At 54.2% G+C, this 57,119-nt stretch carries 57 protein-coding genes, 2 tRNA genes and 1 pseudogene (1 of these 60 running past the window's edge); 37 read left to right on the plus strand and 23 right to left on the minus strand.

The genetic code is table 11. From position 1 onward, the window contains the following. A protein-coding gene (locus tag HRQ87_RS04585) for a substrate-binding domain-containing protein (RefSeq protein WP_174135723.1) crosses the window boundary here: on the minus strand, positions 1-542 show its start. It extends 913 nt beyond the left edge of the window; 542 of the gene's 1,455 nt are visible here — the first part of the coding sequence; its start codon is at positions 540-542; its stop codon lies beyond the left edge, outside the window. A gap of 407 nt (positions 543-949) precedes the next feature. On the opposite strand from HRQ87_RS04585, the gene HRQ87_RS04590 reads away from it, so the two are divergent. From HRQ87_RS04590 to HRQ87_RS04600, 3 genes are all read left to right on the plus strand, one after another. Then, entirely contained in the window at positions 950-1,744 is a 795-nt protein-coding gene (locus HRQ87_RS04590; RefSeq protein WP_174135725.1) for an SDR family NAD(P)-dependent oxidoreductase, read from the plus strand. Positions 1,745-1,758: 14 nt separating this feature from the next. Next, positions 1,759-2,517, plus strand: coding sequence for an enoyl-CoA hydratase-related protein (locus tag HRQ87_RS04595; RefSeq protein ID WP_174135727.1), 759 nt, complete (start codon positions 1,759-1,761; stop codon positions 2,515-2,517). 76 nt (positions 2,518-2,593) lie between these two features. Beyond that, complete coding sequence (locus HRQ87_RS04600) at positions 2,594-3,394, plus strand: crotonase/enoyl-CoA hydratase family protein (RefSeq protein ID WP_174135728.1); 801 nt, start codon at positions 2,594-2,596, stop codon at positions 3,392-3,394. On the opposite strand, the gene HRQ87_RS04605 is transcribed toward HRQ87_RS04600, so the two are convergent. The 8 genes from HRQ87_RS04605 to HRQ87_RS04640 all read right to left on the minus strand — a co-directional run bounded on the left by HRQ87_RS04605 (position 3,391) and on the right by HRQ87_RS04640 (position 13,078). Next, positions 3,391-4,317, minus strand: a complete 927-nt coding sequence (locus tag HRQ87_RS04605) for a 2-hydroxyacid dehydrogenase (protein ID WP_174135731.1) — start codon at positions 4,315-4,317, stop codon at positions 3,391-3,393. The two genes, HRQ87_RS04600 and HRQ87_RS04605, sit on opposite strands and share 4 nt — an antisense overlap. 8 nt (positions 4,318-4,325) lie before the next feature. Then, a complete protein-coding gene (gene rodA, locus HRQ87_RS04610) occupies positions 4,326-5,471 on the minus strand; it encodes a rod shape-determining protein RodA (RefSeq protein ID WP_174135732.1) in 1,146 nt (381 codons plus the stop codon). Next, positions 5,468-7,414, minus strand: a complete 1,947-nt coding sequence (gene mrdA, locus HRQ87_RS04615; RefSeq protein ID WP_174135734.1) for a penicillin-binding protein 2 — start codon at positions 7,412-7,414, stop codon at positions 5,468-5,470. Before mrdA ends, rodA begins: the two co-directional genes overlap by 4 nt. Next, entirely contained in the window at positions 7,411-8,052 is a 642-nt protein-coding gene (locus HRQ87_RS04620) for a hypothetical protein (RefSeq protein WP_174135736.1), read from the minus strand. Before HRQ87_RS04620 ends, mrdA begins: the two co-directional genes overlap by 4 nt. Beyond that, positions 8,052-8,960 (minus strand): rod shape-determining protein MreC, encoded by a 909-nt coding sequence (mreC, locus tag HRQ87_RS04625; RefSeq protein WP_174135738.1) that lies wholly within the window; start codon positions 8,958-8,960, stop codon positions 8,052-8,054. Before mreC ends, HRQ87_RS04620 begins: the two co-directional genes overlap by 1 nt. 70 nt (positions 8,961-9,030) lie before the next feature. Continuing rightward, a complete protein-coding gene (locus HRQ87_RS04630; RefSeq protein ID WP_174135740.1) occupies positions 9,031-10,068 on the minus strand; it encodes a rod shape-determining protein in 1,038 nt (345 codons plus the stop codon). A gap of 378 nt (positions 10,069-10,446) precedes the next feature. Then, positions 10,447-11,256, minus strand: coding sequence for a hypothetical protein (locus tag HRQ87_RS04635; protein WP_174135742.1), 810 nt, complete (start codon positions 11,254-11,256; stop codon positions 10,447-10,449). Positions 11,257-11,503: 247 nt separating this feature from the next. Beyond that, positions 11,504-13,078, minus strand: coding sequence for a 2-isopropylmalate synthase (locus HRQ87_RS04640; protein WP_174135744.1), 1,575 nt, complete (start codon positions 13,076-13,078; stop codon positions 11,504-11,506). Positions 13,079-13,303: 225 nt separating this feature from the next. Between HRQ87_RS04640 and HRQ87_RS04645 the strand changes: the two genes are divergently transcribed. The 4 genes and pseudogenes from HRQ87_RS04645 to HRQ87_RS04660 form a co-directional block, all read left to right on the plus strand. Further along, positions 13,304-13,969, plus strand: coding sequence for an SDR family NAD(P)-dependent oxidoreductase (locus tag HRQ87_RS04645; protein ID WP_174136297.1), 666 nt, complete (start codon positions 13,304-13,306; stop codon positions 13,967-13,969). Beyond that, positions 13,963-15,492 carry a cryptochrome/photolyase family protein gene (locus HRQ87_RS04650; RefSeq protein WP_174135746.1) on the plus strand — a complete coding sequence of 510 codons (1,530 nt, stop codon included), beginning with the start codon at positions 13,963-13,965 and terminating at the stop codon, positions 15,490-15,492. The genes HRQ87_RS04645 and HRQ87_RS04650 overlap by 7 nt, the downstream gene beginning before the upstream one ends. 307 nt (positions 15,493-15,799) lie before the next feature. Next, complete coding sequence (locus HRQ87_RS04655) at positions 15,800-16,594, plus strand: hypothetical protein (protein WP_174135748.1); 795 nt, start codon at positions 15,800-15,802, stop codon at positions 16,592-16,594. Between the two features lie 158 nt (positions 16,595-16,752). Beyond that, positions 16,753-16,986 (plus strand): annotated as a pseudogene (locus HRQ87_RS04660) (cryptochrome/photolyase family protein); the annotation flags it as partial. 93 nt (positions 16,987-17,079) lie between these two features. Here the strand turns inward: HRQ87_RS04660 and HRQ87_RS04665 are convergent. After that, positions 17,080-18,048 (minus strand): ATP-binding protein, encoded by a 969-nt coding sequence (locus HRQ87_RS04665; protein ID WP_174135750.1) that lies wholly within the window; start codon positions 18,046-18,048, stop codon positions 17,080-17,082. Between the two features lie 407 nt (positions 18,049-18,455). Here HRQ87_RS04665 and HRQ87_RS04670 point away from each other — a divergent pair, with 407 nt between their 5' ends. Next, complete coding sequence (locus tag HRQ87_RS04670) at positions 18,456-18,983, plus strand: peptidoglycan recognition protein family protein (RefSeq protein WP_174135752.1); 528 nt, start codon at positions 18,456-18,458, stop codon at positions 18,981-18,983. A 46-nt stretch (positions 18,984-19,029) separates the two neighbouring features. Here HRQ87_RS04670 and HRQ87_RS04675 read toward each other — a convergent pair whose 3' ends face one another. Beyond that, positions 19,030-19,962: an MBL fold metallo-hydrolase gene (locus HRQ87_RS04675; protein WP_174135754.1), complete on the minus strand. Its 933-nt coding sequence runs from the start codon at positions 19,960-19,962 to the stop codon at positions 19,030-19,032. Positions 19,963-20,074: 112 nt separating this feature from the next. On the opposite strand from HRQ87_RS04675, the gene gltX reads away from it, so the two are divergent. After that, positions 20,075-21,397, plus strand: a complete 1,323-nt coding sequence (gene gltX, locus HRQ87_RS04680; RefSeq protein ID WP_174135756.1) for a glutamate--tRNA ligase — start codon at positions 20,075-20,077, stop codon at positions 21,395-21,397. Between the two features lie 47 nt (positions 21,398-21,444). On the opposite strand, the gene HRQ87_RS04685 is transcribed toward gltX, so the two are convergent. Next, the gene (locus tag HRQ87_RS04685) at positions 21,445-23,976 is read right to left on the minus strand and encodes an ABC transporter permease (protein ID WP_174135758.1); all 2,532 of its coding nucleotides are present in this window, start codon (positions 23,974-23,976) and stop codon (positions 21,445-21,447) included. Continuing rightward, complete coding sequence (locus HRQ87_RS04690) at positions 23,973-24,668, minus strand: ABC transporter ATP-binding protein (protein ID WP_174135760.1); 696 nt, start codon at positions 24,666-24,668, stop codon at positions 23,973-23,975. The genes HRQ87_RS04685 and HRQ87_RS04690 overlap by 4 nt, the downstream gene beginning before the upstream one ends. 64 nt (positions 24,669-24,732) lie before the next feature. Here HRQ87_RS04690 and HRQ87_RS04695 point away from each other — a divergent pair, with 64 nt between their 5' ends. From HRQ87_RS04695 to HRQ87_RS04705, 3 genes are all read left to right on the plus strand, one after another. Next, complete coding sequence (locus HRQ87_RS04695) at positions 24,733-25,383, plus strand: arylesterase (protein WP_174136299.1); 651 nt, start codon at positions 24,733-24,735, stop codon at positions 25,381-25,383. A gap of 57 nt (positions 25,384-25,440) precedes the next feature. Continuing rightward, positions 25,441-25,644, plus strand: a complete 204-nt coding sequence (locus HRQ87_RS04700; RefSeq protein WP_174135762.1) for a dodecin family protein — start codon at positions 25,441-25,443, stop codon at positions 25,642-25,644. A gap of 75 nt (positions 25,645-25,719) precedes the next feature. Next, positions 25,720-25,983, plus strand: a complete 264-nt coding sequence (locus HRQ87_RS04705; RefSeq protein ID WP_174135764.1) for a hypothetical protein — start codon at positions 25,720-25,722, stop codon at positions 25,981-25,983. Here HRQ87_RS04705 and HRQ87_RS20555 read toward each other — a convergent pair. The 5 genes from HRQ87_RS20555 to HRQ87_RS04730 form a co-directional block, all read right to left on the minus strand. Beyond that, positions 25,968-27,032, minus strand: a complete 1,065-nt coding sequence (locus tag HRQ87_RS20555; protein ID WP_174135766.1) for an alpha/beta hydrolase fold domain-containing protein — start codon at positions 27,030-27,032, stop codon at positions 25,968-25,970. The two genes, HRQ87_RS04705 and HRQ87_RS20555, sit on opposite strands and share 16 nt — an antisense overlap. A gap of 38 nt (positions 27,033-27,070) precedes the next feature. Further along, positions 27,071-28,099, minus strand: a complete 1,029-nt coding sequence (locus tag HRQ87_RS04715; RefSeq protein ID WP_174135768.1) for an alcohol dehydrogenase catalytic domain-containing protein — start codon at positions 28,097-28,099, stop codon at positions 27,071-27,073. 107 nt (positions 28,100-28,206) lie between these two features. Then, positions 28,207-28,992, minus strand: a complete 786-nt coding sequence (locus HRQ87_RS04720) for an SseB family protein (RefSeq protein WP_174135770.1) — start codon at positions 28,990-28,992, stop codon at positions 28,207-28,209. After that, the gene (locus tag HRQ87_RS04725) at positions 28,970-29,572 is read right to left on the minus strand and encodes a uracil-DNA glycosylase family protein (protein ID WP_174135772.1); all 603 of its coding nucleotides are present in this window, start codon (positions 29,570-29,572) and stop codon (positions 28,970-28,972) included. Before HRQ87_RS04725 ends, HRQ87_RS04720 begins: the two co-directional genes overlap by 23 nt. Positions 29,573-29,653: 81 nt before the next feature. Further along, positions 29,654-31,240: a phosphate ABC transporter substrate-binding/OmpA family protein gene (locus tag HRQ87_RS04730; RefSeq protein ID WP_174135774.1), complete on the minus strand. Its 1,587-nt coding sequence runs from the start codon at positions 31,238-31,240 to the stop codon at positions 29,654-29,656. Positions 31,241-31,492: 252 nt separating this feature from the next. Here HRQ87_RS04730 and HRQ87_RS04735 point away from each other — a divergent pair, with 252 nt between their 5' ends. The 3 genes from HRQ87_RS04735 (at position 31,493) to HRQ87_RS04745 (ending at position 36,055) form a co-directional block, all read left to right on the plus strand. Continuing rightward, complete coding sequence (locus HRQ87_RS04735) at positions 31,493-34,267, plus strand: molybdopterin oxidoreductase family protein (protein WP_174135777.1); 2,775 nt, start codon at positions 31,493-31,495, stop codon at positions 34,265-34,267. Positions 34,268-34,423: 156 nt separating this feature from the next. After that, positions 34,424-35,170: a 4Fe-4S dicluster domain-containing protein gene (locus tag HRQ87_RS04740; protein ID WP_174135779.1), complete on the plus strand. Its 747-nt coding sequence runs from the start codon at positions 34,424-34,426 to the stop codon at positions 35,168-35,170. A 3-nt stretch (positions 35,171-35,173) separates the two neighbouring features. Continuing rightward, positions 35,174-36,055: a dimethyl sulfoxide reductase anchor subunit family protein gene (locus HRQ87_RS04745; RefSeq protein WP_174135780.1), complete on the plus strand. Its 882-nt coding sequence runs from the start codon at positions 35,174-35,176 to the stop codon at positions 36,053-36,055. 13 nt (positions 36,056-36,068) lie between these two features. On the opposite strand, the gene HRQ87_RS04750 is transcribed toward HRQ87_RS04745, so the two are convergent. Together HRQ87_RS04750 and HRQ87_RS04755 are read right to left on the minus strand one after the other, a co-directional pair. Further along, complete coding sequence (locus tag HRQ87_RS04750) at positions 36,069-37,124, minus strand: ABC transporter ATP-binding protein (RefSeq protein WP_174135782.1); 1,056 nt, start codon at positions 37,122-37,124, stop codon at positions 36,069-36,071. 3 nt (positions 37,125-37,127) lie between these two features. Then, complete coding sequence (locus HRQ87_RS04755; protein WP_174135784.1) at positions 37,128-37,931, minus strand: IclR family transcriptional regulator; 804 nt, start codon at positions 37,929-37,931, stop codon at positions 37,128-37,130. A 145-nt stretch (positions 37,932-38,076) separates the two neighbouring features. Here HRQ87_RS04755 and HRQ87_RS04760 point away from each other — a divergent pair, with 145 nt between their 5' ends. The 10 genes from HRQ87_RS04760 to HRQ87_RS04805 all read left to right on the plus strand — a co-directional run bounded on the left by HRQ87_RS04760 (position 38,077) and on the right by HRQ87_RS04805 (position 47,731). Then, positions 38,077-39,333 carry an ABC transporter substrate-binding protein gene (locus HRQ87_RS04760; RefSeq protein WP_174135786.1) on the plus strand — a complete coding sequence of 419 codons (1,257 nt, stop codon included), beginning with the start codon at positions 38,077-38,079 and terminating at the stop codon, positions 39,331-39,333. A 70-nt stretch (positions 39,334-39,403) separates the two neighbouring features. Beyond that, a complete protein-coding gene (locus HRQ87_RS04765) occupies positions 39,404-40,330 on the plus strand; it encodes a carbohydrate ABC transporter permease (RefSeq protein WP_174135788.1) in 927 nt (308 codons plus the stop codon). Then, entirely contained in the window at positions 40,327-40,686 is a 360-nt protein-coding gene (locus HRQ87_RS04770; RefSeq protein WP_174135790.1) for an MmcQ/YjbR family DNA-binding protein, read from the plus strand. Before HRQ87_RS04765 ends, HRQ87_RS04770 begins: the two co-directional genes overlap by 4 nt. Next, the gene (locus tag HRQ87_RS04775; protein WP_174135792.1) at positions 40,686-41,534 is read left to right on the plus strand and encodes a carbohydrate ABC transporter permease; all 849 of its coding nucleotides are present in this window, start codon (positions 40,686-40,688) and stop codon (positions 41,532-41,534) included. The genes HRQ87_RS04770 and HRQ87_RS04775 overlap by 1 nt, the downstream gene beginning before the upstream one ends. Continuing rightward, entirely contained in the window at positions 41,531-42,871 is a 1,341-nt protein-coding gene (melA, locus tag HRQ87_RS04780) for an alpha-glucosidase/alpha-galactosidase (protein ID WP_174135794.1), read from the plus strand. Before HRQ87_RS04775 ends, melA begins: the two co-directional genes overlap by 4 nt. Positions 42,872-42,917: 46 nt before the next feature. After that, complete coding sequence (locus tag HRQ87_RS04785; RefSeq protein WP_174135796.1) at positions 42,918-44,624, plus strand: IlvD/Edd family dehydratase; 1,707 nt, start codon at positions 42,918-42,920, stop codon at positions 44,622-44,624. Further along, on the plus strand, positions 44,624-45,388 hold the full coding sequence (locus tag HRQ87_RS04790; RefSeq protein WP_174135798.1) for an SDR family NAD(P)-dependent oxidoreductase: 765 nt from the start codon (positions 44,624-44,626) through the stop codon (positions 45,386-45,388). The genes HRQ87_RS04785 and HRQ87_RS04790 overlap by 1 nt, the downstream gene beginning before the upstream one ends. Next, a complete protein-coding gene (locus HRQ87_RS04795; protein ID WP_174135800.1) occupies positions 45,388-46,305 on the plus strand; it encodes a 2-dehydro-3-deoxygalactonokinase in 918 nt (305 codons plus the stop codon). The genes HRQ87_RS04790 and HRQ87_RS04795 overlap by 1 nt, the downstream gene beginning before the upstream one ends. Continuing rightward, positions 46,302-46,907 (plus strand): 2-dehydro-3-deoxy-6-phosphogalactonate aldolase, encoded by a 606-nt coding sequence (locus HRQ87_RS04800; protein WP_174135802.1) that lies wholly within the window; start codon positions 46,302-46,304, stop codon positions 46,905-46,907. Before HRQ87_RS04795 ends, HRQ87_RS04800 begins: the two co-directional genes overlap by 4 nt. Further along, positions 46,904-47,731 carry an SMP-30/gluconolactonase/LRE family protein gene (locus HRQ87_RS04805; RefSeq protein ID WP_174135804.1) on the plus strand — a complete coding sequence of 276 codons (828 nt, stop codon included), beginning with the start codon at positions 46,904-46,906 and terminating at the stop codon, positions 47,729-47,731. The genes HRQ87_RS04800 and HRQ87_RS04805 overlap by 4 nt, the downstream gene beginning before the upstream one ends. Positions 47,732-47,796: 65 nt before the next feature. Here HRQ87_RS04805 and HRQ87_RS04810 read toward each other — a convergent pair whose 3' ends face one another. Both HRQ87_RS04810 and HRQ87_RS04815 read right to left on the minus strand, forming a co-directional pair. Further along, on the minus strand, positions 47,797-48,456 hold the full coding sequence (locus HRQ87_RS04810) for a GntR family transcriptional regulator (RefSeq protein ID WP_174135806.1): 660 nt from the start codon (positions 48,454-48,456) through the stop codon (positions 47,797-47,799). 31 nt (positions 48,457-48,487) lie between these two features. Continuing rightward, entirely contained in the window at positions 48,488-49,180 is a 693-nt protein-coding gene (locus HRQ87_RS04815; RefSeq protein WP_174135808.1) for a M48 family metallopeptidase, read from the minus strand. Positions 49,181-49,293: 113 nt separating this feature from the next. On the opposite strand from HRQ87_RS04815, the gene HRQ87_RS04820 reads away from it, so the two are divergent. From HRQ87_RS04820 to HRQ87_RS04845, 6 genes are all read left to right on the plus strand, one after another. Then, a complete protein-coding gene (locus HRQ87_RS04820; protein WP_174135810.1) occupies positions 49,294-49,617 on the plus strand; it encodes a TIGR02300 family protein in 324 nt (107 codons plus the stop codon). A 65-nt stretch (positions 49,618-49,682) separates the two neighbouring features. Next, a tRNA-Ala gene (locus HRQ87_RS04825) sits at positions 49,683-49,758 on the plus strand. A gap of 344 nt (positions 49,759-50,102) precedes the next feature. Further along, a complete protein-coding gene (locus HRQ87_RS20425) occupies positions 50,103-50,282 on the plus strand; it encodes an antirestriction protein ArdA (protein ID WP_281356588.1) in 180 nt (59 codons plus the stop codon). Between the two features lies 1 nt (position 50,283). Continuing rightward, positions 50,284-50,856, plus strand: coding sequence for an SOS response-associated peptidase family protein (locus HRQ87_RS04835; protein ID WP_174135400.1), 573 nt, complete (start codon positions 50,284-50,286; stop codon positions 50,854-50,856). Between the two features lie 356 nt (positions 50,857-51,212). Continuing rightward, positions 51,213-51,848 carry a hypothetical protein gene (locus HRQ87_RS04840; RefSeq protein WP_174135812.1) on the plus strand — a complete coding sequence of 212 codons (636 nt, stop codon included), beginning with the start codon at positions 51,213-51,215 and terminating at the stop codon, positions 51,846-51,848. 259 nt (positions 51,849-52,107) lie between these two features. Next, entirely contained in the window at positions 52,108-52,365 is a 258-nt protein-coding gene (locus HRQ87_RS04845) for a helix-turn-helix domain-containing protein (RefSeq protein WP_174135814.1), read from the plus strand. A gap of 270 nt (positions 52,366-52,635) precedes the next feature. On the opposite strand, the gene HRQ87_RS04850 is transcribed toward HRQ87_RS04845, so the two are convergent. After that, positions 52,636-52,711: transfer RNA gene (locus HRQ87_RS04850), tRNA-Lys, on the minus strand. Between the two features lie 185 nt (positions 52,712-52,896). Between HRQ87_RS04850 and dapF the strand changes: the two genes are divergently transcribed. The 6 genes from dapF (at position 52,897) to HRQ87_RS20630 (ending at position 56,958) form a co-directional block, all read left to right on the plus strand. Continuing rightward, the gene (dapF, locus tag HRQ87_RS04855) at positions 52,897-53,736 is read left to right on the plus strand and encodes a diaminopimelate epimerase (protein WP_174135816.1); all 840 of its coding nucleotides are present in this window, start codon (positions 52,897-52,899) and stop codon (positions 53,734-53,736) included. After that, a complete protein-coding gene (gene mtaB, locus HRQ87_RS04860; RefSeq protein WP_174135818.1) occupies positions 53,733-54,989 on the plus strand; it encodes a tRNA (N(6)-L-threonylcarbamoyladenosine(37)-C(2))-methylthiotransferase MtaB in 1,257 nt (418 codons plus the stop codon). The genes dapF and mtaB overlap by 4 nt, the downstream gene beginning before the upstream one ends. Before the next feature lie 55 nt (positions 54,990-55,044). Then, entirely contained in the window at positions 55,045-55,701 is a 657-nt protein-coding gene (locus HRQ87_RS04865) for a glutathione S-transferase (RefSeq protein WP_174135831.1), read from the plus strand. Between the two features lie 26 nt (positions 55,702-55,727). After that, the gene (locus HRQ87_RS04870; RefSeq protein WP_174135833.1) at positions 55,728-56,015 is read left to right on the plus strand and encodes a hypothetical protein; all 288 of its coding nucleotides are present in this window, start codon (positions 55,728-55,730) and stop codon (positions 56,013-56,015) included. Beyond that, a complete protein-coding gene (locus HRQ87_RS04875) occupies positions 56,012-56,614 on the plus strand; it encodes a glutathione S-transferase (RefSeq protein WP_174135835.1) in 603 nt (200 codons plus the stop codon). The genes HRQ87_RS04870 and HRQ87_RS04875 overlap by 4 nt, the downstream gene beginning before the upstream one ends. A 155-nt stretch (positions 56,615-56,769) precedes the next feature. Next, entirely contained in the window at positions 56,770-56,958 is a 189-nt protein-coding gene (locus HRQ87_RS20630) for a PAS domain-containing protein (protein WP_425501515.1), read from the plus strand. Positions 56,959-57,119: the final 161 nt, after the last annotated feature.

Genomic DNA, 57,119 nt, shown 5'->3' on the forward strand with positions numbered 1-57,119 from the left:
AAATCAGCCAACTGCGTCATGCTCAATTCATTTATCGGATTTTGTGGCGATACGATTGTCAGAATGCTATCTACAGCGACGACGTATTCCTGATTAATATTTAAAAGATCGCCTCGACCTTGTGACACAATTGCCTGAGCTTCGATAGATCTGACAGGACGCGATGACATTGCAATGTCAGCCTGCCCGTCAATCAAGGCCCTGAATCCTGTCGATGATCCAGCCGCCTGAACTTCTGCGATCCAGATCTCTTCGCCGTCACCAAAATTATCCCGAATGCTAAGTGAAACGGTATCTGCGCCCACCTCTCGGCGGTTGGCAGTCGCTGCCTGCAAAGAATTGGCATAACCTTCAATTAAAAGCGGCATCAGTTCATCCCCGACAGTATCTGACCCACGAATGACAATGTCAGCCTGAGGCTTGTCAATTTTGGGACACGAATCTCCGATACACATCACTGCTGAACGAGGGATCTGCACATCACCGATTGTTGTCGCTAAAATAAAGACATCTTCACGAACAGCCTTTAGATCGCCTCTCATTTCCAGAGATCCGTCTGGCGATTTTAAAAGCACTTCTTCTGCAAAACTCCCGAACATGGGAACTGTTAATAACAAACTAGACACAACGACTCGTAAACATAAATCTTTCACAGTTGGCACCTCTTCCACTTAATAATTACCCAACGTAACATTAGTCCTGAAATATGATTTTGGCGTCATAAATTGTTCACAATCAGCAAAAACTATCATTTATATTAATAGAATTCGCCAATAGGGATTATTTACCTTGTGCAGAGCTCGCTAGGATTGAAATTTGGCATATTTCACAATTCGAATCACAGGGGTAATAATATTACGTGATGCCTGATGTAGCGACGCAGCGATCCTATTGACATAAAGGCTGTCATAAGACCCCTTAGTCAAAGTATATCATAAGGCAGGATGCCATGGATCTGACTGGAAAAATTGCTGTTGTGACCGGCGGCAGACGCGGCATTGGCAAAGCCATTGCAAAATCACTTCACGCAGCCGGGGCAAGGGTTGCCATTGCTGATCTTGATAAAGCCGAAGCGCATGACGTTGGAAAGGCGTGCGGCGGTTATGGCACCAAGGTCGATGTGACCAACGAAGCTGATATTGCGCATTTTCTAACCGGCGTTGAACGGAAAATGGGACCGGTTGATATATTTGTCTCGAACGCTGGCGTGGCGCGGTCTGATGGCCCCACGTATATGGCCGCTGGCGCCCCAAACGCTGCGTGGGAATTATCGTGGCAGGTCAATGTTATGTCATCGGTCTATGCCGCGCGCCATGTTGTGCCCGGCATGATCAAACGCGGCCAGGGCATCTTTATGATTGTCGCCTCGGCCGCTGGACTGCTGAACCAGATGGGATCTGCGCCCTATAGCTGTACCAAACACGCAGCTGTGTCATTCGCCGAAAGTCTGTCCATCGCCCACGCGCACCAGGGGTTACGTGTGCTGTGTATTTGCCCCCAAGGTGTGCAAACCGACCTGATCCAAGGGGCCGAGACAAGCCTGAAAGCCGTTGGCGCAATCCTTCAGCCCGAAGATGTGGCAACTGCAATGATGGCAGCCCTTGATGACGGGCGCAGCTATGTGTTCCCCCACCCTGAAACGCTGGATTATTTCCAGTCCCGTGCGGCAGACCCGGACAAATGGCTGCAACGCATGGGACAAGCCCGTCAGATGCTTGCCGCGAAAACCGGCCGTCAGATGTAGACAAAGGATATTCGATGACCAACCATGTTCAAATTAACCAGCAGGGACCTGTGGTGAAAATCCACCTGAACCGGCCTGAAAAGAAAAACGCACTAACGGTCGAAATGTACACGGCCATTGCCGATGCGATTGAAACTGCGAATGCAGATACGTCTGTTCGGGCCGTCTTTTTCAGTGGCGAAGGCGAAAGCTTTTGCGCCGGAAATGATCTACAGGACTTTATGGCGCGCCCGCCGACCGGCCCAGACAGCCCTGTGTTGCGGTTTCTGAAAACATTGCGCGAAAGCGATGTGGCGTTGATCGCAGCGGTTCAAGGCAAGGCCGTAGGCGTTGGTGCAACAATGCTTTTGCATACAGATCATGTGGTTCTGACCCCGGACGCCGAACTGCATTTCAACTTCATAAAAATGGCATTGGTCCCGGAAGCGGCCAGTTCGATGCTGCTGCCACAATACGTCGGGCGCCAGCGTGCTGCCGAAATTCTGATGACAGGCCACCCCGTTCTGGCTGATGAAGCCCTGGCAACAGGTCTTGCCGCGCATGTCGTTTCGCCCAAAGATGCGATGCCGACCGCACTGGCCTTTGCAGATAAAATCAGCACCCTCGCCCCTGCCGCCTTGCGCGAGACCAAGCAGTTGATGCAACGCCCACCCGAAGATCTGGCCGCACGGATGCATGCTGAAAACCTGATGTTCATGCAACGCCTTGGAAGCCCTGAATTCGCCGAAGCCGTGACTGCCTTCATGCAAAAACGCCCCCCGAACTTTGGATAATCGGCAACCGTTGACTTGATCCGGTTTCAGGGTGATGACTGGTGCCTAGGCTTGCCCATACAGGAAAGAATCCAGAATGAACCTTGACGATCTTGCGCTTGAAAACCTGAAACTCAGCGTGGACGATGGTATCGCCACGGTCACGCTGAACCGCGAAGCCAAACGTAATGCGCTGGATGCCAACACGATCGAAGAATTCATAACGCTTTTTTCCATCTTGCCACGGTCGGGTGTGAAAGCCGTAGTACTGACCGCCGCAGGTGCGCATTTTTCGGCAGGTCTTGATCTGGTGGAACATTACAAACAACAACGCACGGCGGCAGATTTCATGCATGTCTGTATGCGCTGGCACGAAGCGTTCAACAAAATCGAATATTCGGGCATTCCGGTGATCGCAGCCCTGAAAGGCGCTGTTGTTGGTGGTGGGCTGGAACTGGCCTCAGCCGCACACATCCGCGTGGCGGATCAAGGGACTTATTTTGCCCTGCCCGAAGGCCAGCGTGGCTTATTTACCGGCGGCGGCGCAACGATCCGCGTTGCGGATCTGATCGGCAAGGCGCGTATGATCGACATGATGCTGACGGGCCGCATTTATAAAAGTGAAGAAGCATTGCAGGTCGGACTTTGCCAATATCTGATCGATGGCGACAGCGAAGCAAAAGCGATGGAATTGGCGCGCGCTGCTGCCGACAATCCACCTTTGTCGAATTTTGCAATCTGTTCGGCCATTTCACATATGCAAAACATGTCCGCACTGGACGCATCCTATGCCGAGGCAGTCGTAGCGGGCATCGTCAACACCCAACCCGCAGCCCAGGACCGCCTTGAAGCCTTCGCGAATAAAACAGCCGCACTTGTAAAGCCGAAAAATGACTAATACCCCAAATCGCGATCAACGACATTCACAAATGGCAAGCCTGACTCACCCCGTTTGATATTGTCCGCAATGGCATCCGATGCCGTATCAGCACGTGTTTCAGATGCGATGTGCGGGGTCACGGTGACTTGCGGGTGCTTCCAATAAGGGTGATCTGAGGGCAAAGGTTCCTTACGGAAAACATCCAGCGTTGCATGACTAAGATGGCCGCTATCCAGCGCCGCTAGCAGTGCGTCATCGTCGATCAACGCACCCCGGCCCGGGTTTATGACAATCGCCCCTTTTGGCATCATCGCAATGCGTTCAGCGTTCAGAATGTTTGTCGTTTCACCCGTCAGCGGCAAAAGCAGAACAAGAATATCCGCACGCGCCAATGCCAGATCAAGATCATCGCCCGACAGGCAAGTGATGCCGGGGATGTCCTTTTGGCTGCGGCTCCATCCGGTAACCGGAAACTTCAACGCAGCCAGCATTCGCCCGCACGTCGCGCCCAGTTCACCCAACCCCAACACAGTCACAGGGCGATCCTTGGCCAAGGGCGGCACCTGTTGTCGCCACGCACCATCCTGCTGTTTCAGGTTTTTATCAATCCCCAGATGATGGCGCAGCACATGTCCCGTGACCCATTCCACCATACCATCGCGCAATCCGGTTTCGACCATGCGCGCCAACGGTATGGTCAAAGTTTGATTGCCCGCGACATCTTCGACCCCGGCCCACAGGTTCAAGACTGCTTTGGCCCGGGTGAAAGGCGTGAAATCGGTTAACCCGGAATTTGGGGCATAAACGATATAATCCACGACGGAAGGGTCATGATCCCGCGATAGATCTACATCCAAGCCCGCCTTTTCAAAGGCAACAGGCAAGGCATCTTTATAGACATCCCAACGAATGTCGGCGGCTGCGAAAAGAACGTTGATCATGGAAAGCCTTACGTTTGGCGGGGGCGATGAATATGCGCGCTTTGTACCAGACCAAAGGCCACCATCAAGACCAGCATCGCCGATCCACCATAGCTGACCAGCGGAAGCGGCACACCGACCACCGGGGCCAATCCCATGACCATCGACATGTTGACTGCAAAGAATAAAAAGAACGTGGCACCGATGCCCAATGTTAACAACGATGCAAAACGATCCCGATTGTTCAGCGCCGACACACAGCAAAAGATCAGGATCAACGCATAAAGCGCCAGCAAAGAAATTGCACCGATAAAACCAAATTCCTCGGCCAAAGTGGTAAAGATGAAATCGGTGTGTTTTTCGGGCAGAAAATTCAATCTGGATTGTGTGCCTTGCATGAAACCCCGGCCGGAAAAACCACCCGACCCAAGGGCAATCTTAGATTGCGTGATGTGATATCCAGTGCCAAGCGGATCATTATCAGGGTTCAAGAATGTATCAATCCGGCGGTACTGATAGTCTTTCAGCATCTGCCATGGCATACCGCGCGATTGGATAACGGCAAACACGGTCCCAAAGCCCGACACAATGACCGCCGCGAAATAACCCCAATGCAAACCCGCCAGCCACATGACAATCCCACCGCCCATAATCAGTAAAATGGATGTCCCAAGATCGGGCTGCTTCAGTACCAAAAACACAGGCAATATGATCAAAACCAACGGCACCATCACCCAAAGCGGATGCGAAACTCGATCGACGGGCAACCAATCATAGTAAGCCGCAATCATCATAACCAAAGTGATCTTCATCAATTCGGATGGTTGCAATCGTATAAAACCAAGATCAATCCAACGCTTTGCACCCATGCCGACATCGCCGTAAAATTCCACTGAAATCAGTAAGATAAGCGAAACAGCATAGGCCAAGCCCGCCATATTGCGCCAAAACCAGATCGGGACCATGGCAACACCGAACATCAGCACAAGCCCCATGACAAACCGTTTCATTTGTGGTTCGGCCCAAGGGCGTATCGATCCACCAGCCACCGAGTAAAGCATCAGGAACCCGACACTGGCCACACTGATCAAAAGCAGCACCAATGGCCAATTCAGATAAAGAATTTTGCGCAGACCCATCGGAACGGTTTTGACATTATGTTCAAGATAACTCATGCGCGATCACTGTCCGTTGTGGTCGGGTTTGTGAAATCGTGCAACTCCATCGCCTGATGTTGTTGCGTAATGCGGTCACGATCTTTGGCAGGATAGGCAGACACCGGCGGAAGTTCACCGTACAAGGCCCGCAAAGTGATATCGCGGCCGATGGGGGCTGCGGCCCGTGACCCGCCGCCGCCATGTTCCACCACCACCGATACCGCAATGCGTGGATTATCAAAGGGGGCATAATTCACCCAAAGTGCGTGATCGCGCCGTTCCCAAGGCAGGTCTTCGTTACGCGTTATACCCTGTCTGCGTTCTTCGGCAGTGATGCGACGGACCTGGCTTGTACCCGTTTTTCCCGCCATCCGAAACGCATCTTCGACAATACGGGATCCATAAGCGGTCCCTTTACGATCATTGGACACAGCATACATGGCCTGACGCACTGCGTTTAGAATAGCAGGATTGACCTGAAGCGGATCAGAATCGGCGATTGGTTGTTCTGCACTGTCCATTGATTTAATCAGACGCGGTTCAATCGCCTGGCCTGTCGCAATCCGTGCTGTCATAACCGCCAATTGCAAAGGAGAGCTAAGTACATAACCCTGACCAATCGCGGCATTGACCGTATCACCTATGCGCCAAGCCTCGTCGCGCACTGACCTTTTCCACGCCTTGTCGGGCGCCAGACCTTCGGCCACGGCAGACATCGGGATATCATGGCGCACGCCAATGCCCATCTTGCGCGCCATCTCGGCGATCTTATCAATCCCGACCCGTTGAGCGATATCATAATAATAGATATCGCAACTTTCCTTAAGCGACTTTTGCAGATCAACATGACCGTGCCCACCACCCTTCCAGCAGTGAAACCGCTGCGTGCCCACCTGCGTATAACCGGGACAATAGACCGTTTCATCAAAATCGACCAAACCCGCTTCAAGGGCGGCCATCGCCGTGATCATCTTGAACGTTGATCCGGGGGGGTAAATATCCTGAACTGCTTTGGATCGAAACGGGCGGTATTTGTTATCACGCAACAAATTATAATTGGCACTGGATATCCCGCGAACAAAAAGGTTCGGGTCAAATGTCGGCGCGGATCCAATGGCCAACAGATCCCCGGTAGCGCAATCCATGACCACCGCCGATGCCGCCTGCCCCTTTAATCGCGCCTGCACATAGTTTTGCAACGACGCATCAATAGTCAGCTGCAGATCCGTGCCTGCATTACCTTCCTTTCGGTCCAATTCGCGCATCACGCGGCCAACGGCGTTCACTTCAATACGTTTTGTGCCAGCAGACCCGCGCAAGCGGCGTTCCAGCTTTGCCTCGACCCCGGTTTTGCCAATCTGAAACCGTGGAATTTGCAACAACGGATCCTGATCATCCAGCCGTTGCAGATCGAAATCGCTCACCGGTCCAACATAGCCGATCACATGGGAGGTATCGTACCCCATTGGATATTGGCGGGACAATCCGACCTCGGCCGTGATACCCGGTAAGGCGGGTGCATTGATGGACACTTCGGCCACGTCTTCCCAGCTTAACCAGTCTTTGATTGTAACAGGTACAAACGGACTGCGTTTTTTGGCATCTGCAATCGTTTCCTGAATCTCTTCTTCGCTGAGCGGAACAATAAGGGACAACCGTTTCAGAACCTGTTCCATGTCACCGGCATCTTCGCGCACCAGCGTAATGCGATAATTCTGTTCGTTCATCGCAAGTGTGACGCCATTACGATCAAAAATCAGTCCCCGCGCTGGCGGAATCAAACGCATGTTGATCCGGTTTTCATCTGCCAAAAGCCGAAACTGATCGGCCTGTTCGATCTGCAGTTGACGCATGCGCCAACCCAAGGCCCCCAGGACAGCCACCTGTACCCCACCCAGGATCAGCGTACGCCGGGTGATGTTTTGAACGCTGGTCGCAGTATCTTTGGCAGATCGCTTCATAGCCGCCCCCTGCCTTCATCCAACTGACCCGGCATCACCGACCGGATGCCGAAAACGGCTTGGGTTACAAAAACAACCAGTGGATAGATAACAATCGTCGATACGGCTTGAAGGAACAAAAGCCAGAAATCAGGGGGCGTGATTACTGCGACAGATGAAAAAATGCGGTACATAATGGCGATGGCAAAAATGACCCCGGCCACAGTCAGATATTCCACCAAAAAAGGGGCCCCGCGCAGCTCCATGACGCGGCGGCGCAGGAACTCTGTCCCGATAATAACCACTGCTGCATAAAGCCCAGGGGGGCGCTGCAGCAAAAAATCTGCCAGTAAAAAGACCGCACCGATCAGCATAACAGGCACATATTCCGGTTTGCGCAAAACCCAAGCGCATGTGAACGCCAGCAACACATTCGGCGTGGACACAAGGGACAGAACAAAATCAGCTAAAAAGGATTTCAAAACTGCGAATACCAAACCAAACATGGTGGTTGCATTGCTTTCAAGCGATACCGCATTCATCGAAAAGAATTCCGGTGGGACAGTTTGTAATGGCAGAATATTCAGCATGATAATCAGCATCGCCAAACCGAAATACCCCAGCCAGTATATGACAGTGCGGGATGATAACGTTTCCATCACTGGCTGTCCTGTAGCGGAATAATACCGGCGCCCGTTTGTGATGAAAGCGCTGGCGCCAGCATGGCACCTGTATCCGTAATGGGCGCGTTGGGCTGTTTGCGCAATATCCGCAGAAATTTCATACGCTCATAGTCAGCAGCCAGTCGCACACGCAATCTTTGATCCGGGCCTTGCGCGATTTGCCCAACCAGCAAGCCCGCCGGAAACACCCCGCCATCGCCTGATGAAACAACCCGGTCCCCCGGGCGCACCATATCTGGGTCTTCCAGAAATTCGATCAAGGGCGATGCTGCATTGTCGCCCGCAATAATGGCGCGTTGACCGGACGGCTGAATGGTCACGGGGATGCGGCTGTGGCTGTCGGTCAAAAGAATAACCCGCGAGGTCTCGCCTCCGATCCCGGAAATGCGCCCCACCAGACCAACACCGTCCATCGTGGCCCAGCCATCCATAATTCCGTCCCGCGCACCGACATTCAGCAAAACAGACTGCCGGAACGGCGATCCGCTGTCAGCCAGTACAACACCTGTCACATGGGTCAGTTTCGGATCAAGACGCACATTGTTCAGATCACGCAGCTGAGCGTTTTGCTGTTCCAACTGCAATGCCGCTTCTTTCCAGGCTTTCATCTGCTGCAATTCACGCCGCAACTGCTGGTTTTGTTCATAAACCTGCTGATAGCTTTGGAAATCTTTGGCGATATTGACTGTGCCCGTCACAGGCGCCATCGCCCATTCGAAGTTTGGGACAAATCGGTCGGTCAGGTCTGCCCGCAGCCGCTCCACGCGCGGGCTGTCGATCCGCCACAACAAAAAGATGCCCACAAGCAGCATAAAAGTGACCCCGGCCAGCAAACGCCGAAGCGGGCGGAAATACATATCCGATGCACTTTTGTCTTTTGCCAATGCGTTTGTCCCTTAGGGGCTGTGGATAAACACAGTTTAGCCTGTGATACCTGACAAAACCAACTGCAAATCAGCTTTCATAATCAATGACATGGCGCAATTTACTTTCGTATTCCAAAGCTTTGCCAGTCCCAAGCGCCACGCAGTTCAGACTTTCATTGGCCACGGAAATGGCAAGCCCGGTCTGTTCACGCAAGGCCAGATCAAGTTCGCCCAGCAACGCACCACCCCCGGTCAACATCACACCGCGATCCACAATATCGGCGGCAAGATCGGGTGGCGTTGCTTCCAATGCGGTCATCACAGCTTCGCAGATTTGCTGAACCGGTTCGGCGAGTGCTTCGGCGACTTGGGCCTGGCTGATCTCAATTTCCTTAGGCACGCCATTCAACAGATCACGCCCCCGGATTTGCATGCTGGATCCGCGTCCATCGTCAGGCATCCGCGCTGTGCCGATAGATGTTTTGATCCGTTCAGCCGTTGCCTCACCGATCAGCAGGTTCTGCTGACGGCGTAAATAACTTATGATCGCCTCGTCCATGCGGTCACCACCGACCCGGACCGACCGCGCATAAACGATATCGCCCAGCGATAGAACAGCCACTTCGGTCGTACCGCCGCCGATATCGACGACCATGTTCCCAGTCGGATCCGTGATTGGCATACCTGCCCCGATGGCCGCCGCAATCGGTTCGGCAATCAGACCCGCCCGCCGCGCACCGGCCGATAACACCGACTGACGGATAGCGCGCTTTTCAACGGGTGTCGCACCATGCGGCACGCAAACGATGATTTTAGGTTTCGAAAATGTCGTGCGTTTATGGACTTTGCGAATGAAATGTTTGATCATTTCTTCAGCCACATCAAAATCTGCAATGACGCCGTCGCGCATCGGGCGGATCGCCTCGATACTGCCGGGCGTTCGGCCCAGCATCAGTTTGGCGTCTTCGCCGACCGCGAGAACTTTTTTGACCCCGTCTTTGACCTGATAGGCCACAACGGACGGTTCACTGACGATAATGCCCTTGCCTTTGACATATACCAGCGTATTCGCTGTCCCAAGGTCAATCGCCATATCAGACGAAAAGACGCCACCCAATCCGAACATCTCTGCTTTACCTCAATCCACCCGGGCGACTCTGCCCATTTTATACCTGCTGACGCTTCTTATATGCGCGCATGCGGTCCGGGGAAAGGCCTGTCTGGCGGGAAATTGCTGTCATAACGTGACGCTTATCGCGTCGTTTCCTGTGTTGTGCCGCGCAAAAGCGCGACGCGGTGCCTTCGGCGAGAATATTTTTGAGAGTATTCGTAATTCATTGTCGAGAATGTCATTAATCTATCTTGATCAAAATGTGCGACTGAATCAGGTCTTCCAACATTGCCTCAACTGCTACAACACCCCATAGGTTTCGTTAGGACGCGTTTACGAGAATTACCCAGGCGCACGTGTATGGACGGTTTTCGGGAAGCATTGTCCTGACACTCACTCACACTTCTGATCTGAAAAGCCCTCTGGTCTACCCAAATACGTGGTATTTGTGTTTAACAGTGGAAGCTCGATCGCATCGAAGGCGTTTATCATTCTGGTTTCAACAAACGTCTTTCCGATCTCTCCAGTTGGTCCGTGGTAGTAATATGACAAGGATTTTGTTTCCCTTGGTTCGACACCACCCGAAACAGAAAAAGAGCTATCATCCTTGTTGATTGGAACCGACCTACCTTCTTGTTTCAATACGTATTCGAACTGAAATCCGCTAATAGCAAAAGGAAGGTTGTTTGTAATATCAAAGGTCAAGTTATTTGAGAAATCGCCTTTTCCTACGCTGATGTTCGATATTATAATCCGTTCATCCAAGCATTTTTGTTGAGCTAGCAGTACCTCGGCCTTTTGTTGCTTCTCGGCTTCTGCCTTTTCAGCGGCATCGGCTTTGGAAGCTTCAAGAGATACCATTGCTGTTGCTTTCGCTTTCACTTCATCGATGGTAACCTCCGACATCCAATCGCTCATGCCATCATAGAATTTGTCGCCAAGCTGCCCCATTGCCATGAGTTGAGGAAGACCTGGCTTGGCTTCACCAGTAATGGGGTTTTTCTCAATTAGGATCGACAACAAAGCACGCCCAAATGCTTCTTTGTTGGCAGGTGACATATCTTTTGTCACTTCTTCCACGGACTTTTGCATCGTATCGACCGACGAGAAATCTAACTCACTGTCGTTACCCCAAAGCCAAGCAATAGCAGGGCTAGAAAGCATCAATGATGCAATAAGCATAAGTAGTGCAACAATTCTCATCTAAATCTCCAGCAAGCGGAATAGGCAATTCATAAATGCAACTTTGCCATTTTCAGTTGAGGATCAAGAACAGAACATAGCCAACACGCTTGCGCTAGACCTTTACCAACAACTTAATGACATCGTAATCAAATGCATAGAATTAAGTATCAACGTTCCCGCCAAATACTTAATTTTCAGTTAATCGAAAAAATCAACTATGGATTACTGATAAGCATTTTTCGCCAACAAGAAGGCAGATTTGCTATCATCCCGCGTCTTTGTACGTGACGGTCTTGATGTCTTCGTCGGGTTTGCCTTTTTCGCGGCGGACCAGCAGGCGGTTCAGGGCATTGATATAGGCGCGGGCCGAGGCGACGACGGTGTCGGTGTCGGCGGATTGGCCGGTGACGATTTTGCCTGCTTCCTCCATCCGCACGCTGACGGTGGCCTGGGCGTCGGTGCCTTCGGTCACGGCGTGGACCTGGTAAAGCTGCAGCCGTGCGGTGTGGGGGAAAAGCTGTTTGACCGCGTTGAAGGTCGCGTCAACGGGGCCATCGCCCGTCGCGGTGACCTGTTTTTCATCGCCGTCGATGGTCATGGTCAGCTGTGCCTCTTGCGGGCCGTCGGTGCCGCAGATGACACGCAGGGATTTCAGTTGCAGCCGGTCGTGGGCTGTATTGGTTTCCTCATCCCGGATCAGGGCGATCAGGTCTTCGTCGAAGACTTCTTTTTTGCGGTCAGCCAGTGCTTTGAACCGAACAAATATATCCTTCAGCTCATTATCGCCCATCTCAAAACCCAGTTTTTCCAGCTTGTCACGCAGGGCCGCGCGGCCGGAATGTTTGCCAAGGGGCAGGGATGTGCCGGACAGGCCGACATCTTCGGGGCGCATGACCTCAAATGTTTCGCGGTTTTTCAGCATGCCATCCTGATGGATGCCGCTTTCATGGGCGAAGGCATTCTTGCCGACGATGGCCTTGTTGAACTGCACTGGAAAGCCGGAAACTGTCGCCACCCGGCGCGAGATGTTCATGATTTTGGTAGTGTCAATGCGGGTGTCGAACGGCATGATATCATGGCGCACGCGCAGGGCCATCACGACTTCTTCCAGCGCGGTGTTACCCGCGCGTTCGCCCAGACCGTTGATCGTGCATTCGATCTGCCGTGCGCCGCCGTTGACGGCCGCCAGACTATTGGCCGTCGCCATACCCAGGTCGTTGTGGCAATGGGTCGAAAAGATCACCGTGTCGGCATTTTCGACCTCGGCAATCAGGCGTTTGATCAGATCGGCGGATTCCGCAGGTTCGGTATAGCCCACGGTATCGGGGATGTTGATCGTCGTCGCGCCCGCCTTGATGGCTATATCGACGGTGCGCTTCAGAAAATCCCATTCAGTGCGGGTGGCATCCATGCTGGACCACTGCACGTTGTCGCAGAGGTTACGGGCATGGGTGACGCAATCATGGATGCGTTCGGCCATTTCATCCTGTGTCAGGTTCGGGATGGCGCGGTGCAGGGGCGAGGTGCCGATGAAAGTGTGGATGCGGGGGGATTTGGCGTGTTTCACCGCCTGCCAACAGCGGTCGATATCCTTGAAATTGGCGCGCGACAGGCCGCAGATCGTGGCGTTTTGCGCGTTCTTGGCGATTTCCGTGACGGCGGCAAAATCGCCTTCAGATGCGATGGGAAAGCCCGCTTCGATGATATCGACGCCCATGTCGTCCAAAAGGCCTGCGATTTCCAGTTTTTCGTCGTGGGTCATCGTGGCGCCGGGGCTTTGTTCGCCGTCGCGCAGGGTGGTGTCAAAGATCATCACGCGATCTTGGTCGGTCTGTGTCATGGTCGTTATTCCTGAATGTTCCTTAGCTTTATGATCGGCGCGCTGTCACCCCTGAGCGGTCGCGCCGAAAGGCACGCTCAAGGGCGGCTAAGGAGAAGGAGCAGGCCAAGTGCCGCTGCGGCGCGGTTGGCGATATGTGGTGTGCTCAACATGCGCGGCACTATACCGCGGTTTTTACAAATGAAAAGCTGGTTTTCGCAACCGATACATCTATGTGCCTTTGACATGGAAAAGGCATTGATTATCGGCAGCAGCGGCGGGATCGGGCGGGCTTTGGTGGCAGCACTTGAGACGCGGGGCGTTGCCGTCACGGGTTTATCGCGGTCCGGCGATGGGCTGGATGTGACGGATGAGGCATCGGTTGAGGCGGCCCTGGGCTTGCTGACCGGGCCATATGATCTGATATTCGTGGTGACCGGCGCGTTGGAGATTGACGGGGCCGAGCCGGAAAAGACGATCAAGGCGCTGAGCGCGCAGGCGATGATGGATCAGTTTCGGTTGAATGCTGTGGGTCCTGCGCTGGTGATGAAGCATGGCCTTCGGTTGTTGCCACGCGACCGGCGGGCGGTGTTTGCGGCGATGTCGGCGCGTGTGGGCTCGATTGGTGATAATGCGATGGGGGGGTGGTATTCCTATCGTACCGCCAAGGCGGCGCTGAACCAGGTCATTCACACCGGCGCGATTGAGCTGGCGCGCACGCACAAGCAGGCGATTTGTGTCACGATGCACCCCGGCACTGTGGCGACGAAGTTTACCGAAAAATATGCGGGTAGGCACAAGACTGTTCCGCCGGAAGAAGCGGCGCAGAACCTGTTGCGGGTACTGGACGGGCTGACGACGGATCAGACCGGCGGGTTCTTTGACTGGGCGGGAAAAGAGGTGCCGTGGTGACGCGGTTGGTTCTGGTTCTGGGCGATCAGCTGTCGACCGATATCGCGGCGCTGCGCGAGGCGGATAAGGGCTCGGATGTCGTCGTCATGGCCGAGGTGATGGATGAGGCCAGCTATGTGCGCCACCATCCTAAAAAGATCGCCTTTCTATTCGCCGCCATGCGCAAATTTGCGGCACGGCTGCGCGATGACGGCTGGCAGGTGGCCTATAGCCGGTTGGATGACGAGGGTAACAGCCAGTCGATCCCCGGCGAATTGCTGCGCCGGGCCGATGAATTCGACGCCAAGGAAGTGCTGGCGACCGAGCCGGGCGAATGGCGGCTGATCTCGGCCCTTGAGGATATGCCGATCCCGGTGCACCAGTTTCAGGACACGCGGTTCATCGCCTCGCATAAGGAGTTTGAGGACTGGGCCGACGGGCGCAAGCAGTTGCGGATGGAGTATTTTTACCGCGACATGCGCCGCAAGACGGGTCTGTTGATGGATGGCGACAAGCCCGAGGGCGGCAAGTGGAACTATGACCACGACAACCGCAAACCCGCCCCGGATGAGGTTGATTTTGGCGGTCCGATGCAGTTCACGCCCGACGACACGGTCGAACAGGTTCTGGACCTTGTCGAGGCGCGCTTTGGCAATTCTTTCGGCGACCTGCGCCCGTTCTGGTTTGCCACCGATCAGGGGCAGGCGCGGCGGCAACTGACCCATTTCATCAAAAACGCTCTGCCCAAGTTTGGCGATTTTCAGGATGCGATGATGAACGACAACCGGTTCCTGTATCACGGGCTGATCTCGTTTTACCTGAACGCGGGGCTGCTGGACCCGCTTGAGGTCTGCCGGGCTGCGGAAGAGGCCTATCAGGCGGGCGATGCGCCGATCAACGCGGTCGAAGGGTTCATTCGCCAGATCATCGGCTGGCGCGAGTACATCCGCGGTATCTATTTTCTGGAAGGCCCCGACTACCCGCGCCGCAACGCACTGAACCACCAGCGCGGCTTGCCAGATTTCTATTGGGGGGCCGAAACCCGGATGAACTGCATCGCCAAGGCCGTGGAACAGACGCGGGAGGAGGCCTATGCCCACCACATCCAGCGCCTGATGGTGACGGGGAATTTCGCACTGCTGGCGGGGATCAACCCGACCGAGGTCCACGAATGGTATCTGGCCGTCTACGCCGACGCCTATGAATGGGTCGAGGCGCCGAACACCGTGGGGATGAGCCAGTTTGCCGACGGGGGGATCGTCGCGTCAAAGCCCTATGTGTCCAGCGGGGCCTATATCAACAGGATGTCGGATTACTGCAAGTCGTGCCACTATTCAGTCAGTGCCAAAACGGGGGAAAAGGCATGCCCCTTCAACCTGCTCTACTGGAACTTCCTGAACCGCCACCGTGACCGGTTCGAAAACAACCCCCGCATGGGCCAGATGTACCGCACCTGGGACCGAATGGATGAAGACCGCCGCGAAACGGTATTGGCCGAAGGGGATGCGTTTTTGCACAAACTGAACGGGTCGGAAGTTGTTTGAGACGCTAAAGAAATGTCTTACAACTGGCATGTCAAAAAGTTGACAGCTGTCAACTTTTTATGTTTTTTAATCAGTTGGTTATATTAGTTATTAGAGTGTTAATTGTGGATCTGCTTTAAACTGCTGGCAGAAACCGCGGGTGTGTCTAACCTTCCTTGTTTTTACCATCTTTAATGCATACATAAATCTTGGAAAAAATTAAAACAGGTTAGATTTTATGAGGCCCACTGCGTTTTTCACAATACTGACTACAAGTTTTGCCATACTGTCTGCGATCCCTGGCTGGTCACAAGAGACAGCGCAGCTTGTGACCGAAGGCCAGCCGAATTTTGTTTATGGCCAGTTTGAATTGATCACAAATTATCCAGAGTGTTCGGCACCCCACCAGACCGCCTATCGGGTGCCCATTATTGCCAATGACATCAACTATATGATTTATGACGAGAATTCGAATATCAAGGCTGTTGTCGAGAACGGTATTGTTACACTAACCCGCCCCGTTTGCTATACAACCGTTCGGCGCGGAGTTGAAAGCACACACACCCCACTCGACTGCGGGCAAAAGGTCGAAGAGCGTCTGGTTGAGCAAATTGAAAAGCTTGATATGTCGATTTCAATGCAAGGCGAAGTAACGATTTGTCTGTCACCTATGGAATTTCAACTGACCGAAAGTACATGGAAGGTAACTGTCGATAGCTCTGAAGGACAGCGCGTCTTTTCGGCCTTAGATAAAGGTAGCATAGGGGCCCAGAATGTACCTATCGCTTCCTTGGGTGATGAGGGGTCGGCGATATTATTTAAACATCTGCAAAACTGGTATTGGCGCGATATTTTTGAAAATCCAGCAGTCGAACTGATGTTAGACGCGATGCAAACAGACCTTAACATGATACAAGCCACCCTTGGCTGTTTTCCGATCAACACAGAGTTTGATGAGCTTGATGGGCTTTTTCTTGGATCAGTTGCTTATGTTGGGATTGTGAATGATGAACGGCAAACATGTTCTGGGAAACATTGCCAAACAATTAATAGATTAAATGGGCTAAGAGGCCAACTTCAAGCCGCTTATGAGAAGCAGAAAATCTGTCCGATAGAGAAATAATTTAACACCGATCAAGCCCCCTGTTGAGACTAATATAATAAATGACCAGATGGTTCTAAGCATATTTATTCAAGTGAACCTTATCAAAACAATACGGGTGCATTTTATTAGAAATGCGCCCGATTTCAGATAAAGAACCGGATCACATCAGCTGATAGCTGTCGGGGATCAACCCGACCGAGGTCCACGAATGGTATCTGGCCGTCTACGCCGACGCCTATGAATGGGTCGAGGCGCCGAACACCGTGGGGATGAGCCAGTTTGCCGATGGGGGGATCGTCGCGTCAAAGCCCTATGTGTCCAGCGGGGCCTATATCAACAAGATGTCGGATTACTGCAAGTCGTGCCACTATTCAGTCAGCGCCAAAACGGGGGAAAAGGCGTGCCCGTTTATTGGCACGTGACTTCGTAAAAGTCTGCTGTGCGGGACTTTTCTGCCGTTCATCAATCAATGTTCAACGTCCGCTTGCCCAAGAGCAGTGTCATCAAGGCCCACGCAGTTTTGAAGCCAGTGCCTCAGAAAATGCTGCCTCTAGTGGTTCTTTAAGGGACGGAGCCCAGAGCTTGTTTCTTGTTGGCCCTGCAAATTCGGGTTGAAGCATAACAACGTGAACAAGGCTGACCTTGGGTTTCCAGTTGGCATTTTTGAGAGTTTTCATCAGTGCATCTTGGTGGGTTCCACCATCGGCTGTAAGGCTACCATTTACCCAGCTTTGCGATGTGAGCGCTTCAGAGCCTGAGCCCGCAAGCGCCAAATCGATTTGGAAGTCCGCGTATTCTTGACGATGCCAAAGAGTTGGTTGCTCGTCGCCGTCACAAAAGCTCTCCGCAAGGCTCATAAGGCCGCCCGCTGCGATGAAACTTGAGCCATTGAATACAATCTCAAACCCAGGAAAGAGGTGTGACTTTTCGCGAAGGGTAGAACTCAGATACGATTGATCTGGCGGGCATCGGAAGATTTCTTGGTCCAAACGCAAAACCAGTCGGGTACCGCTGCTTTCTTTTGCATTTGTAACGTTTGGTTGTCCGATTGGATTTCCCGCTTCGTAGGCATGCGACCACGTACTTTGGCCGTCAGAAGATACCACCGTGAACTCTGAGCAAAGAGCGTTAACTACTGCCAAACCAACACCGTTGGATACGAGATGCACATGCGGTGCATGACCACTAGCCGTTGCCCCGAAGTGCGCATTCTCAAGAACATATTCTGCCTGCGAACCGTCACCGTTATAGGCACTCACATGAAAGGGCAGTCCTGGTCCGTCGTCCAAGATGGTCAACTCAAACCCATCAAGCTCGACCTCACACCGTGTTGCGGCGTTGGCCAAGAACTGGTCAAGAACGTTCGCTACCAATTCAAAAACGATATGGTTAGCGCCACTCGCGTCGGTTACGTCTCCGATATACATACCGGGCCGTTTTCTTACCGCTTCTCTAAACGTCAGTATTTCCATGAGATTTTTTTACACGCTTTGTCGGCCATACTCTAGTGATAGGATCGAAAAGCCGCCGTTCTCGCGCTTTGCAGCATTGGTCAACTTGGGCTCACTGCTGACATTGGTAGGCAGGTTATGCATTCGCATCAGTGCCAGTCGCACTTGACAGTTGTCCACATAAGAAAGTCCCTCATTTTAGACATATTATCTTTACCAAAAGTCAACTCTTGGTCGTTGATTGAGTCAGGACGCATCCCCTTAGAAATGCGCCCAGTTTTTAGATAAAGAATCGGATCACATCAGCTGATAGCTGACTCGGAAAACCTTCACCGCAGGCGCAGCAAGAAATAGTTATGAAGCGGTTTGTATAACAGACCGGAAATAGGTAAATTTTCATAGATTTAGCTTTTCAGGATTATCAAAACATGTGGAAACGGCGAAGCATTCTGATCGGGGGACTTAGTGTTGCCGCAACCGCAGGCGTTTCATTGGGGCTGATATCGCGCTGGCAATATCTGGTGATCCATCACAGCGCCGGGCGTTTCGGGGATGAGGCAGCACTGAAAGATATCCACCGACAACGCCAACCCAACGACCCAATTGACATGGTGCCATATCATTTCCTGATCGGAAACGGGAACGGTATTGGTCTGGGGAAAGTTGTTGAAACTGAACGTTGGAAACGGGGGGTTTGGGGCGCGCATATGTCGTCAAACAACCTTGATCGTAATGTGCGGGGCATCGGCGTATGTCTAATCGGAAACTTTCATATTGGCAAACTGGACGATACGCAGTTCAACGCGGCCGTAATGTTGTGTCGGACTCTGATGCAAGAACATGATATCATACTTGAAAACGTCAGCCTTCATGGCGATACGCGTGGTGAAGCCTCGCTTTGTCCAGGTCAGCATTTTCCTAAAGATCACTTTTTCCAAGCCCTGAAAATGGCTTAGAGTTTGCGACGCGCGAACGCATCGCAATGTTTTTCAAAATAACAGATCACATCAGCTGATAGCTGACCGGCACATAGCGGAAGCCGTCGTCGCGGGTGTCGACGAAACCGGCGGCGGGGAATGGCATGTGGTATCCGATCATCGGGATTTTATCGGCGGCCAGCATACCCAAAACGCGGCGGCGGCTGGCGGCAGCGGCGGCTTTGTCCATGTCAAAGCGGACCTCCCAATCGGGATAGGCCAGCGACCAGACATAGTGATTGGCCAGATCGGCCATCAGCACCAACTGTTGCCCGTCGCTTTCCAGCATATAGGTCATGTGGCCCGGTGTGTGACCAAAGGCAGCCATGGCCGTCACCCCAGATACAACTTCGCCACCGTCTTCGATGAATGTCATTTTTTCAGCCAGCGGCGTGACATTCTGTTTGACCATGTCGCCTACGCGATTGCCGGCCTCTTGTGCAGACCAGAAATCATATTCGGCACTGGCTGTCACGTAGCGGGCGTTCGGGAATGTAGGCTGGCCGTCCGTCATCAAACCGCCAATATGATCGGGGTGCATGTGGGTAATCACGACAACGTTGACCGCGTCAGCTTCGACCCCGGCTTCTGCCAATGCTTTTTGCAGACCGCCCTGCCCCAGGCCGGTGTCAAACAAAACGACATCTGTGCCTGTGTCGATAACCGTCGGGGTAAAATAAAACTGTGCGCTGTCGGTCGAAATAAAGTTCGCTTCGGAGACAGTGGCGAATTCTTCGGGTGATACGTTCATGCCAAAGATGCTTTGCGGTTCATCCCGCGGTGTCGTACCATCCAACAAGGTCGTGACGCCAAAGCTGCCCAGGTTGAAGGTGTGGGCCAATGGCATCGGGGCTTTACCACCGTGACCACCGGCAAACCCGGGTGAAGCTGTGGCCGCAAGCAGTGGCGTGGCTGCGGTGGCAGCAATGGCCTGGCGACGGGTAAGTTTGAATGACATGCGTGTCCCTCCTGAAGTTGATGAAATGATAATAGCACGATTGCGTTCTGCGGCGACTGATATGGACAAAATTGTGATGTTATGAAATGGAACCGCCAACAGGAGATTTCCGATGACAGTTACCCGTTTCGCGCCGTCCCCCACTGGATACATTCATGTTGGCAACCTACGCACAGCGCTTTTCAATTACCTGATCGCCCGCAAGGCGGGGGGCACGTTTATTCTGCGGATTGATGACACCGACCCGGAACGGTCCAAAGAAGAATACGTTGATGCCATCAAGCAGGATCTGGACTGGCTGGGGCTGGAATGGAACCGGGTGGAACGTCAGTCAGACAGATTGGGTCGCTATGCGGATGCGGCTGATAAACTGCGCAAGATAGACCGGTTTTACGAGGCGTTTGAAACCCCGACCGAACTGGACTTGAAGCGCAAGAAACAGCTGAACATGGGCAAACCGCCGGTCTATGATCGCGCGGCCCTTGACCTGAGTGACGCTGAAAAGGACGCTCTGCGCGCGGACCGTTCGGGGCATTGGCGCTTCAAGTTGGATCAGACGCGGATTGAATGGAAAGATGGTATTCTTGGGGATATCTCAATCGATGCGGCCAGTGTATCTGACCCGGTTTTGATCCGCGGCGACGGACAGGTGCTTTATACGCTGGCGTCAGTCGTGGATGATACGGATATGGGTGTAACGCATGTGGTGCGCGGGTCTGATCACGTGACCAACACCGCGACACAAATTCAGATGATCCAGGCGCTTGGCGGCACCGTTCCCGATTTCGCGCACCATTCGCTGCTGACCGGTCCACAGGGCGAGGCTTTATCGAAGCGCCTTGGCACAATGGCCCTGCGCGATCTGCGTGAACAGGGTGTAGAGCCGATGGCACTGCTGAGCCTTATGGCACGGCTTGGATCGTCGGACCCGGTTGAGATACGCACATCCATGCAGGAATTGGCTGAAGGATTTGATCTTGACCATTTTGGATCAGCGCCCACGAAATTCGACGTGGATGATCTGTTTCCAATGACAGCGAAATATCTGCAAACACTAAACTATTCCGATGTGGCTGATGATATTCGCGCCCTTGGCGTTCCTGACGATCAGGCCCAAAATTTTTGGGCGATCACGCGCGAAAACATTACGACCAAAGCCGATCTGGCTGGCTGGTGGGTGTTATTTTCCAAAGGCGCGGATCCGGTTATTGACGAAGAGGATAAAGAATTCGTCGATCAGGCGATGGGGTTACTGCCTGATGGGCCTTTTACGGAAAGCACCTGGGGCGAGTGGACCGCTGACGTCAAACAGGCAACCGGGCGCAAGGGGCGTGGGTTATTCATGCCATTGCGCAAGGCGTTGACCGGGCAAAGCCACGGGCCGGACATGTCGCAGGTTCTGCCACTTTTACAAGTGATAAAGGCCCGCCAATAGATCGTTCAACGGGACGCTCATCAATCCCTTGCGGGCTTTCTTTGCGATTATTCCTTAGCCCGCAGAATTTGCGCAGGGCGTGCTGCAAGGGGGCGCCATGTGAACGCAAGCCCGGCCAGCATGTTGGCCAGCACGCCGCCGATGACGATGATCAGCGCGGATGACCACATCACACTGTACCCTGTTTCCATGATGAACGTGGATACAGCCCACCCTGCCGATATGCCTGCAATCAGTGCAATAATTCCGGCCGCACCGCCAAGCAAGGCCGCGCGCATGATAAAGCTGGCGAATATTGTTTTGCGTCCAGCCCCGACAGTTTTCAAAATCGCAGCCTCGTACGTGCGGGCCGCCTGCCCGGCCGCCGCGGCACCGATCAGCACCATAAAGCCCGTCAGCAACGTCGCCCCCGCGCCATAGGACGTGGCTGCCGCAATTCCCGCCAGAACATCTGACGCCAAAGCAATGGCATCGCGCACCCGGATCGCTGTAATATTGGGATAAGCATTGGCCAGATCACGCAAAATCCGTGCCTCGGCTTCGGGTTCGGCGTAAACCGTAGCGATATGGGTATGCGGCGCGCCAACCAATGCGGCCTCGTTCATGGTCATCACGAATCCGATGCCAGCGTTCGAAAAATCCACGACGCGCAGACTGGTGATGGTCGCCACGATATCCCGGCCCAGGACATTCACTGTCAACTCATCGCCAATGCCCAGCCCCATCTCAAGCGCTTCTTCTTCGGCAAAGCTGATCTGCGCGGCGCCTGTGTAGTTATCAGGCCACCATTCGCCTTCTGTCACAGTAGTATTTTCTGGCTGCGATGCCGCATAAGTCACACCGCGATCACCCGTAATCACCCAATGATCACCCGCGACTTCGCGCGCGGGACGACCGTTGATACGGCTGATCACACCGCGCAGCATTGGCGCCGTTTCCATGTTGCTGACGGCATCGTCATTCTCAAGCCGATCCAGAAAGCCGGGCAGTTGATCGTTTTGGATATCGACAAAGAAATAACTTGGGGCCACCTCAGGCAGGTCCGTTGCAATCGCGTTACGCAGATTGCCATCGATCTGTCCCACAGCGGCCAGCACCGACAGACCCAGGCCCAATGACAGCACAACCGATGTCGCCTCGTCCCGTGGACCGCCGATCGACGCCAACGCAAGACGCAGCCGCGTGCGACCCCGTGCAAAGGACCGCCGCGCCAGAACTCGCGCCGCGTAGCGAATGCCAATCGCAGACAGACTTAGGACGATCAGAACACCCATAACGCCACCCGCCGTCCAAAGTGTCAGGCGTACTGTGCCGGAAAACCACATAGCGGATCCAACAAGGGCTGTCAGTAAGGCGCCAATCGCAATCAGATAACGCAGCGCGGGCAGTTTGCGATTGCCGTCCAACGCATCCCGAAACAGGGTCGCGGCGCGAATGTCATCCGCACGCGCAAGTGGCCACAGCGTAAAGATCAGCGCTGCTAAAGTGCCGTAAAGCGCAGCTTCGATCAGCGGCATGGGGTGCAGCGTGAAATCAGCGGGCACTGGCAGGCGGGCCTCAATAAATGACCCAAGCAGCACCGGAATACCGCCGCCCAGAATGATGCCAAGAATAATGCCAAGAACTGTCAACACGCCGATCTGCATGAAATAGGTCAGGAAAATCGTGCTGCGATCTGCGCCAAGCGTTTTCAGTGTGGCAATCACGCTGGTTTTTCGCGCCAGATATGACCGGACAGCAGCCGATACGCCAACGCCGCCGACGGCCAGGCCGGACAGCCCGACCAATACCAGAAACGCGCCCAACCTGTCGACAAATTCGCGCACACCAGGGGCGCCATTGCGCGCGTCGCTCCAACGCATTCCGGTTTCTTCGAATAGCTCTTCGGCCTGTCGTTCAACCGCTGCCAGATTTACCCCATCCGGCAGATCAAGACGGTATTTCGTGGAATAAAGAGTACCCGTTTCCAACAGGCCCGCATCAGCCAGATCTGCCGTACGCACCAATGTACGCGGCCCCAACATAAATCCATCTGCCGCGCCATCGGGTTCGGTCACAATCAGTGCGGTCAGCGTAAAACTTTGTGTTCCAAGGCGAAACGTATCCCCGATTGACAGACCCAATCGGTCGACCAGGACGCGGTCCATCACACCGCCGGGTACATCATTGCCTGCTAAAGCCTGATCTAATGAAATATCGGGATCAAGCGTGATCTGGCCGATCAACGGATAGACATCATCGACGGATTTCACTTGCGTCAAGCCGCGTTCTGTCTGGTCACCATTGCCCACAACGGCCATTGATCGAAAGTCTGTCACCTCGGACACAGCCAGCGCATTCCCTGCCATCCAGGCACGTTCTTCATCGGTGGCAAAGCGATATGTAAACTCCATCTGGGCATCACCACCCAGCAGTTCAGACCCTTTTTCAGCCAGGCCTTGCTGAATGCTGGCGCGGATCGTGCCCACGGCGGCAATTGCAGCCACACCCAGCGCCAGACAGGCCAGTAAAATGCGAAACCCCTGCAAACCACCGCGCAATTCACGCGACGCGAACCGCCATGCCGTTGCGATCTTCATTCTGCGACTTTCACGGCGTCAGCCACATCAATATGTCCATCACGCAATCGGATTGTCCGGTCACAGCGCGCAGCCAGTTCGCGTGAATGGGTCACCATGACCAGCGTCGCATGATGCCGATCACGCAACCCAAACAGCAAATCCATGATGGCATCACCGTTGGCGCCATCCAAATTACCAGTGGGTTCGTCGGCCAGCAGTATTGCAGGGCGCGGGGCGGATGCACGGGCAAGGGCCACGCGCTGTTGTTCACCGCCTGACATCTGCGACGGATAGTGACCCGCCCGCTGTTCCAGCCCGACGGTTTTCAATTCAGCCTCGGCCCGGTCAAAGGCATCTTTGTGGCCCGCCAATTCCAATGGCACAGCCACGTTTTCAAGTGCCGTCATTGTCGGGATCAGATGAAAAGACTGGAACACAATACCCATATGATCGCGGCGGAAACGGGCCAATGCATCTTCGTTCATGGTGGTCAGGTCTTGCCCTAATGCCATAACAGACCCACCTGTAGCTTGCTCAAGCCCGCCCATCAGCATCAAAAGGGAGGATTTGCCAGACCCGGATGGCCCAATAAGACCAAGCGTTTCGCCGCGCTGGACGTCCAGCGTAATCTGGTGAAGAATATCAACGCGACCCGCGTTTCCATCCAATGAAAGCGCAGCATTATTTAGTGAAATGACAGGATCAGACATGAAGCGGTACACATTTCTTTACAGACACATCGCCCGGACAGGCGCCTTTTGGGGATATGGGGCAATGTCAGCATTCCGCAACCTGATCTTTGCAATTGTTTTAATTTTCCCATTCGCCGCGCGGGCCGAAACAGTCACGATTGCAGCATTGGGCGACAGCCTGACGCAAGGGTACGGACTGCCTGCCGACCAGGGATTGGTTCCACAATTGCAAGAATGGTTGCGCGGGAACGGGGCGGACGTGACTGTCATAAACGCCGGTGTATCGGGCGATACCACCGCAGGCGGGTTATCGCGCATCGGTTGGACCCTGACACCCGAGGTCGACGCAGTGATCGTGTCGCTTGGTGGTAATGATCTGCTGCGCGGCATCGACCCCGCTGCCAGCCGCGCCAATATTCGCGGCATTCTGCAAGCCACACAAACCGCAGGCGTAGATGTGTTGCTGGTCGGGATCGAAGCACCCGGAAACTATGGCCCTGATTACAAACAACAATTTGACGCAATCTATCCTGAGCTGTCTGATGAATTTGACACTGCATATTGGCCCAGTCTGTTCGCCGCGTTTGACAGCGAAAACAATGACCTAAGCGATATCGCACAATATATGCAGGCCGATGGGATCCATCCGAATGCCGACGGTGTGAAGATCATCGTTGATGCCATCGGTCCGGCCGTGCTTGATCTTGTGAATGCGGCAGATAACCCGTCATAGACCTTTGCCCCATCAACGCGTAGCCTTTGCTTACCGTAAATTAAAGGGAGGAAACCCATGTCAGTCGCACGCGTAACCGAAATTATCGCAAGTTCATCCAAATCCTTTGACGATGCTGTCGAGCAGGGCGTCGACCGTGCCTGCAAAACACTGAAAAATGTTCAGAACGCTTGGGTTCAGGATCAAAAAGTCACGGTCGCAGACGGAAAAATCAAGGAATACCGTGTAAACCTGAAAGTCACATTTATATTAAAAGACTGAATTTATGCGCGTGGACCTCGACTTTTGGGCTGCGCGCAACAGATTTAAAACCAACATATTTAAGAGGAATACACTATGTCGAATATGGATGATCTGAAGCCCGCGCTGGATGAAGAACAGCGCCAGAAGGCTGTTTATGATGCAGCCATGGCTTCGGTGAAACAATCGGAACGCAAACGTCAGGCTGCCGGATATGCAGTCATGGCAGGTGCGATGGGCTATGGCGAAGCAGCCCTGGGCGACGGAAAATTTGCAAAACTCAGCAAAGCGGCCAAGCTGTTTTGTATTGCGGCCCTGTTTATTCTGCCAAATGCTTTGATTATTTATCTGGTCTTTTGATCCATAGCCCCCGACAACCAGTCACATGCACGATCAAGTGCGGCCCGCGCGTTTTGCGACAGGCCGAACAGGTTCGCATAGGCATGAATCATGTCAGCTTCGACAACATATGTGACATCGACGTTTTGGCTGCGCAGCTTGTCTGCCAAAGCTGAACTTTGATCCAAAAGCGGATCAAAACCCGCACCCGACACCCAGGTTTTCGGAACGTTTTCCCAGCTGTCACACAACAATGGCGATGCCAATGGGTCGCCATAATCGGGGTTGTCTATAAAATGCTCTGAAAACCAGTGGATCATATCCTTGCTCAGACCAAACCCGCTGCCCATTTCGGTCAAACTGGGGTAATCATTCACGAAATCACACACTGGATACAGCAACCACAACGCATGTATCCCTTGCACATTTTGCCCCGCCATCAACGACAGACAGGCCCCCGCACTATCACCCCCAACCGCAACATGCGTGGCACCGGGGGCATACGCACCAGGATCGGAAATCACGGCCTGCGCCACTGCGATCGTATCTTTGTGTCCGGCCGGAAAGCGATGTTCAGGACCAAGGCGATAGTCCACAGATAGCACCTGCATTTGCGTGCGATCCGCGATGTACCGGCACAGCCCGTCATAGGTTTCAATATCCCCGATCACGAAGCCACCGCCATGAAAATACATCAGCAGCCCGTCTGACGGTGTCTTTGGCACATAAAGCCGCGCGTTCAGCGGCCCCGTGTCCCCTGGCACCACGATATCACGGTGTGTCACTGGCAGGGTATTGGCCCCCAAAGCGCCTGATCGAAAACTGAACAGATTGGCCGCCCGCGCCGCATCAATCCCGTCGCGTTTGCCGATCACATCAAAGCTGTCGCGCTTCATGCGTTTCTGCATCGACAAAATCGCAGCCGTATCTTCGTCCAGCGTATTGCCGCGCCGGGTGATCACCTGTTCACCCGTCATCGCGCGGCGCAGCGGCTTGGGTAGTGACAGGATAAACCGGGTCAGTCTGGCTTCAATCTCAGGGGTCATAACAGGGCCTTTATCAATACGCACAGCGTACATCCTATCGCGGATTTTGCGCTGCGCAAATCTTATGGCTTGATGATGACCTTGCCATCGGGTTTCTTCAAAGCGGCGGGCAGCTTTTCCATGACATCGCGCAAGGGCAGCACTTCGCTGATATCCGTTTTCCAGCGTCCATCTGCGAACCGCGCTTGCACTTCAGCCACGGTTTTCATCTGATCGCCGGGGGGTGTGTCACGAAACCACATGGTCAGCCAAAAGCCTTCGATCCGCTTGTTCATAAAGATGAATTGCCCCATCTCGGTCAGCTTTGGCAGGTCTGCGCTTAACTTGCCATAGGTGACCCAACGCGCGCCCGCAGGCATGGCAAAAAACATGTCTGATGATGTCTGATCCGACACTGCATCCAACATCACAGTTGGCTTAATCTCTTTGAATGCCGCCTTGGCACTGTCCAGAAAATCAGGCGCTTCGGTATTCAGAACCTCGGCCGCGCCAAGGGCTTTCAACGCAGGGATCGCATCATCGCGGCGCACCGTGGCAATGGCTTTTAGTCCTTTGTCCTTGGCCAGCCCGATCATCAGTTTGCCCAGCTGCGATGTGGCCGCCGTGATCACCAGCGCGTCGCCCGCTTTTTCGGCAATATCCACCATCGCCATGGCAGTCAGCGGGTTCACGATCTGGGCCGCACCATCTTCGTCGCTGATATCATCACGCAACGGGATGCAGCCCATGGCATCGGCCACAGCGTATTCTGCCCACGCGCCTGATCCACCTTTGCCGGCGACAAACGCCACACGCATGCCCTTTTGAACAAAACCGCCATCGCCTGCGATTTCAACCACTTCGCCGCAGCCTTCAAACCCTGCAGGCGTGCCTTTGACGCGGGGCTGACCATATTCACCCTTGATAAAGTGCAGATCAGACGGATTTACACTGGCCGCCAGGACCTTGATCAACACTTGCCCTGATCCAGGCGTCGGCACTGGAATTTCTGCGGCCTCAAGCCAATCATTCGCGCTCTCGATTTGTGGTCCGGTTGCAGTATCGCAATAGCCATCGCCTTTTTGCAAAAGCGCAAACATCGTATCAGCCATGTGTCTTTATCCATTCTTTGTAAGCGTTTATCCCAGCCTATCACACCCACACGCAAAGGGCGAACAAGTGACCACGCGAAAAGCGCCCGCAAGGATGCGATGAGCGGTCAGCGCAAGATGGGCGGTTTGTCAGGGTCTGACCCGGGCGGTGCGGGTGCCGCGCGGGTGTTGTCCAGTTCTGGCAAATCAAACCGCAATCCGACACGCGCCAGTCTTGCCGCCATTTCGTCATGCGACGCGAAAAACCCTACGTCCAGCATGCCTGCTTCAACCCCACTAAAGATCAGCGCCTCGGACACGGCATTGGCCAATGCCTGTTCGGCACCCGGCACCGCATCAACAAACGCCAACAGATGGCTTTTACCGCCACCGTCATAGCTGACCCCACAAAGATAGGCATACCGCGCCCGCCCGCCTGTGATCGCCAGTTTTGTATCAAGGGCAGTGATCAGCACCTCCGGCAGACCTTTGGGCGCGTGTAATTCAGATGGACGATCCTGCACCTGATCGGGCGTGTTCGCCAGAGTTTGCGTCACCCATGTGACAGCGTCCGCAGGCATCAGAAATTCAGACATTTCAGACCCCAGGTTCAAGCCGACACCCAATCCCTGCCCGGCCAGCATACCAGCCAGATTGCGCCCCGACAGCGCAACATAAGGCACGGTCTGTCCCGCGAATTGCGCCAGTCGCTCTTCAAGATCAAAGACCAAAACGAAACCGCTGCCATCGACCTGAAAGATGTCCGGCGTCACGGCGTCATCGTCCGGCTGGTCTGCAAGCATCAAAAACAGCTCGGCATCCGCAAACCGTTCGTAAAACCGCAACCTGTCTGCATCCAGGTCTGTGGATTGCATCTGCGCAAAGGCCTGATCAAGCGGCGTTATCTGTGTCATTCATCACCTTTTTCACACGGGCACGCAGCACGGGCAGCAAATCGCGTTCAAACCACGAATTTTTCTTCAGCCACGCTGTATTACGCCATGACGGATGGGGCAACGGGATAACGCCTGGCCCATGGTCGCGCCAGCTGGCGACGGTCTCCGTCACGTTGCCCGGTGCTTCAAGATGATATTTCTGCGCATAGCCGCCAATCAGAATGGTCAACTTGATATCTTTCAAACCGGCCATGACGCGCCCCCGCCATGTCCGCGCACAAATAGGCGGCGGCGGCAGATCAGACCCAGCGGCGTTATATCCCGGAAAGCAAAATGCCATCGGCACAATCGCCACGCGGGATCTGTCGTAAAATGCGGTCTCGTCCAACCCCAGCCAGTCGCGCAACCGCTTGCCGGACTGATCCCAGAACGGCGTATTCGCCTGATGCACCCGCATTCCCGGCGCCTGCGATGCGATCAGCAGACGCGCCCCAGGTTGAAACCAGACAATCGGATTGGGAGAATGCTGTGTCGCAGTTGCAGCAAACCTGTCTGCGCACAAACGACACCCCTTCAGGTCTTTGATTACATCATCCATCGCCGCTATATTTGGGGGCAAACCGACAGAAGACAAATGAAAAGGCCGACGCCCGAGGGAGAGCGCCGGCCCGATACTGGGTTAGCCGTTATTCGGGCGCACCCATACTTCGACCCGGCGATTCAACCCCTGGGCCAGATAATCATCATTGCAAGCCACGGCATTCAGCGGGCCATAGCCTTTGACATTGATCTTCACGCGGTCCAGCACATCGGTGCCTTTCAGCAAAACTTCAAGCTGCTCGCGCACCGACATCGCACGCCCTTCGGACAAACGCTGGTTTGCGTTGAAAGCGCCATCACTATCGGTGAAACCGGTCAGCGTGATCTCGGACCCGGCTGGCAAGTTAACGATATAATTGGCAAGACGCACCAGCTTTTGTTGTGACAGATTATCCAGAATGCTGGACCCGGTCTGAAAACGGAACGTGCTGCTAAGCCGATCCCATTCCAACAGATCAATGTACAGAGCGCGGGCCAGGTTCTGTTCTGTCGGGCTTTGCGTATCGGTGATCTGACTGCGTAAAGCTTGGGCAATGTCCTGCTGTGATTGCTGTACAATGTTCCAGCTGACAAAACCTGCCTTTTCAATGGACCCGGCCGCTGCATCACTTGATGTATAGGACAAAAGCGCCTTGACGGTTTGGGGCAGTTCGCCGTTGCGATGATAGACATACAAGCGCCGTTGCAGCGGATACTCTTCGGTTTTGATCGTGAATTCAGACGGCATGGTCGTGATGCCACATCGGCTGGTGATCGCGACAGGTTTGGTGTCGGTGTCATACCCCGCACTCAGGTATCCAATGGCCCCTTTGTCCAGAAAGATACCTTCGGCCATTTCCGCATTGCCCAGCACCACCTTGGAAGACCGTGCAAAGGATGCATTTTGCGGATTCAGAAACCTGCTCTTGATCATCTCGGATGTGCCGGACTGGCCGTTTCGGGTGTAAACTTTGACCGGAACATCTTCGCCGCCCACCTGACGCCAGTTCGTGATCCGCCCAGACAACAGTGCTGCGATTTCCGCTTCGGTCAACTGATCGACCGGATTTTCAGGGTTCAGTGATATGATGATGCCATCTGCTGCGATCACATGTTCCTGTGCCCGCGATCGCATATCGCCCGCACCTGCATTCAACAGCGCCTGATGCTCTTCCGACTTGATCGGACGCGATGACATTGCCAAATCAGCCGTTTCCGACAAAAGCGCCTGAAAGCCGCTGCTGGATCCGCGCGCTTCGACCACAGCTGTGAAATCCTTGTCGCCGCGACCGTTATCCTTGACCGCCGTCATGGTGGACAGATGCCCGCCTTGGCTGCGTTCATTTCCAACCGCCGTTCCGTTTTGCGCAGCCATTCCCTTGATCAGCAAGGGCATCAGTTCGATACCGATTGTATCAGACCCCGCAATCCGGAAATTCGCATCGATGCCATCTGTTTTCGGGCAGGCATCGCCCGTGCATTCCACCATCGCGCTGTTGACCGTCATCTGCCCTAGCGAGGTCTTGATGACATAATACCCGTCTTCGTATCGTAACAACGTACCGCGCATCACAATCTCGTCTTCATCGCGCGTTAGTGTAATTTCATTCGCCCATGCGACATTACAGCCAAAAACAAGGCAACTCGTTAACAGTACAGAACTCAACTTGGTCTTAAACAGTGTCATTACTCGTCTCCTACAGATCACTTTCAACCATTACAGGCGCAGATATCGACTCGCTTTTCCTCAGAAAACGTAGCGTCATTAACTTTTTCAAACAACCTAAAGTTGCTTTACGTTGGGTAATACAACCTTAATAACAATGGATGCCGAAAATATAAAAATGCAAAACTTGCATAATTTTAGCTGAAAAAAGCCTGTGCAGACGGCGTAATTTCCGCCTAACTTGCGCAGAACGACAAGACAGATGGAATCCTGATGGCCCGTACGCAACCTGATCTTAATACCTCGCCGCATGTTTCAGATGAGGTACGACAAACCACATGTTACATGTGCGCGTGTCGCTGTGGGATTAATGTGCATCTGAAAAATGGTAAGGTCGCCTATATCGAAGGCAACCGCGATCACCCGGTGAATCGCGGTGTTCTTTGTGCCAAGGGATCGGCAGGCATCATGCAGGTCAACGCACCATCCCGCCTGCGGGCGCCGCTGAAACGTGTGGGACCGCGTGGGTCGGGTGAGTTCGAAGAAATCACTTGGGACGAAGCACTGGGCATCGCCACCGACTGGCTGGCCCCCATCCGTGAAGCCGCACCCGAAAAGCTGGCGTTTTTCACCGGTCGCGATCAATCGCAAAGTTTTACCAGCTTTTGGGCCCAGGGCTTTGGCACCCCCAATTACGCAGCGCACGGCGGGTTTTGCAGCGTCAATATGGCCGCTGCTGGCATCTATACAATGGGCGGGGCGTTCTGGGAATTCGGCCAACCTGATTGGGAACGCACGAAACTGTTCATGTTGTTTGGCGTGGCCGAAGATCACGACAGCAACCCGATCAAGATGGGTCTGGGCCGGCTGAAAGAACGCGGTGCCAAGGTGATTGGCGTTAATCCGATCCGCACTGGCTATAACGCGATTGCAGATGAATGGCTGGGCATCACGCCCGGTACCGATGGGTTGCTTATTCTGGCGCTGATCCATGAACTGCTGAAGGCAGGCAAGATCGATCTGGACTATCTGGCCCACCGCACCAACGCGCCTGTGCTGCTGGATGATGACGGCTTGTTTCAACGTGACGGCGAAGGCCGCCCCTTGGTTCGGGATCGCACCACTGGCGAAACCGTGCCCTTTGACGCACAAAATATCATCCCCGATCTGCGTGGGGCCGATACTGTCTTTACCAAGCTGATCGAACGCTATCTTGATCCGCAATATGCCCCCGATGCCGTCGCCAAACGCTGCGGCATCCCCGCGCAAAAGATCAAACTGATTGCCGCCGAATTGGCCCGCGTCGCCTTTGACGAAGCGATTGAGATCGACCAGCCCTGGACCGATTTCCGCGGTCATTCCTATGATAAGATGATCGGCCGACCCGTCAGCTTTCATTCCATGCGCGGCATCTCGGCCCATGCGAATGGCTTCCAGACCTGCCGCGCTCTGCACGTTTTGCAGATCATTCTTGGCAGTGTCGAGGTTCCAGGCGGCTTCCGTTTCAAACCGCCCTATCCCAAGCCTGCGACCGCGCATCCCAAACCCCATTGCCGCGTCACACCGGGCCAACCACTGGACGGCCCGCATCTGGGCTTTGTACACGGCCCCGAAGATCTGTGCCTGAACGACGACGGCACACCGGCCCGCATCGACAAGGCCTTCACCTGGGAAAACCCGATGAGCGCCCACGGCCTGATGCATATGGTCATCAGCAATGCCCACGCGGGCGATCCCTATCAGATCGACACGCTGTTTCTGTATATGGCGAATATGTCGTGGAATTCGTCTATGAACTCGGCTGGCGTAATGGATATGCTGACCGACACCGATGAAAACGGCGATTATGTTATCCCGCACATCATTTATTCCGATGCCTATTCCTCGGAAATGGTGGCCTATGCCGATCTGATCCTGCCCGATACGACCTATTTGGAACGCCACGATTGCATCAGTCTGCTGGACCGTCCCATCTGCGAAGCCGATGCCGTGGCCGACGCCATCCGCTGGCCCGTGATCGAACCAGATCGCAACGTGCGCGGCTTCCAGTCTGTTCTTGTCGATCTGGGCGCACGGCTGAAACTGCCAGGTTTCATCAATGAAGACGGCAGCGCCAAATACAAAGACTACGCTGACTATATGACCCACCACATCCGCCGCCCGGGCATCGGCCCACTGGCCGGATGGCGCGAGGGTGGTGATGGGCGGGGTGATGCAAACCCCAATCAGATCGACCGCTATATCGAAAACGGCGGCTTCTGGATGGAACATATCCCAAACGAAGCGCTGTATTATAAACCATGGAATAAGGCGTATCAGGATTGGGCCGTGGCCAAGGGTTTTTACGACAGTGTGCAACCGTACATCTTTCAACTGTATGTCGAACCCATGCGCAAGTTCCAACGGGCCGCCGACGGGCACGGCACCCGCCAGCCCCCGGATCATCTGCGCGACCAGATTAGACAAAAGATGGACCCGCTGCCGATTTGGTACGATGTGAATGAAGAGGACCAGCAAGGGTCCGATGAATTCCCCATCCATGCCCTGACCCAGCGGCCTATGGCCATGTATCACAGCTGGGGTACGCAAAACGCATGGCTGCGCCAGATCCATGGTCGTAATCCGATGTATATCCCGACCAAACTTTGGGAAGCCAACGGCTTTAACACCGGTGATTGGGCGCGTGTCACCTCGCCCCACGGATCCATCACTGTGCCCGTCGCACATATGGCCGCGCTGAACGATCACACCATCTGGACATGGAACGCCATTGGCAAACGCAAAGGCGCCTGGGCGCTGGACAAAGACGCGCCCGAGGCCACCCAGGGCTTTCTGCTCAACCACATCATTCACGAACTCTTGCCCCCCAAAGGCGACGGCCTACGCTGGTCTAATTCGGACCCCATCACAGGCCAGGCCGCGTGGTTCGACCTGAAAGTGAAGATCGAAAAAGTCGATGCCCCCGCCGAAGCCCAACCCGAATTCCCACCGCAAAAATCCCCGGTCGGACAGGGCCCGGACAAGCTGACGTGGAAGGTGGGCGAATGATAACTGTTCTGTATTATAAAAAGCATAACAGAGCCCTGACCGACCCAAGGATCGCCCCCGCGTTTTCCTATGAGAATGCAAATGCAGTTTTGTACAAAAATTTAAGTACAAAACCCGTGTACAAAATATACAAAACTTCATACGGGAGGCCATAAAATGACCCAACTTCCCACCCATACCGAAAAGAAACTGGGCCTTGTGATCGACCTAGATACCTGCGTTGGCTGTCATGCCTGCGTTGTATCCTGCAAGGGCTGGAATACCGAAAATTACGGTGCGCCATTATCTGATCAGGATCCTTATGGCGCCGACCCAACAGGTACATTCCTAAACCGCGTCCATTCCTATGAAGTTCAACCAAATCAAGGGGTTGCGCAGCTTATCCACTTTCCCAAAAGCTGTTTGCATTGCGACGATGCGCCCTGCGTGACCGTCTGCCCAACCGGGGCCAGCTATAAGCGGGTCGAAGACGGCATAGTTCTGGTGAATGAAAGCGACTGTATCGGCTGTGGCCTGTGTGCCTGGGCCTGTCCTTATGGCGCGCGAGAAATGGATTCAGATCAAGGGGTTATGAAGAAATGCACCCTATGTGTCGACCGTATCTATAACGAAAACCTGCCCGAAGAAGACCGTCAACCGGCTTGTGTCCGCACCTGTCCGTCAAATGCCCGCCACTTTGGCGATCTGGCGGATTCTGAAAGCGATGTCAGTAAGTTAGTCGCCGAACGCGGCGGCATTGATCTGATGCCGGAACAGGGCACAAAACCTGTCAACAAATACCTGCCCCCGCGCCCCAAGGATACATGGGACCAGATCGACATTCTGGCCCCCCTTCTGGACCCCGTCGCGGAAGAGCCCAAGGGTTTTCTGGGTTGGCTCGATAAGACATTGGAAAAACTGTAAAAAATGCATCCAGCCCCATCAATTATTCTGTTCACCGTTTTGTCCGGCCTTGGATTTGGCCTGCTGTTCTGGCTGGGCCTTGGCTTTCCGCCCGTCACTGGATTTTCAGCTTTTGCTTTCTTTACAATCGCTTACCTGCTGGCCATCGGCGGGCTGATCAGTTCAACCTTTCACTTGGGTAATCCGCAACGTGCGCTCAAGGCCTTTACGCAATGGCAAACCAGCTGGCTTAGCCGCGAAGCGTGGCTGTCCGTTTTTGCCCTGACGTTCATGGGGTTATACGCCATTGGTGCTGTGTTTTTCGCCACGCGCATCGCGCCCCTTGGCTGGATCGGCAGCGCACTTGCGCTGGCCACAGTCTATGCCACGTCGATGATTTATGGCCAGTTGAAAACCGTCCCCCGCTGGAACCAGCCCACAACGCCTGCGTTGTTTCTGATGCTGTCGCTGGCCGGCGGTGCATTACTTGCGGGGCAGGTCACCTATGCCCTTATTTTAATAACGCTTTCCGGCGTCTTACAGGGCGCCGTCTGGTATCTGGGCGACACCCGTTTTGCAAAATCCGGCACCACAATGGAAACGGCAACCGGTTTGGGTACAATCGGTAAAGTCACCGCGTTTGAGCCACCGCACACCGGCAACAATTATCTGCTGAAAGAGATGGTCCACGTGGTTGGCCGCAAGCACAGCCAAAAACTGCGAATTATCGCAATCACATTGATGGCGATCTTGCCTATAATCCTGTTGTTGCTGCCATTTTCCCATACTCTGGGCGCACTTGCCGCCTTAAGTCACTTGGCAGGCGTCCTGACATCCCGCTGGCTTTTCTTTGCCGAGGCCGAACATGTTATTGGCCTTTATTACGGCAAAAGGGAAAGTACATAAAAACGGGCGCGTATCACCTGATCCGCGCCTCAGTTTCCGCATGAAATAACATCGCACGAATGGGGTCGTATTTCAGCCCAACCATATCACCGATTTTCGACCGTTCGTCCCCGCGTTCCTCGACAATCAGTTTTTCACCGGTCGACGCCACAAGATAGGCATAAGACACACCGCCAAGCGCCTCGGTCAGTTCGACTTTATGTGTACTTCCCGCAATGATTTCAATGTGTTCGGGCCGGATACCCAGAGTTATGGCGGTCCCGTCATCAGGCAGCGTCAAATCCATTTGAACTGTCTGATCCAGTCCTGGCACAACCACTGCACCCCCCTGAACGTGTCCGTTCACAAAGTTCATCGCAGGCGATCCGATGAAACCTGCCACGAATTTATTATCCGGGTTACGGTACAGATCCATCGGCGCGCCGACCTGTTCGATCACACCTGCGCGCAGCACGACGATCTTATCCGCCAGTGTCATCGCTTCGACCTGATCATGGGTCACATAGATCATCGTGGCGCCAATTTCCTGATGCAATCGCGCAATCTCAACGCGCATTTCGACCCGCAATTCGGCATCCAGATTGGACAGGGGTTCGTCGAACAAAAACACCTCGGGGCCACGCACAATGGCACGCCCGATCGCCACCCGCTGACGTTGTCCACCCGACAGTGCCTTGGGCTTGCGTTTCAGATAATCGTCCAGTTTGAGAACCTGACTGGCATCGCCAACCTTGCGGCGAATTTCAGCCGCAGGATGGCCGTTCATCTTCAGGCCAAATCCCATGTTTTCCTCGACCGTCATGTGCGGATAAAGCGCATAGGTCTGAAACACCATCGCCACGCCACGATCCGCCGGGTCCATCCGCGTCACGTCCCGTTGACCGATTTTGATCTGCCCTTCTGTCGTTTCTTCAAGCCCAGCAACCATCCGTAAAAGCGTTGATTTTCCGCAACCCGATGGCCCGACGAAGACACAGAATTCCCCATCTTCGATCTGCAGATCCACACCATGGATTACCTGCACGTCGCCATAGCGTTTGATCACCTCGTTCAGTGTGACACCTGACATCGTCTATCCCCCCGTTTGCGCGCGCATTTGATCAGGAAAACGCCAAGCCTGCGCCTCCTCTGCGATGGCGCGGGCCGTTTGTTTGATCAGTGGTACATGGCTTTCCAGTGCCGCTAAAGTCGTGCGTGTGGTTGAACTGGTCACTGACAGGGCACCCAAAAGCCGCCCTCGCGCTGTTAAGATCGGGACCGCGACACAGATAATGCCCGGTTCGTGTTCTTCGCGGTCAAAGCCGTAACCGTTGGTACGGATATCGGCCAATTCTGCACGCAAAGCGGCTTCGTCTACCAAAGTATGGGCCGTAAACCGGTGAAACGCCTGCATCGGCAGAATGCGCTGCAGTTCGTTTTCCGCCAGATAAGCCAACATCACTTTGCCCACGCCTGTACAATAGGCCGGGCCAACCTTGCCCGCCTGGCTGTACATCTCAATCGGGTCTGCGGCGTTGCGTTTATCGACATAAAGTACATGTGCATTATCGATCTGCGCCAAATGCACAGTTTCGCCCACCTGACCGCTTAGCACATCCAGATGCGGTCGCGCCAAAGGCGCCAGGCTGGATTGTTCCCAGGCCGCATGGGCCAGACGCACCAGTCGCACACCTAATGCATAAGTCTGACGATCCGGATCAAACCGCAGCATCCCTTGGTTGGTCAGCGTCTGCACAAAGCGGTACAGTGTCGCCTTGGGAAAGGACGACCCATCCAGCAATTCACCGAAACGCACAGGGCGGCCAAAACCAGCAACCTGGTCCAAAACGTCCAAAGCCTTGCCGACTGTGCCGTCGCCTGACTGCGTCGCGGTCATGTACCCTCCCTTAGGTCAGCGTTTTTTAGAATCTCTGCTTCGACCTGTTGACAACCCTAGGCGAGTCGGCGTTAAGATTTCAATATACAAAACTAAGTTTCAAATAATGAAACCGAAATTTAGGAAAGCATCCAGGGAGGAAACCATGCGTTCCATGTTGAAAGCGTCCATCGCGGCGTTTGCGACGACCGCCATCCTTGCAAGCAGTGCGTTTGCAGCGGGCCACAGCGAAAAGCTGACCGGCGATCTGAAAATATTCCTTGATACGTCGAATCCGGCGCCACGTGCGACGTTCGAAGGTCTGATCGAAGACTTTCAGACCATGCACCCGGATCTGAATATCGAAACGACTATCATTGATCGCGAGGCTTATAAAACCCAGATCCGCAACTTCCTGACAGCCAATCCGCCCGATGTGGCGGCATGGTACGCAGGCAACCGCATGCTGCCCTATGTTGAACCTGGACTTTTCGAGGATGTATCAGACCTGTGGGATGATGAGCTAAGCACACAGCTGGCTTCCACCAAATCCGCGATGACACTTGATGGCAAGCAATGGGGCGTGCCCTATTCTTACTATCATTGGGGTATTTATTACCGCAAAGATATCTATGAACAATACGGCCTGAGCGAGCCCAAAACATGGGATGAATTCAAGGCAAACTGCCAGACTTTGCTGGACAATGATATCAAATGCTTCACCATCGGAACCAAGTTTCTGTGGACGGCTGCGGGCTGGTTTGACTATCTGAACCTGCGCACCAATGGTTATGAATTCCACATGGCTTTGACCAACGGCGAAGTCGAATGGACAGACGATCGTGTCAAACAGACCTTCGCCAACTGGCGCGAGCTGATCGACATGGGGGCCTTTATCGACAACCACACCAGCTATAGCTGGCAGGAAGCACTGCCGTTTATGGTCCAAGGCGATGCTGCGGCGTATCTGATGGGGAACTTTGCGGTTGATCCGATGCAAACCGCAGGCCTGACCGATGATGAACTGGATTTCCACCAGTTCCCGATGATCGTCGAAGGCATCCCAATGGCCGAAGATGCGCCAACCGACACGCTGCATATTCCAGCGAATGCGGCCAATAAGGATAACGCCCGTGCGTTCCTGCGTTATGTCACTTCGGCAGATGTTCAAACAGAGATCAACGGCCAGTTGGGCCAGTTGCCGGTGAACAATCAGTCATCCGTGAACCAGGACGACAAATTCGTCGTCGAAGGGTTCGAGATGCTGAACAACGCATCGGCCCTGGCGCAGTTCTTTGACCGCGATGCCCCTGCTGAAATGGCAAAAGCGGCGATGGAAGGCTTTCAGGAATTCATGGTGCGTCCTGATAATCTGGACACCATCCTGAACCGCCTGGAACGTGCGCGTCAGCGTATCTACTAAAATAATCGCCCCATCCTGACCACAGGGTGGGGCCACCCCATGAAACCCCAAAACGATTGCCGAGGCCCGCATGACAACAGCGCTTCCTCAGACCGAATATGATCCACCGAAATCATCCTGGTGGCGACGCAATCAGATCGGGATTTCGCCTTGGCTTTTTCTGGCCCCTGGCATTCTGTTTTTCGCATTTTACGTTATTTTCCCGATCTTCCAAAGCTTTAACGTCTCGTTCTATGACTGGGACGGACTGGGGGATGCGGAATTTGTCGGCGTTGAAAATTATCAAGAACTGTATTGGGATGACGCTTTTTACACATCCCTTTGGAACAATCTTCTGTGGTTGGTGCTATACCTTCTTGCGATTCCAGGTGGTCTGTTCATCGCCCTTTTCCTGAACCAGACCGTCACTGGCATTCGCCTGTATAAGTCGCTGTTTTTCTTTCCCTTCGTGATTTCCCAAGTCGTCGTCGGGCTGGTCTTTACCTGGTTCTATGATCCCACATTCGGACTTTTGAATTCCATCATCGGAACGTTTGGCATGGGTCCGATCAATGTTCTGGGCGACGAAAACTATGTCACCTATGGGATCATTCTGGCCGGGCTATGGCCGCAGACGGCCTATTGCATGATCCTGTATCTGACCGGCCTGAACGCCGTGGACCCAGAACAGGTTGAAGCGGCGCGTCTGGATGGGGCTAAGGGCGCGCGGATGTTGTGGTATGTGATCTTGCCGCAACTCAAGCCCGCCACATTCATCGCTTTTGTCGTCACCATCATCGGCGCGCTCAGGTCGTTTGACCTGATCAGCATCATGACCAACGGTGGTCCCTTTGGCGAAAGCCGCGTGCTTAGTTTTTACATGTTCGAAGTCGCCCTGTCCGAATATGGCTTCCGTATGGGATACGGTGCTGCCATCGCCGTGGTCCTGTTCCTGATCATGCTGATCTTTATCGCGTATTTCCTGTGGTCGATGTACCAAGAGGAACGCACAAGATGACCTTGATCCGTCAAGACGCCGATACCATCTGCGCTGGTTTTCCGGGTGCCATACAAGCCCACCCGCCAGAATTGGTCAGTTGGAAAGTGGGCGGCAAGATGTTTGCCTGTTTCGGGGGCGAACGCGACATGAATGGTGTGTCCGTAAAATGTCCTGATGTCGACACAGCCACCATGCTGATTGATACAGGCACCGCTATCCGCGCACCTTATTTCCACAAAAGCTGGGTCAGGCTGCCATTCGATACCACGACAAAAGACGAAATGGTGCATCGCCTTGGCGTATCCTATGACGTGATCCGCAAATCACTGCCTAAGTCTGTGCGTGACCCCCTGCCTGCGCGAAAGGTCAGCTGATGTTTCCAAAACCCATCGAAAAATCATCTCGCACGTGGCAACTGACCTATCAGGGTCTTTTACCTCTTGCGCTGATCATGTGGCTTTTGCCCCTGCTTGCCGTCGCCGTCTTTTCCATCAAACCCGAGGCCGATTTTACCACTGGCAACTATTGGGGATTTCCGTCGTCTTTCGAAGGCTTCAACAACTATGGCAGAGTCTTTTTCGACAGCGACATGCCGCGCTATCTGCTCAATTCCGTTTTCATCACTGTGCCAACGGTTATTGGTGCTGTGGCCCTATCCTGCATGACCGGCTTTGCGCTTGGCATCTATAAGTTCAAGTCGAACCTGTGGATTTTCTTCATGTTCGTCGCGGGCAATTTCGTACCTTTCCAGATCCTGATGGTGCCCGTCCGCGATTTGACCCTTGATATGGGGCTTTATAACACGAAACTGGGCCTTGTGCTGTTTCACGTCGCCTTCCAGACCGGATTTTGCACCTTGTTCATGCGTAACTTCATCCGCGCGCTGCCCTTTGAACTGATCGAAGCTGCCCGCGTCGAAGGCATCGCTGAATGGCGTATTTTTGTCTATGTCGTGCTGCCCCTGATGAAGCCTGCGATTGCGGCCCTGTCAGTGCTGATCTTTACCTTTATCTGGAACGATTATTTCTGGGCCATCGTTTTGACCCAAGGCGTCGAAAGCCAGCCGGTCACAGCGGGTATCACATCGTTCAACGCGCAATTCCGCGCCGCCTATCACCTGATGAGCGCGGGCAGCATCGTCGCCGCCCTGCCGCCTGTCGCCATGTTCTTCCTGATGCAGAAACACTTCATCGCAGGTCTTACCTTGGGGGCTGTTAAATGACCAAGATCGCTTTTATCGGTGCCGGATCCACCATTTTCATGAAAAACATCGTAGGCGATTGCCTACATTTCGATGCGCTGCGCGATGCCACCTTTGCGCTGATGGACATTGACACAACACGGCTGGACGAAAGCGCTCTGGTGGCCCGTAAGATGATTGCGACGATGGGCACAGGTGCGTTGGTCGAAACATACACCGATCAACGTGCCGCCCTGAATGGCGCTGATTTCGTCGTAACCGCATTTCAGATTGGCGGCTATAAGCCCTGCACCGTCACCGATTTCGACACCCCAAAGCAATATGGCCTGCGCCAGACCATTGCCGATACGCTTGGCATCGGTGGTATCATGCGCGGCCTGCGCACCGTGCCACATCTGTGGAAAGTGGCTGAAGATATGCGCGCTGTGTGTCCGGGCGCGACGCTGTTGCAATACGTCAACCCAATGGCGATCAATTGCTGGGCGCTGGCGGAACGCTATCCGGATATCAAACAGGTGGGGCTGTGCCATTCGGTCCAGAATACCGTTCAGGAAATCGCCCATGATCTGGATCTGCCCGAACATGAAATCCGCTATCGTGTGGCGGGTATCAATCACGTGGCCTTTTTCCTTGATCTGACCCATCAGGGCCGTGATCTGTATCCCGATTTGCGCACGGGGTATCATACCGGCCGCCTGCCCAAGCCGCCGCTGCTAATGCCCCGCTGTCCCAACCATGTCCGCTACGAGGTGATGGATCACTTCGGCTATTTCTGCACTGAATCCTCGGAACATCTGGCCGAATACGTGCCTTGGTTTATCAAACAAGACCGCCCCGACCTGATCGAAATATTCGGTATCCCGCTGGACGAATACCCCAAACGTTGCGAAGAACAGATCGCTGACTGGTCCACCCAGGCCGAAACCCTGAAGACCGCGGCTAGCATCGATGTGCCCAAAAGCCACGAATTCGCGGCCGAAATCATGAATGCGCAACTCACTGACACGCCCTATGTCATCTACGGCAATCTGCCCAACACCGGCCAACTGCCTGCCCTGTCTATGGGCGCCGTGGTCGAAACGCCGTGCTTGGTTGATGCAAATGGGATCCAGCCCACTACCGTCACCGATCTGCCGCCGCAATTGGCCGCGCTCATGCGCACCCAGATTAACGTACAGGAACTGACCGTGCGCGCGCTGCTGGATGAAAATATCGACCACATCTATCACGCCGCCTATATGGACCCGCACACCGCCGCCGAGTTGGACCTGCGCCAGATCCGCGATCTGACAACCGATCTACTGGCCGCCCACACCGATTGGCTTCCCGATTGGGCGCGCATTCGCAAGGCAGCCTGATCCCTTCTTCTTGGCCAAAATATTCCCGCCGGAGGCGACCCCGTAAATGACCACCCGCAGATCAAAAGCCTGGTACGGCAAACTGGACAAAGACGGCTTCATCCACCGCAGTTGGATGAAAAATCAGGGCTTTCCCGATCACGCCTTCGATGGCCGCCCGATCATCGGCATTTGCAATACATGGTCCGAACTGACCCCCTGCAATAGCGGCCTGCGCGACCTGGCCAAAGGCGTCAAACGCGGCGTGTGGGAGGCGGGCGGCTTTCCCGTCGAATTCCCCGTCATGTCCCTGGGTGAAACCCAGATGAAGCCCACGGCGATGTTATTCCGCAACCTGTTGGCAATGGATGTCGAAGAATCCATTCGTGCCTACGGCATTGATGGCGTTGTCCTTCTTGGTGGCTGCGACAAGACCACACCTGGCCAGCTGATGGGTGCGGCCAGCGTTGATCTGCCCAGTATCGTCGTCAGCTCAGGCCCGATGCTGAACGGCAAATATCGCGGTCAGGATATCGGCAGCGGCACCGACGTCTGGAAGTTTTCCGAAGCGGTTCGTGCGGGCGAAATGACCCTGCAGGATTTCATGAGCGCCGAATCCGGTATGTCGCGCAGCGCGGGCGTCTGCATGACCATGGGCACCGCGTCGACCATGGCGTCTATTGTCGAAGCGATGGGTCTGTCCTTGCCCACCAACGCCGCCCTGCCCGCCGTAGACGCGCGCCGCATGGCGCTGGCCCATCTGACCGGCAAACGGATCGTTGAGATGGTTGAGGAAGACCTGAGATTATCGAAGGTCCTGACGAAACCTGCGTTCGAAAACGCGATCATTGCGAATGCTGCTGTCGGCGGGTCAACCAACGCGGTTGTTCACCTGCTGGCACTGGCTGGCCGCGCAGATGTTGATCTGACGCTGAGCGATTTCGAAATCGGCAGCGATATCCCCTTGTTGGTCAACTGCATGCCGTCGGGCAAATACCTGATGGAGGATTTTTGTTACGCAGGCGGCGTCCCCGCCGTTCTGGCCGAATTGAAAGACCATCTGCGCCCCGCAAACACCATTCTGAGCGGCGATATCAGCCATTACGCCGACGGGGCTGAATGTTTTAACCGCGATGTCATCCACGCCTTGGACGCGCCCGTAAAACCCGCCGCAGGCCTGCGTGTGCTACGCGGTAACCTTGCGCCCAATGGGGCCATCATTAAGCCCTCAGCCGCAACTGATGCACTTCTGGAACATGAAGGTGAGGCTTACGTTTTCGAAAATATCGAAGACATGAAAGCCAACATCGACCGCGATGATCTGCCAGTGACTGCAGACACAATCCTTGTGCTCAAGGGCTGCGGTCCAAAAGGCTACCCCGGCATGCCCGAAGTCGGCAATATGCCGATCCCGAAAAAGCTGGTGCAACAGGGCGTCCGCGACATGATCCGCATTTCCGACGCGCGCATGTCGGGTACTGCCTACGGTACCGTGATCCTGCATGTCAGCCCCGAAGCCCAGGCGGGTGGCCCGCTGGCGCTGGTCAAAACCGGCGACCGCATCCGTGTATCGGCCAGCAACGGCACGCTGGATCTGTTGGTGGATGAGGCTGAACTGAGCAGCCGTCGCGCCACATGGCAACCTGATCCGCCGCACTATACGCGAGGCTATGCCAAGATGTATGTGGACCATGTTCTGCAAGCTGATCAGGGGGCCGATCTGGATTTCCTTGTCGGCAAAGACACACGCCCTGTCACACGGGAAAGCCACTGATGACCGCTGTTTTCCCTGATCTGAAAGATACATCGGTTTTCATCACCGGCGGCGGGTCTGGTATTGGGGCCTTCCTGACCGACGGCTTCCTGAACCAAGGCGCCAAGGTCGCTTTTGTCGGCCGGTCCGATGCGACAGAGTTTTGCGATGAAATGGAGCAGAAACATGGGGCGCGACCCCTTTTTGTCCAATGCGACATCACCGATATCCCTGCCCTGCAAAACGCCATGGGTCAAGCGGCGCAGGCTCACGGTCCGATCACCACGCTGGTCAACAATGCCGCCAATGACAAGCGCCATACGACAGAGGAGGTCACCGAGGATTTCTGGGACTGGTCCCAGGCCATCAATCTGAAAGCCTATTTCTTTGCCTGCCAGGCGGTGATCCCCGGCATGCGCGCCGCGGGCGGCGGGTCGATTATCAACTTCACCTCGATCAGCTATATGATGGGTAACACGGGCTATCCCGCCTACACGACGGCCAACTCGGGCATCAACGGCATGACGCGCAGTCTGGCCCGTGAATTCGGCCCCGACAAAATACGCGTCAATGCGCTGGCCCCCGGTTGGGTGTTGACGCAGAAGCAAAAGGATATGTGGGTGACCGAAGAAGGTCTGGCCGCCCATCTGGATCGTCAATGTCTGAAAGACCCGCTTGAGCCTGATGATATTGTCGGCGGCACACTTTTTCTTGCCTCAAAGGCATCGAAAATGATGACAGGACAAGCGCTGGTGATTGATGGCGGCGTGGTGGTAACGGGCTGATGTCACAGGATAAATCATATCCCGACTGGTTCGCGGTCGACTGGGGCACGTCGAACCTGCGGGTCTGGGCAATGACCGCCAGTGGAACGGTTCTGGATCAGGCGGTGTCTGATCAAGGCATGGGCAAACTGACCCGCGACCGGTTTGAACCCGCCCTGCTGGATCTGATCGGCGATTGGCTGGGTCCCAATAAGACGCCGGTGATCGCCTGCGGCATGGTCGGCGCGCGTCAGGGCTGGGTCGAAGCGCCGTATCAGACAACCCCTTGTAAACCTTTTGTTAATCAGTTGACAGCTGTCAACTTTTTGCAAGATCCCCGTCTTCAGGTGTATGTCATCCCCGGCGTCTGCCAAAAAGATCCCGCCGATGTGATGCGCGGCGAAGAAACGCAAATCGCCGGTTTCCTAAGCCTGAACAAAAACTGGGATGGCGTTATCTGCCTGCCCGGAACACACACGAAATGGGTGCAGATCAGCGCGGATGAGATCATCAGTTTCAAGACCTTTCTGACGGGCGAGCTGTTTGATCTGCTAACCCATCACAGCGTGCTGCGTCATTCCATTGATACCGATGGCTGGGACGATGACGCCTTTCAAACCGCCGTGTCGGAGGCAATTTCCCGACCCGAAGCCATCGCCGCGCGGCTATTTTCCATTCGCGCCGATGATCTGCTGCACGACCGCGCGCCAAGTCAAGCCTGTGCCTATCTCTCAGGGTTACTGATCGGGGCAGAACTGGCAGCCTCGCGCCCTTATTGGTTGGGCCAGCAAATCGCGATTATCGGCGGTTCAACAATTGCCAAACATTATGCCGATGCTCTGCAGGCCCAAGGCGCGTTTGCCACCGTCACAGACGCCCCCCGCATGACCCTTGCAGGGTTATCGGCGGCCTATGCCAAGACAAAGGAAACCGCATGACCCGCCCCCTGATCGCCATTCTGCGCGGCGTCAAACCACCCGAAGCTGCACAAATGGCAGCAACGTTGATCGACGCGGGCATCACGCAGATCGAAGTGCCGATGAATTCGCCTGATCCGCTGGACAGCATCGCCGCGATGATGAAAGTCCACGGGACAAAGGCCATGATCGGGGCGGGCACTGTTCTGACAGTCGATCAAGTGCAACAAGTGGCCGGTGCAGGCGGCACCCTGATCGTGTCGCCCAATTGCGATGTTGATGTAATCCGAAAAACCAAAGCCCTTGGCATGCAAAGCTTCCCCGGTATCTTTACCCCGACCGAGGCGTTTGCAGCGCTGAATGCAGGCGCAGACGGGTTAAAACTGTTCCCGGCCGAATTGGCCGGACCGTCGGGCATCAAGGCACTGCGGGCCGTTTTGCCGAAAGACACGAAAGTTTACGCGGTTGGTGGTGCGGGTGCGGATAATTTTGCAGATTGGATCGCTGCCAGCGCAGATGGGTTCGGCATCGGATCCGCGCTTTATACACCCGGGCTGACACCAGACGATGTTGCCAACCGTGCCAAAGCAATCGTCGCCGCATATGACAAGGCCATCGCATGAGCGTCGTTTACGACGACCGCATCTGCAAACTGGGCGAAGGGCCGTTATGGCACCCGTTGCGCGAACAGCTGTTCTGGTTCGACATCCTTGGCAAATGTCTGATGACCAAGGGACACAGCTGGCCGTTCGATGAACATGTCTCGGCCGCGGGATGGGTTGATCGACAAACGCTTCTGATCGCATCCGAAACAGCGCTGTTTACCTTTGATCTGGATACCGCGCAGCGCGATGATATCTGTGCGCTGGAAGCAGATAATCCAAAGACACGGTCAAACGACGGTCGTGCAGATCCTTGGGGCGGCTTCTGGATCGGGACGATGGGCAAAAACGCAGAGCCCGGGGCTGGTGCCATCTATCGCTATTATAACGGCGCGCTGACCAGATTGTTTGGCGATATCACGATCTCAAACGCGATCTGTTTTGCACCTGATCGAATATGTGCCTATTTCGCCGATACATCGACGCAGACAATCCAGCGACAGCCCTTGGATGATACCGGTTGGCCCCTGGGTGATGCGCAGGTGCACGTGGATCTGCGCGCAGAAGATAGAAACCCGGACGGTGCTATCGTCGATGCGGACGGCACGCTTTGGAATGCCCAATGGGGATCATCGCGCGTCGCAGGTTATGGGCCTGATGGTCAGTTTTTGACAGCCGTGGACTTTCCTGCATGTCAGGTGTCGTGCCCAGCCTTGGCGCCGGGTCAGATGTTCGCAACCTCGGCCGCTGTGGGGCTTGGCCGTGCGGCCACAGATCACGACGGCCTGACGTTTTGCACCCAGACAAATGCGCCGTTTCAGCCGGAATATCAGATCGTTTTGTAACGCTCGTCAGGCCCTTACGGGCCTTCTTCGCGAAGAAAACCCAGATAGGGTTTGATTGAGCGGCGCTAGCTTACCAGCATCTTTAATCCTGCGGTCACATCTGTGCGAACGGCCAACCGCAGCCCAGGTTCATCCCCCGCCTTCAGGGCCGCCAGGATCAGCCGATGATGGCGCGGTGGTTCAGTTCGGCGCAATCGCCCATACAGCTTGCACATCGTGGGCCCCAGTTGCAGCCAGACTGTTTCGGCCATCGCCAACATCGCAGGCGCCTGCGCCCGTAGATAGAGGGTACGGTGGAATTCAAGATTGCTACGAATATAGCTGACGGCATCGCCTTTGGTCACTGCCACGGCAATCGTGCCGTTTATGCTTTCCAACCGCTCGATCAGCGCCATATGGGCACGCGGCAAAGCCCGCGATGACAGTTCGGGTTCCAGCAAGGCACGCAGGGCGGCCAGTTCTTCGATGCGTTCGTTAGACAGTTCGGGCGTGGCGACCCGCCCCGATGATGATAGTGACAGCGCCCCTTCTGCCACAAGTCGCCGCATCGCCTCGCGCACGGGTGTCATCGACACACCGTATTCCTGCCCGATCCCACGCAAGGTCAACGCCTGGCCGGGATGCAATTCACCGTGCATGATCCGGCTACGCAGAACGCGGTAAATCCTGTCATGGGCGGCCGCTTGCGGTGGGGTGCCCCCTTCGGATTTTGGCTGTATCAGCATCTGTAGACCATGGTGATCCTTTCCACCCTTATCAATCCCCAAACCGATACCGATGCAGGTTTTCCCCTTTGTGTCGCAACCAGCCGCGTTGGGCGTCATAGGGCCCGTGGATATCCCGCACAACCGACCAGAACCGCGCCGAATGGTTCATTTCGGCCAAATGCGCAACCTCGTGGGCGGCCACATAATTCAACACATCAGGCGGCGCCATGATCAACCGCCACGAATAATTCAGGTTGCCCGCTGACGAACACGACCCCCACCGCGACCGCGTATCGCGCAAAGTAATTCTGCTGAAAGACCGGCCAAGCTTTTGGGCATAATGTTCCGTTGCGCGATGCAACTGAGGTTTCGCGCGAGCTTTTAAAAAGGCCTGAACCTTGCGACCAACAGTTTCTGCGCCGCCCGGCACCTGTAAAACACCGTCTTTATATGTAGCCACGCGCCCGGAACCAGGAACAATTTCAACCGGCTTGCCCAGATAGGCAACGCTTGTTCCGAAACCAACATCACAATCCGCCGGTCGCGCCGCCAGCGTGGACCGCAGCCATGCCTCTTTTTCGATCGCAAAGCGCACGGCTTCTGATACCGCAAATCCAGTGGGCATCGTCAGCGTCACGCGGCCATCCAGCCGGGATATTCGCAACGACAATCTGCGCGCCCGCGGCGATTTACGCAGCTGAATTTCAACTGGGGGAACCCCGGGTAGGATGTGTTTTTTCATTTGCTCAGCTCGTTTAACCGAAGTTACCACAGGAATCACTTTGACACAGCCCGCGACATATGGCAGGTCGCGCAGATTATCTTGCAACCTGGACAAGTTTAAAGGGAAAACCAATGCCCAAGGAAGAATGGGGCGTAAAGCGCCTTTGCCCAACCACCGGTAAACGGTTTTACGACATGGGACGCAATCCCATTGTCAGCCCATATACCGGTGAAGTCGTCACTTTGGATACGGGCAAAAATCACACGATGATCGCTGACAAAGCCGATCCTGCCACCACCAAGTTGAAAGACGACGAAGTCGAAGAAGATGTCGTTCTGGATGATGACGATGATGCAGACGTAGATCTGGGTGATGATGTTCTGGAAGACGACGATGACGACAGTGTTTCACTGGATGAAATCGCTGATGTTCCTGCAGACGATGACGATACATAAGACAACACTTGGGGGCGATTTTTCACTTGATCTCGCCCCTTGCGTTCTTTAGTCACCCATTTCATGGGGCCTTAGCTCAGTTGGGAGAGCGCTTGCATGGCATGCAAGAGGTCAGGGGTTCGACTCCCCTAGGCTCCACCATTCCGCTTTTTACAGCGGAAAAACTCCCGAAAGCATTGAAATGTAAGGCCGCTTTTGCGGTTCAAAGACCTGTTTTTCCACAATAGCTGATTGGCTCTGAAAACGCTAATCTAAGCACTAGTCTCTGCATGTTGAGTTGACCGGATTGCCATATTTTTAAGGGGTTTGCCAGAAATCTCAGCGCGAGTTCGAACGTCTCCTCGAAGGAGGCATGCGACTTGCCTGTATTCTGAAGGCGATCTTCCAGAATATGCCTCTCATGCTGCATGCGATCAATGCGGCTCTCGTAGGCAGACACTACGGACAGGTTACCCTCAAATGTCAGGCCATGTCAGCCTATCATGATGCAATCTGGGTCGGGCATATACGGGCGATCACCGGGGCCAGCAAAAAAGAAGCTGCAAGTCCCTGAGAACTTGCGCTTCTACGTTGATTATGAGCGCATGGCGCGGGACATGGAAATCTGTGACGTCTTCACCCTTCAGACAGGCTTCGAGCAAGTCCACGTATTCTGGAGCCACTGAGATGAGCACCGAGACACACAGATTCACATGGGAAAGCATCGAGATTGAGCTGACCTATGTGCCAGAAGCCTATGGCGGAGCTATGCCGTCACCTGCTTTCGCATTAAGGGGCAAGAAGACGGACCGGGGCGTCACCAACATTCGCAACACGAAGTCCCCGCATTGGCGCAGGTGGTTTGGCATTAAACACCGCTGCGTCGTCCCGTTCACTTCGTTTTCGGAACCGCACAATCAGTTAGGCAAGCCCTCCGAGCCTGTTTGGTTCTCATTGTCTGAAGAAAGACCGATCGCGTTCTTTGCCGGCATCTGGACAGAGTGGACATCAGTGCGAAAACTGAAAGACGGCGAGACCACGAACCACTTGTTTGGTTTTCTGACGACCGAGGCAAATGCTGATGTCGGCGCGATCCATCCGAAGGCGATGCCTGTTGTGCTCACATCCATGGAAGAGGTTGATCTCTGGCTGCGAGCGGGTGCGGATGAAGCGCTGTCGCTACAGAGACCGCTAGCAGATGGACTTCTGCGCATTGTAGAACGCGGCATGCCGCAAGACATCTCTGGGACTTCAATCTAGTGTCCGGTATTTTGGGTACTTGCCATTGGCTGGCAGGCGGCAATGCTGCCATGCGCCTTCCGATCCAGACTCTCGCTGCAAACGCGAAAGTGGTTGACTGACGAACTCACCTAATGTGGGACGAAGTGTGCATTCGCTGCATCTGCGCCAACGTCACCTTGTCGGTTTTGGCCAGTTGAGGTCTTCAAAGAAAAGGTCTTGGATCACGCTACATGACGCACCACAATAACACCAACTCGAAAGTCGCACATCAAGTAGCGCTCACATATGATGTTGTTAAGGTAAACCTATTTTATTCAATCGCAGAGAATTTTTGTCAGCTGCTAATGGGAAGATCAGGTTTGGGACCCTACTCTATGTCGGAAACACTTTACTACTCTAAGAAACAAATGTCCCTAACACGTCGCAAGACCTTACTACTTGGTGGGGCGGGGGTATTGGCAACACAGGTGCCAACTATCGCGATGGCGGAAGGCCTAATCTCAGGACCGATTGCTCAAGCAAGTTCAACAGAATTTGAGGCAATAGTCGCCGCACTGCAAAACGAAAGGGCTTCTATTTCACTAGCTAATGAAAGCTATCTCAGGGAGCGTTGCCAAGAGACCCTAAATGCACTTTCGGCAGCCATTGATGAAGCGGAGCGGGCAGTTTCTACTCTGCGTAACGAAACTGGTTCCGCTCGAAATCAAGCGCTTGCGTCCTCACTCGGTGCAATCGTGAGCGCTATTGGTTTGAGACTGGCTTTGGCCGCGGCAGCCGGTGTAACGGCGCCGGTGAGTGTGACCGCAGCTGCTGTTGGACTACGCATCTGCACTTTGCAGGCCGTGACGACGCCTCGAACGACATGCAGAGACGTCTTCGCACCAGTCATGACGCCATGCTCTCACGTTCAAATATCAACTTTAAGACTTCATCTGCCAGTTGGATACACCACCGCTGCCAACTGCATTCCGATGTACTTTGATCTGTGTTGGAATTTTGATGTGGAATGAGGCCAGTCCGAACGCAAGCGCAGCAGAGGTGGTTGTCCGACCAGTTCCACCCTTGAAACCGAGGCACGAAATAATGTGCAGTTTTGGCTCCATTTCAATTCGCTCCTCTAGTGGCGATGACTTGCATGCAGTTCTCTTCGCCTAGGAGGCTCTTTGTCCTGGTTTGAAGCGCTTATATATCTACGATAAAGGAAATATATCTATTTTTTAGATAATCTGACAAGTAGATTAACGCTCGTCGCGAAGGAGATCGCGGCGATTGGCTAAGACCATTAGAAGCAAAGGCCATGAAACGCTGTGCCAAGCGCTCATTGAAGCCAGAAAATCAGCCGGATTGACGCAAGCAGAGTTGGCAGACCGTTTGCGTTGCCATCAGTCCTTCGTTGCGCGCATCGAAAGCGGGGAGCGCCGGATCGATGTCGTTGAACTTATTGTTCTAACACGAGCTCTTGGAATAGCGATCGAAGATACAGTTGCTTTGGTCGAACACAGCACGCCTAAAGATCATCGGATCTGACCAAGCTTCGCGGTTGAGCACATGTAGCCGGAGAATTAACGGCAGAAGAATGCCAGAGAACTGCAGGCTAGCATGAGTTCTGGTGCAATTGCCGCAGTTGGAAGTTAGGACCGTCACCGTTCTGACTAAGACTAGAAGTTAAAACCCCCGGACGCCCAAATACTCTAAGACACACCTAAAACCGCGATGTGGAAGACGTTCCTGACTTTTGTGGGAGAAAACGTGAGTATCGTGGAAGACTCGCGTGATCCCTCACAACATTGAAAAAGATGGTGAGCCGTACAGGATTCGAACCTGTGACCCGCTGATTAAAAGTCAGCTGCTCTACCAACTGAGCTAACGGCCCATCTTTTTCAAAAGCGATCTATCGCCCTGGTGCAGGCATCTTGGTAAATGTCTGCACCATTGTGCAAGCGTGATGTTTGCACAAGGCGGCTAATTAGGGATAGCGGCCGGATGGGTCAACCCCAAAATCAGGAATTTCACAGCCATTGCTTTTAAAAGACGACATTGGGGGTTATATGCGCGCCTATGAAAGATAATTCAACTCAGAATGGCTTGGCGTTCATGAAAATGCATGGGCTAGGGAACGATTTTGTGGTCATTGATGCGCGTGAAAACGCTGTAGATGTCAGCGCAGGGTTGGCGCGTGCCTTGGCAGATCGCCATTGTGGGGTTGGGTTTGATCAGTTGGCTGTCATTCAGACTTCGGATCAAGCAGATGTTGCGTTAACATTTTTTAATGCGGATGGGTCGCATTCTGCGGCTTGCGGAAATGCAACGCGCTGTATTGCGCGGTATGAAATGAATCGGTCAGCCAAGGCGGAAATGCGCCTGAAGACTGAACACGGTGTCCTGTTGGCCCAAGATGCAGGCAACGGGCTGACGCGTGTCAATATGGGGCATCCTCAGCTGGATTGGCAGGATATTCCACTTTTGGAACAGATGGATACGCTGAAATTACCGATTGAGGGCGATCCGGTCGCCACAGGCATGGGCAATCCGCATTGTACATTTTTTGTCGATGATATCGATGCGGTTAAGCTTGAGACATTTGGACCCCATCACGAATATCACTCGCTTTATCCCCAGCGCACAAATGTCCAGATCGCCCAGATCATTGGCGCCGACCATTTACGGATGCGGGTCTGGGAACGCGGAACGGGTATAACGTTGGCTTCTGGGTCGTCATCCTGTGCGGTGGCTGTGGCTGCGGCACGGCGCGGTCTGACAGGGCGGCGCGTCACCATTGATCTGGACGGCGGGCGCATTGATGTTGAATGGCGTGATGATGGCGTTTGGATGACAGGGCCGACCATGCATGTTTTTAATGGCCGCCTGTCTGCCGAATTTCTGGCGACACTGCAATGACAAAGCCCCCTGTCTTTTCTAATCACGGCTGTCGTCTGAACGCCTATGAGACCGAAGCAATGAAGGAACTGGCTGACCAAGCCGGACTTGGCAACGCGGTCGTGGTCAACACCTGTGCTGTGACGGCCGAGGCTGTGCGCAAGGCCCGCCAGGATATTCGCAAGCTGCGCCGTACACACCCGAATGCACGTCTGATTGTAACGGGCTGTGCTGCACAAACCGAACCAGACAGCTTTGCTGCGATGGATGAAGTGGACGCTGTGATCGGCAACACCGAAAAGATGCAGGCTGACACGTGGGCAGGTTTGGCCGCTGACTTCATTGGGCAGACTGAGACCGTTCAGGTCGATGACATCATGTCAGTCACAGAAACGGCGGGACATTTAATTGATGGCTTTGGCACCCGGTCTCGTGCTTATGTTCAGGTGCAAAACGGCTGTGACCACCGCTGTACGTTTTGCATTATTCCTTATGGTCGCGGAAATTCGCGGTCTGTTCCGGCGGGTGTTGTGGTGGACCAGATTAAGCGGCTTGTGGATCGCGGCTATAACGAGGTGGTGCTGACCGGTGTCGATCTGACAAGCTGGGGCGCGGATCTGCCAATGCAGCCAAAGCTGGGCGATCTGGTTATGCGCATTCTGAAATTGGTGCCCGATCTGAAACGCCTGCGGATCAGTTCGATCGACTCGATTGAAGTCGATGATGCGCTGTTAGAGGCCATTGCAACCGAAGCCCGCCTTATGCCGCATCTGCATCTGTCGCTTCAGGCGGGCGACGATATGATCCTGAAGCGCATGAAGCGGCGCCATTTGCGTGATGATGCGATTGCCTTTTGCGAAACCGCGCGATCTTTACGCCCCGATATGACGTTTGGCGCGGATATTATTGCCGGGTTTCCGACCGAAACAGAACCGATGTTTGAAAATTCCCTGAGATTGATAGAGGATTGTGATCTGACCTGGCTACATGTGTTTCCGTATTCCGTTCGGCACGGGACGCCGGCTGCCAAGATGCCACAAGTGGGCGGTTCTGCCATCAAAGACCGCGCGGCCCGCTTGCGCACGGCAGGCAAACGGCAGGTCGAAAAACACCTGAGTCGGCAAGTTGGTTTGAAACACGACGTCCTGATGGAAAATCCACGAATGGGACGAACACGACATTTTGCTGAAGTGTGCTTTAAGACCGATCAGCCCCAAGGGCAGATCGTATCAGCACAGATTGCAGATCGGTCGCAAACACAGTTACTGGCATGAATGTCACGAACTGCTCATCAGTCCTAACGGCCTTCTTCGCTGACCCGCGCGCACGATGACCGCACGCATTTTATATTCATTCCGCCGCTGTCCCTATGCCATGCGCGCGCGTTTGGCCGTTCAGTCCGCTGGCTTTGTATGTGAACTGCGCGAGGTCCTGTTGCGTGACAAAGCGCTAGAGTTCCTGGAAGCCTCGCCTAGTGGGACTGTGCCTTGTCTTGTTTTACCTGATCAGACAATCGACGAAAGTCTGGACATCATGTTGCATGTTCTGGGGCAAAACGACCCTGATTATTGGCTGGATATGCCTGATACGTGGCATGATCTGATCGCCATGACTGATGGCCCGTTTAAATTGGCGTTGGACCGATATAAATACGCCACGCGGCACGACAGCGACCCAATGGCAGAACGTGAAAAAGCATCGGGGTTCCTGCGTGACCTGGACCGAATGTTGGGCGATCAGCCCTTTCTTTACGGTCAATCCCCGCGCCTTGCCGATATGGCTATTGCGCCGTTCGTGCGCCAGTTCGCCAATACGGATCGATCCTGGTTTGGCGCACAGCCCTGGCCCCATCTGATCGGCTGGCTTGATCGCTTTGTCACATCGGCAGCATTCGGCGCGATTATGGGCAAATATCCCAAATGGGCTGCAGGCGATGCACCGACGTTCTTTCCTGCCACCATGGACACAACGCGACCAAGCCCTTAGATATAAGGAAACAGGAGGACGCAGATATGGCCATACCCCTTGCCCCGATTGCCACAATAGCCTTGCGCTATGGTGTGATGATGGGTGCTGCCTATGTCGTTGCGCGCAAACTGCCGCGGGCGCCACGCAATCAGAAAAACGAAGATGCGCTGGATACCGTAGACGAAGGTGTGCATCTGTCAAAATCCAACGATCAGGCAAATGCAACAGGCCGGTTTCGGCGTATTTACCGCGTCAGTAAACGCGGCGCAGGCGTGGCCGTTGATACAGCATTCCTGGCGCGGATAAAATTCAAACGGGTTCATCCTTTATGAAATTGCTATACGCGGGGCCATCCCCCTTTGTACGTAAGGTTCTTGTGCTACTGCATGAAACGGGGCAGACCGCCGATATTCAGCTGCAACAGGTTGTGGCGTCGCCCCTTGATCCAGACCCCGCTTTGACAGCCATCAATCCAACTGGGAAAATTCCGGCGCTGATCCGCGATGATGGTCCTGCCATTTACGACAGTCGTGTGATCTGTCGCTATCTGGACGCCCGCGTTCATGCAGGTCTTTACCCTGAAAGTCGTATCTGGGAAACGCTGACGCTGGAAGCCACCGCCGATGCGATGATGGAGGCCGCCGTTCTGATGGTCTATGAGGCCCGCTTTAAAACAGAAAAACAGCAATCAAAAGACTGGATCGAAGGACAATGGGCCAAGGTCAATCGCGCCGTTTCCATATTGAACACCCGCTGGACAAGTCATTTGTCCGGCCCCCTAGATGTAGCCCATATTGCGGTGGGGTGCGCCCTTGGGTATCTGGACTTCCGCCACGATGATCGCGGCTGGCGGCATGGTAATGATGCCCTGAAAGACTGGTATCAGACCTTTTCACAGCGCGACAGTATGATGAAAACAACGCCAAAATAAAACACCCGTCTGTGCAGGATAATTCGCCAATGCGATATCGGTACATTGATATCCTGCACGCATTCTATCGTTTTACACATAAAAAATGATGCTGATATACGTATTGAGCTTGGCAAATGTGCCTTGAACACTCTGCTTTGTTGTATGGGCTTTGAATATATGAACCTCGACTTCGAAGCAATTTTCAAGCAATCTCTGACGCCAGTATGATTTTGAACCGAAAGTTCGAATTTGTCGCAGTAAATCCGGCTTATGAGAAAATGGTTGGTATAACGTCACGCATCTGCTTGGAAAATTCGTTTTCGACGCTTTTCCAGAAACCGAAGATCGCATTAAAAGCATGATATTGTTTTTGACAAAACTTTTGCCGGGCAAAATGTCACAATTTCTGAAATCCCTTTTAGACTTAACAAAGATGGCGTGATCAAAGAACAATGGGGGGACGGCGCATCATAGGCGGATCAAAAGCATAGAAAGATCAGATGATTACTTGTTTCAATGCAGC

Origin of the sequence: Parasulfitobacter algicola (genome assembly GCF_013315265.1) — a bacterium.
In the GTDB taxonomy this organism is placed as follows: domain Bacteria; phylum Pseudomonadota; class Alphaproteobacteria; order Rhodobacterales; family Rhodobacteraceae; genus Parasulfitobacter; species Parasulfitobacter algicola.

Coding starts and splice junctions, on each gene's coding strand:
- HRQ87_RS04590 (WP_174135725.1), top strand. CDS start 950: ATGGATCTGACTGGAAAAATTGCTGTTGTGACCGGCGGCAGACGCGGC.
- HRQ87_RS04595 (WP_174135727.1), top strand. CDS start 1,759: ATGACCAACCATGTTCAAATTAACCAGCAGGGACCTGTGGTGAAAATC.
- HRQ87_RS04600 (WP_174135728.1), top strand. CDS start 2,594: ATGAACCTTGACGATCTTGCGCTTGAAAACCTGAAACTCAGCGTGGAC.
- HRQ87_RS04605 (WP_174135731.1), bottom strand. CDS start 4,317: ATGATCAACGTTCTTTTCGCAGCCGCCGACATTCGTTGGGATGTCTAT.
- rodA (WP_174135732.1), bottom strand. CDS start 5,471: ATGAGTTATCTTGAACATAATGTCAAAACCGTTCCGATGGGTCTGCGC.
- mrdA (WP_174135734.1), bottom strand. CDS start 7,414: ATGAAGCGATCTGCCAAAGATACTGCGACCAGCGTTCAAAACATCACC.
- HRQ87_RS04620 (WP_174135736.1), bottom strand. CDS start 8,052: ATGGAAACGTTATCATCCCGCACTGTCATATACTGGCTGGGGTATTTC.
- HRQ87_RS04630 (WP_174135740.1), bottom strand. CDS start 10,068: ATGTTCGGATTGGGTGGCGTCTTTTCGTCTGATATGGCGATTGACCTT.
- HRQ87_RS04635 (WP_174135742.1), bottom strand. CDS start 11,256: ATGAGAATTGTTGCACTACTTATGCTTATTGCATCATTGATGCTTTCT.
- HRQ87_RS04640 (WP_174135744.1), bottom strand. CDS start 13,078: ATGACACAGACCGACCAAGATCGCGTGATGATCTTTGACACCACCCTG.
- HRQ87_RS04645 (WP_174136297.1), top strand. CDS start 13,304: ATGGAAAAGGCATTGATTATCGGCAGCAGCGGCGGGATCGGGCGGGCT.
- HRQ87_RS04665 (WP_174135750.1), bottom strand. CDS start 18,048: ATGGAAATACTGACGTTTAGAGAAGCGGTAAGAAAACGGCCCGGTATG.
- HRQ87_RS04670 (WP_174135752.1), top strand. CDS start 18,456: ATGTGGAAACGGCGAAGCATTCTGATCGGGGGACTTAGTGTTGCCGCA.
- HRQ87_RS04675 (WP_174135754.1), bottom strand. CDS start 19,962: ATGTCATTCAAACTTACCCGTCGCCAGGCCATTGCTGCCACCGCAGCC.
- gltX (WP_174135756.1), top strand. CDS start 20,075: ATGACAGTTACCCGTTTCGCGCCGTCCCCCACTGGATACATTCATGTT.
- HRQ87_RS04685 (WP_174135758.1), bottom strand. CDS start 23,976: ATGAAGATCGCAACGGCATGGCGGTTCGCGTCGCGTGAATTGCGCGGT.
- HRQ87_RS04690 (WP_174135760.1), bottom strand. CDS start 24,668: ATGTCTGATCCTGTCATTTCACTAAATAATGCTGCGCTTTCATTGGAT.
- HRQ87_RS04695 (WP_174136299.1), top strand. CDS start 24,733: ATGTCAGCATTCCGCAACCTGATCTTTGCAATTGTTTTAATTTTCCCA.
- HRQ87_RS04700 (WP_174135762.1), top strand. CDS start 25,441: ATGTCAGTCGCACGCGTAACCGAAATTATCGCAAGTTCATCCAAATCC.
- HRQ87_RS04705 (WP_174135764.1), top strand. CDS start 25,720: ATGTCGAATATGGATGATCTGAAGCCCGCGCTGGATGAAGAACAGCGC.
- HRQ87_RS04715 (WP_174135768.1), bottom strand. CDS start 28,099: ATGGCTGATACGATGTTTGCGCTTTTGCAAAAAGGCGATGGCTATTGC.
- HRQ87_RS04720 (WP_174135770.1), bottom strand. CDS start 28,992: ATGACACAGATAACGCCGCTTGATCAGGCCTTTGCGCAGATGCAATCC.
- HRQ87_RS04725 (WP_174135772.1), bottom strand. CDS start 29,572: ATGGATGATGTAATCAAAGACCTGAAGGGGTGTCGTTTGTGCGCAGAC.
- HRQ87_RS04730 (WP_174135774.1), bottom strand. CDS start 31,240: ATGACACTGTTTAAGACCAAGTTGAGTTCTGTACTGTTAACGAGTTGC.
- HRQ87_RS04735 (WP_174135777.1), top strand. CDS start 31,493: ATGGCCCGTACGCAACCTGATCTTAATACCTCGCCGCATGTTTCAGAT.
- HRQ87_RS04740 (WP_174135779.1), top strand. CDS start 34,424: ATGACCCAACTTCCCACCCATACCGAAAAGAAACTGGGCCTTGTGATC.
- HRQ87_RS04745 (WP_174135780.1), top strand. CDS start 35,174: ATGCATCCAGCCCCATCAATTATTCTGTTCACCGTTTTGTCCGGCCTT.
- HRQ87_RS04750 (WP_174135782.1), bottom strand. CDS start 37,124: ATGTCAGGTGTCACACTGAACGAGGTGATCAAACGCTATGGCGACGTG.
- HRQ87_RS04755 (WP_174135784.1), bottom strand. CDS start 37,931: ATGACCGCGACGCAGTCAGGCGACGGCACAGTCGGCAAGGCTTTGGAC.
- HRQ87_RS04760 (WP_174135786.1), top strand. CDS start 38,077: ATGCGTTCCATGTTGAAAGCGTCCATCGCGGCGTTTGCGACGACCGCC.
- HRQ87_RS04765 (WP_174135788.1), top strand. CDS start 39,404: ATGACAACAGCGCTTCCTCAGACCGAATATGATCCACCGAAATCATCC.
- HRQ87_RS04770 (WP_174135790.1), top strand. CDS start 40,327: ATGACCTTGATCCGTCAAGACGCCGATACCATCTGCGCTGGTTTTCCG.
- HRQ87_RS04775 (WP_174135792.1), top strand. CDS start 40,686: ATGTTTCCAAAACCCATCGAAAAATCATCTCGCACGTGGCAACTGACC.
- melA (WP_174135794.1), top strand. CDS start 41,531: ATGACCAAGATCGCTTTTATCGGTGCCGGATCCACCATTTTCATGAAA.
- HRQ87_RS04785 (WP_174135796.1), top strand. CDS start 42,918: ATGACCACCCGCAGATCAAAAGCCTGGTACGGCAAACTGGACAAAGAC.
- HRQ87_RS04790 (WP_174135798.1), top strand. CDS start 44,624: ATGACCGCTGTTTTCCCTGATCTGAAAGATACATCGGTTTTCATCACC.
- HRQ87_RS04795 (WP_174135800.1), top strand. CDS start 45,388: ATGTCACAGGATAAATCATATCCCGACTGGTTCGCGGTCGACTGGGGC.
- HRQ87_RS04800 (WP_174135802.1), top strand. CDS start 46,302: ATGACCCGCCCCCTGATCGCCATTCTGCGCGGCGTCAAACCACCCGAA.
- HRQ87_RS04805 (WP_174135804.1), top strand. CDS start 46,904: ATGAGCGTCGTTTACGACGACCGCATCTGCAAACTGGGCGAAGGGCCG.
- HRQ87_RS04810 (WP_174135806.1), bottom strand. CDS start 48,456: ATGCTGATACAGCCAAAATCCGAAGGGGGCACCCCACCGCAAGCGGCC.
- HRQ87_RS04815 (WP_174135808.1), bottom strand. CDS start 49,180: ATGAAAAAACACATCCTACCCGGGGTTCCCCCAGTTGAAATTCAGCTG.
- HRQ87_RS04820 (WP_174135810.1), top strand. CDS start 49,294: ATGCCCAAGGAAGAATGGGGCGTAAAGCGCCTTTGCCCAACCACCGGT.
- HRQ87_RS20425 (WP_281356588.1), top strand. CDS start 50,103: ATGCAATCTGGGTCGGGCATATACGGGCGATCACCGGGGCCAGCAAAA.
- HRQ87_RS04835 (WP_174135400.1), top strand. CDS start 50,284: ATGAGCACCGAGACACACAGATTCACATGGGAAAGCATCGAGATTGAG.
- HRQ87_RS04840 (WP_174135812.1), top strand. CDS start 51,213: ATGTCGGAAACACTTTACTACTCTAAGAAACAAATGTCCCTAACACGT.
- dapF (WP_174135816.1), top strand. CDS start 52,897: ATGAAAGATAATTCAACTCAGAATGGCTTGGCGTTCATGAAAATGCAT.
- mtaB (WP_174135818.1), top strand. CDS start 53,733: ATGACAAAGCCCCCTGTCTTTTCTAATCACGGCTGTCGTCTGAACGCC.
- HRQ87_RS04865 (WP_174135831.1), top strand. CDS start 55,045: ATGACCGCACGCATTTTATATTCATTCCGCCGCTGTCCCTATGCCATG.
- HRQ87_RS04870 (WP_174135833.1), top strand. CDS start 55,728: ATGGCCATACCCCTTGCCCCGATTGCCACAATAGCCTTGCGCTATGGT.
- HRQ87_RS04875 (WP_174135835.1), top strand. CDS start 56,012: ATGAAATTGCTATACGCGGGGCCATCCCCCTTTGTACGTAAGGTTCTT.